Origin of the sequence: Planococcus sp. 11815 (genome assembly GCF_051096385.1) — a bacterium.
Classification (GTDB): Bacteria; Bacillota; Bacilli; order Bacillales_A; family Planococcaceae; genus Planococcus; species Planococcus citreus.
Window position 1 is genome coordinate 202844 of the sequence record NZ_CP096991.1, and the last position, 55715, is coordinate 258558.

The window sequence follows — 55715 nt, forward strand, 5'->3', positions numbered from 1 at the left end:
CTTCAAAGCCTGTTCCATCCAGTTTAGTGGGAATTAGCGGATATAATACATTTAATTTAGTAGAAGTTCTTCTGAATATCAGCTTTGCAACAAGGCATCCAACAAGAACTGGAATGTCTGTAAACGATTATTGGGCGTTTCTAAGATATATCAACTGTTTCGAGGATAGTAAAGATTTTAAATTAAACAAAGACTGGAAAGATGTGGATGCTCATCAAAAAACTATTCTAAGTGACGATTTTGGAATGGGATTTGCATTATATTATTTAACTAAGAAAATGAATTTATTAACTTTTGTCGATACAACATATTTTCTAAGACACTTGCCATCTCTTTCCACACGTCATAAGAGTAAAAATGGTCCAAGTAAATCACCAGATTTCATTTTAATGGACGAATTCTACAATATTCATTTATTAGAATGTAAAGGTACACAACATTCTTTGAATACATTAACTAAACAAATGAATAATGGTATTCCTCAAAAACGTAATATAAATGATCCTTTCGGTATAATTGATGAAAAATTAGTCACAGGATTATTTATTCCGAACTTTAACTCGTCGAATGCTGCTACTTTTAGAATAATCGATCCAGAATTTGCGTTAGATTTTTCAAAAGTAAGTAAGAAAGAAATTATAGCTTTGAGTCTGCAAGGGCAGATGGCGAAAGAACTGCACTTATTTGGATTAAATTACCTTGCGAATAAGGTTGCAAATTCAGTTGATTTGAATGAAATCAGAATAAATGAAGTTATTGAAGCTATATCCTCACAAGACAACGTTTCTTACCAACAAGAAGGTGCAAGTAAAATGTCAATATTTTGGGAAGTACAGTATAACTTAAGTTTTTTGAGAAAATATGATAACAAGAATATAAAAACTTTGTATGACTTAATAGAGTGGATGAGAGAATCTTCAAATATAAAACCTTCGATGTTAAGTCAAGAAACTGATAAAGGAGCAATTTTTGAGAGTCCTTTTGGATTAACTATATCTGCAGAAAGACAAATGTAATAGGTTGCTGAGAGTCTATTGAACATTTATAGGCTTTTTATTTTGTAAAATAAAAAGAGACATTTTTTTCAAAAAAGCTAAACATTTTAAAATGCATACCGATAAATAGAATGTAAGGCAGTCCAAACGGATTTGGGCGCTTGCAAAAAAAAAACAAAAAACATTACACGGAGGTAATACACAATGATTATCAATCACAACATCGCAGCACTTAACACGCACCGCCAAATGGGCTCAGCTCAAAGCGCACAAATGGACAGCATGGAGAAATTGTCATCAGGACTTCGCATCAACAGCGCGAAAGACGATGCAGCTGGACTTACAATTTCTGAGAAAATGCGTGGACAGATTCGCGGACTAGAACAGGCTTCAACAAACGCACAAGACGGCATCTCGTTGATCCAAACTGCGGAAGGTACATTAAGCGTGACTCAGGATATCCTTCAAAGAATGCGTGAATTGTCAGTACAAGCTGCCAACGATACAAACACTAGTAATGACCGAGAAGAGATTCAAAAAGAGGTTACTCAATTAGTAGAAGAAATAGACAGAATCTCAAGTTCAACAGAATTCAATACTAAAAAGCTACTTAATGGTTCTTCAGGATTAAAAGTGGCAGATGGCACCCAAGTTACAAATGCTAGTGCTGGGCCGAATACCAAACAGGGAACGTACCAAATTGATGCGAATGGGGCCGCGTTAGCTACTTCTGCAACTACAGGAGTTGCGACAGCAGCTACCGCTGATGCAGATGTTGTAGGAGCAGGAACTTTAAATGTTAACGGTGTAGATATTACTGTAGCAGCAACCGATACGTATAAAGATTTAGCTAACAAAATTAACTCGAGTGTATCCGGAGTAGTAGTGGATTTCCAAGGAACTGGTGATACATTCCAAATTCGTAGCGCTGACACCGGGGGTTCTTCATCTTTGAAGGTGACAGAAGGTGCTGATATTATCGCCGGGGTGGATTACACTACTGGTAACGAATTAGATGCTAAGGGTACGAATGCTTCTGGTTTGACAGATGCGAACTTTGGTGCGGGAGCTTCCCTTACGTATAGCGGTAATAAAGTTACTGTAAATGGCGGAGATGCGGACGGCCTTTCATTTACTTTGAAAGATAACGCATCAGATACAAGTGTCACTGTAAATGGTTCTTTGTCATTCCATATTGGAGCGAATGAAAACCAAACAATAAACGTTTCAATTAATGCAATGGACTCAGGTAGCCTAGGCGTTAAAGGTGTCGACGTTACGACGACAACAGGTGCGGAATCGGCTATTACAACAATTAATGATGCTATTGAATTAGTGTCAGGTGAGCGTTCAAAACTTGGTGCTACACAAAACCGCCTCGAACACACAATCAACAACTTGAACACATCTTCTGAAAATATTACAGCTGCGGAATCACGTATCCGCGACGTTGATTATGCCGAAGCCGCGTAAGCGAGCAGAGGTACAGTCGTCCTGATTGGTAACGATCAGAGATTACGACCGGGTGAATTGCTGGAAAGTCCTGATAGCTTTTATTGCCACAACGCAGCTGGAAACGGCAAACGTGATGGCTTGAGAAAATAAAAGATTGGGCAATCAGCAGCCAAGCTCCTGTCTCGAAAGAGTGGAGAAGGTTCAACGACTAGGATAGACCATCTAAGGCGAGAGCTATGATGATGAAATCCGTAGGTGACACAGTGTCCATCAGCACTGGCAGATCCGAAGTGCCCGGCCCCTACTAACACTAGAGGGTGAAGATATAGTCTAGTCATTTATGAAAGTAAATGTTCGCACGATGGCGAAAGAAATGATGGAACAAACAAAGAACTCAATTCTTGCACAAGCATCACAAGCAATGTTGGCTCAATCCAATCAAATGACTCAATCAGTTTTACAACTGTTGAGATAATTGATTTTAGGGCGTCTAACCGGGTAACGGGTTAGAGTATAACTGGGTGAATTGCTGGAACTTCCTAAAGCCCCCTCAACCACAACGTAACTGGAAACGGTCGGCGTGACGGTTTGAAAATGACGGGGATGCACCAATGGATAATCAGCAGCCAAGCTCCTGTGAGGAAACTCTGGAGAAGGTTCAACGACTAGGATAGACCGTCTAAGGCGAAGGCTATGACGATGAAATCCGTAGGGCGGCAAGCGCCGTTCGAAGTGCCCAGCCCCTCGAACATGAGGGTGAAGATATAGTCTATTCTATGATCGAAAGACATAGTGGCAAAGCAAGCCAACCAAGCACCACAGCAAGTTCTTCAATTGCTGCGTTAATTTTAAACACCGAAAGGAGCCTGATTCTAGGCTCCTTTTTTTATAAGCAAGTTCACAAGGAGGAGTTCCTATGGATATCGCCGCTTTATCGATGTCACTCAGCCAGATGAATGTCCGGCAAGAAGCAAGTGTGTTAGTGACCAAGAAAGTGATGGATCAAGCCGAAACGAATAGCGCTAGTGTCGTGAAAATGCTTGAACAATCCGTGCAGCCGCATATTGGCGGATCGGTTGATTTGAAGGGCTAAGCTAGCAAAAGAAATATTTAAAACGGGAGCTTCTATCTTGAAGCTTCTTTTCTACATAGAAGACAGTAAAAAGTCACAGCTTTCATTCTAAATAAAACTAACTTATTTGAAGCCTACCCCCAATCCGCCTATTCTTTTTTCCTGCATCTTCTTGTAAACTAAACGAATAAATGGAAATGGAAGGTGTGGAAGAGTATGATGGGGCCGATCAATTCAAATTGGCTGTTTCAGTCGGCGATGAGTTCGCTTCAGCAGTCGTCAGCAACAAACGGAAGCGGAGCGACGAACAGCCAAATGCCCGGCATGGCGGGAGCGGGGTCGTTTATGATGCTGTTGATGGCAGCGATGATGGAGAATGTCCAGCAAATGCAAACGCCGATGCAACAAGCGCCAGCCGCAAACAACTTGTCGTTTATGTCACCGGCAAGTTCATCGTATAATCCGGCCGTCGCGAATCTGACGATGCAGCATAAAGACGTGGCGACGAGCGCTGCGGATCAAAGCGATCTGAAATTCCGGCCGGTCCAGTTTTTGAAACTCGATGGGCAGCTCGATGGGAAATTGAGCGGCACCGCGGTGCATTTCATTGAAGCCGGCAAGAAATACGATATCGACCCGAACCTTTTGTCTGCGATTGCGGTGCATGAAACCGGAAACGGCTCGTCACGGGCGGCGAATGAGAAAAACAATATCGCCGGCATGATGGGCAAGAACGGGCTGCGCAGCTATGAATCGGTGGCCGACAGCATTTACGACATGGCGCGCAATTTACGCCAGAATTATTTAAACCAAGGCAAGGAAAGCATCGCGCAAATCGGCGCGAAATATGCCCCTGTTGGAGCGGCGAACGATCCGACCGGCCTCAACAACCACTGGACGCAAGGCGTCAGCAAATTTTATACGCAACTCACGTAAGATAAGGCAGGTTCTTTATGGGCTTGTCTTATTTTTTTGATTCTGTACTAAAAAAATCCAGGATTGTGCCGATAATAAGGATAGAGAGCTTTTTAGATCGATTTGAGAAGACGGGGAGTGTTGTCATGGAAGTCACTAATCAATCAATGCCACATCTTCAAGAGGCCAGCAAAATAGATCCAATTGTTGCAAAAGAAACGGGAATCCCTGAAAAACATCAATTCCAAGAACCCGCTCAAGCTATCACGAAAGAAATGGTAACGGATAAAGTCGCCGTCATGAACGAATTTTTAGTGCCAACTGAAACCAATATTAAATTCCAGTTGCACGAACAATTGGAAGTGTATTACGTGCAAGTGATCGATACGAAAACCGATGAAGTGCTGCGGGAGATCCCGAACCGCAAGTTTCTAGACATGTACGCCTCGATGGCCGAAATTACGGGCATGATGATCGATGAAAAACGATAAGACAGGAGTGAACAAGCTATGAGCGCAATGCGAATCGGCGGATTAGCTTCCGGGATGGACACCGACTCCATCGTGAAACAAATGATGCAAATACAGAAAATGCCGTTGGATAAACTGATGCAGCAAAAAGTCTGGACCGAGTGGCAGCAAGAAGCGACACGCGAACAGAACCTTGCGTTCTCGAGTTTGCGCACGAGCGCCAGCAATTTGCGCTTGCAGTCGAGCTTTAATGCCTATAGCGCCGAAGCGACAGGCTCCGGCAGCGCGAAAGTGGCAGCGACCGCCACAGCTATGAATGGAGACTACGAGGTGAAAGTCAATTCGCTTGCGACACCAGCGAAAATGACTTCCGAAGCGCCGATCCAGAAAACAGGCGGTGGCGCAGCAAAATCTACCGACACAATTGGTGTTGCAGGAAGAATTGCTATTCAAGTCGCAGGCGAGGCCGATATCAATATAGATATCGAAGCAACTACGACCTACGCGGATGTGGCGAAAAAGCTTCAAGAAGCAACCGCTGGAAAGCAGCCCGCACTGCGCGTCAATTTCGATGACACGACTTCGCGCTTTTTCATTTCTTCTAAAGAACTCGGCTCAGCGCAGAACTTCACGCTCGCGTTCAAGAATGCGGACGGCACGGCGGACAATACAGACCTCGGCCGCCAGATTACCGGCACCGCCCAAGCGTCGATGGTATCTACAGCCGCAACGGACGGTTCTATCACAATTGACGGCATCACAGTCAATGGACTGACAAGCAATAAGGCGACTGTTAACGGATTGACGGTTCAATTGCTTTCGGTCGATGCAGTAGCAACAGATACAACTCCAGGTACTTCAACAAAAGTTCGTGTACAGTCCGATCCAGAAAAACCGGTACAGATGCTTAAAGATTTTGTAGAAGCGTATAACAAAACGATTGAAGATTTACAAAAACAGATTGTGGAAAAACGCTACCCGGATTTCCAGCCGCTTTCGGATGAACAGAAAAAAGACATGAGCGACAATGAAATTGAATTATGGGAAGAAAAAGCGCGCAGTGGCTTGTTGCGCAATGACCCGATCATGAAATCGGCGCTGCAGGATCTGCGTCGCGAATTCATGGATAAAGTCGGTGGCATTGGAGATGGCAGCATCAATTTATTGTCCCAAATCGGGATCAACACAGGCGATTACCGCGAAGGCGGAAAATTGTTCATCGACGAGGATAAATTGAGGACCGCTCTTTCAGAAAAACCAGATGAAGTAATGAACTTGTTCACGGTCCGCAGTGAAGCGGGCGACGGCATCGGTGCGCGCGTCTATGACAAACTCAACGACATCGTTAAAAACCTGAGCACCCAGGCCGGTAGCCCGGCAAGTGCTGTCGACAATAGCACGATGTCCAAGAAACTGCGCCGCATGGAAACGGAAATCACGCGATGGCAAGACCGTTTGACGAGCATCGAAGACCGTTACTGGAGCCAGTTCACGGCGATGGAAAAAGCGCTCAGCAAAATGAATTCACAAAGCGCTTGGATGCAGCAGAATATGTTCGGAGGCATGTAATGGAAAAAAGAATCGATGGGCTCACCGAATTTTTGGCGCAGACGCAAGCGATTTACGAACAAGCACAATTGATTGATTCAGATATGGATAAAAATGAACTGGCACCGCTCGAACGGCTTCAAGAGTTGTTCGACAGCCGGCAAGAAACAATCGAAGCGCTCGCTGCACAAGGAACGAGCGAATGGTCGGCGGATGAACAAGCAATCATCGCCAAGATCCAGCAGACGGAAATCCAGCTGCAGCCACTCATGCAGACGGTGCACGAACAGTTTGCCGCACAGATGGCCCGGCTCGGACAAGCGCGGAAAGTCTCGGTGCAATATGCCGGCGCTTACCGCCAACCGACGAGCGGCGGCTCATTTATCGACCAACGCAAGTAAGAGAGGGGAACTATAATGGCAACTATCAATCCTTACCAGACCTACCAGCAAAATTCCGTCATGACCGCATCTTCTGAAGAGCTAACCTTGATGCTCTACAACGGCTGCTTGAAATTCATCAAACTCGCAAAAAAAGCGATGCTGGATAAACAGTTTGAAGAAAAGAACAAAAACTTGTTGAAAGCACAGGCCATCATCCAGGAACTGCGCAGCACCTTAAACCCGGACATCGCGCTGTCGAAAGAACTCGAACAGCTTTATGAATATCAAAACAACTCGCTCATGGAAGCGAATATGAAAAACGACGCAGCAGCACTCGACGCTGTACTCGCAGATGTAACAGAACTGCGCAACACCTGGAAGCAAGCCATGGCATTAGCAAAACAATAAGGGATATGTTGGGTTGAATAACTGAGGGAGAAACTTAAAGGAACCGCTTCAGGCGGACGCTTTCCGCGGGCATGGCTTGAGCCTCCTCGGTCGTTTCGCTTCCTGCGGGGTCTCAAGACTCATGCTATTCCCGCAGGAGTCGCCGCCTTCCGCTTTTTATAATTAGCAAAAAAGGATATGGAGCAAAACAGCGCAGACTCCTGGGGGAGCAGAAACGGAGGGGGCTTTCCAACTCAGTTTCGATGAAGTGCCGAAATCCATTCGGGCGCTTAGTCCGAATTAGTTCGGCGCGAGCCCCCCGGAAAGCCAGCTGTTTTGCGGAATATCGCAAACAATGAAATCTCACAGGCTCATTATTCAACTCAACAAATATCCAAAGTGAAATGAGGTATGGACGTGGATAAGACATCTTGGTTAGGCATCATCTTGGGCGTACTTGTGCTCGTCGGCGGCATGGCCTTGAAAGGGTCCAGCCCGGCCGCACTATATAACCCAGCCGCATTGGTCATCATTTTCATGGGCACCGCTGCCTGTATCTTGATCGCCTTTCCGATGGACGAAGTAAAGCGCATCCCGGGGCTGTTCAAAGTGTTGTTCGGTGAACAGAAAACATTGTCGATCAAAGAACTGATCCCGATGTTCACCGGCTGGGCGATGGTCGCAAGAAAAGAAGGCTTGCTCGCCTTGGAAGAGCGTGCAGAAGAAGTGGAGGACCCGTTTTTGCAGCGCGGCTTGAAAATGGTCGTCGATGGCCAATCGCTCGAGCACATCCGTGACTTGATGGAAGAAGACATCGCGGCAATGGAAGACCGCCACGAACTCGGAGCGAAAATATTCACCCAAGCCGGTACATACGCGCCGACGCTCGGCGTGCTTGGAGCGGTTATCGGGCTCGTCGCAGCACTCGGTCATTTGGATGATGTGGCATTGCTCGGAAAATCGATTTCAGCGGCATTTATTGCAACGCTGTTCGGGATTTTCACAGGATACGTCCTGTGGCACCCATTCGCCAATAAATTAAAGCGTAAATCCGAAAAGGAAGCGCGCGTGAAACAAATCATGCTTGAAGGCTTGCTTGCCGTACAAGAAGGCTTGCCTGCACGAACTGTAGAAGAAAAACTTTTGACGTATCTGCCGGCCAAAGACCGTGTGTTAGAAGACGAACAACAGAGTGGTGTTGAAGTTGAAGCGTAAAAAAAAGCACGAGGAACATGTCGACGAATCCTGGCTCATTCCGTATGCCGATATCTTGACGCTGCTCTTGGCACTATTTATCGTGCTGTTTGCGGCAAGCGAAGTCGATGCGAAGAAATTCAAGGCCATTTCCGAATCGTTCAATGTGGAATTGCAAGGAGGCACCGGCCTGCTTGACCAGTCAGCGCCTGTAGAATTGGATACCGACACTTCGCCGTTTGCGATCATTCCAGAAGAAGGCATGACCGAAGAAATGATGGAAGAAGTGGAAGCCGTGCGCGACCGACAGGAACTGAGGGAATTCCAGGAGAAGATCGAATCATATATTGATGAAAAGGGCTTATCGCCGAAACTTCAAACGGAATTGACCGATAAAGGGCTCATGCTGACGATTAATGAAGGGGTCTTGTATCAATCTGGAAGCGCGAATATTGATGAGCAAGCGCGCACCATCGCGAGTGAATTATCGGAGCTGCTCGTCAGCGACCCGCCGCGGATGATCTATATTGAAGGCCATACAGATAACGTGCCGGCAGTTGGCGGCGAGTTTGATTCGAACTGGGAACTCAGTTCAGCGCGTGCCATCAATTTCATGAAGATTTTGCTTGAAAACGGCGACTTGGACCCAAGAAAATTCAGCGCGACCGGCTATAGCGAATATCAGCCGATTGCCGAGAACGATACAAAAGAGGGGCGTGCGCAAAATCGCCGTGTCGAAGTGCTGATTTCTCCTTATAAGGATGAGCCGGAAACCGAAGAGTAAGAGGTGGATGATGAAAAAAGTATTGTTAGTTTTATTGATTGCGGCGCTTTTGGGCGCTGGAGGAGCGGTCTATTTTCTCCTAACGCAAAAAGATGTGGACGCAGATGCACCGCTGACAGCCGATGAAATGGTCGAGCTGAGCATCGACACGGAAGAAATCACAACAAATCTCGCCACGCCGGCATCTTATGCGGTGGTTCAATTCAATATCCTATCAGCAGATAAAAAAATAAAAGAAGAAATGGAAACACGCCACGCGGAAGTCCGTGCAGCGGCAATTGCGACTGTGGCCGGCATGGAAAAAGAACAGCTGGTCGGCACAGAAGGCATCACCTTGCTACAGGATGAAATGACGGCGCAGCTCGAAAACCTGGTCGGCAAAGGAAAAGTCGAACGGGTACTGGTCACGCAGTTCAAAGTGCAATAATGTTTTTTTAAAAAAGCTAAACATTTTTCAAGAATGGCCGATATTAGTAGTATAGATAGTAAATCGAATAGTCCCGGACAACATAGAACTGATTGCGATAAGAAACTAGGTGATCCATTTGACAACCCCGAAACTGGACAATTGCCCCAGCTGCGGAGCGCTCTTTCTGCGTGATCAAATCGCTTGCTGCTTGAAATGCCATCAGGAGAATGAAACGGCATTCAAAAAAGTCTATATGTTTTTGCAAGAACACGAACACCGGAACGCGTCTCTCGAAGATGTCCACTTATTCACGGGCGTCTCTGTCCATAAGATTTCCGAGTTTCTGCGGGAAGGACGGATTTTGACAGGCGATTATCCGAATCTTGGGTATCCGTGCGCCCATTGCAAAGAAATCATCCATCGGCACATGCTCTGTGAAGATTGCCGATTGGATTTCTTGAGAAGCGCCAATGAGATCCTGGCTGAAGATGGCGATTGGACGAACAGCAACCAAGCGCACTGGAGACTGAAGAACTAAAACTAAGAGGTGGTGAAGGAATGAATATTGATAAAACGAATAGTTCTTCCTTTATACAGTCTTATCAAAAGCAAATGCAGGTGACGCCGGCTCAAAAGGCGCGCCCGCTTCAACAGGAAGACCATCTGCAAATTTCAAGTGAGGCGAAGGCGATGTTCGAGAAGAATACGGAAGCGGATATCGCCCGTCAGGAAAAAATACAGCTGCTAAAAGCACAGGTGGCCTCTGGTGAATATCAGGTGGACCAAGACAAGGTAGCTGAGAAAATCCATCAGTACTGGTTTGACAAATGACAGTTGAGCGATGGAAAGAGAGGGAACTCCGGTGTTGAAAATGATGACCGCAACACTTGATGAGCTGATTACCATACAGCATCAGTTGATCCGCTACGCCGAGCGCAAGCAAACGGTTTTGATCGAGCATAAAGTCGATGAGCTGACAGAACTCGTCAAAGAAGAGACACGGCTCATTCGCAGGCTCGGACAACTCGAAGATGAGCGAGAACGCCTGGTGATTGAAGTGCTCGAAGAACATCCAGGGCTCAGCTTCAGCCAGTTCACGGACCAATTGCCCGACGAAACGGCAAAACTTGCGCTGCAGGAACAATTAACGACCTTAAAGCAATTGCTCGTGGAACTGCAAGCGAAAAATCGCCAGAACGAAAAGCTGGTACAGGACTCCGTAGATTTCATTTCAGGCATGATCGGGCATATCACAACACCTGCGAAGCAGCCGTATAATTACCAGCCTCAATCCAGCACCAAGCATACACAGTCAACCAATCGGGGCTTTTTCGATACAAAAGCGTAAAGTCCCGCGAAGAAAGCAGGGGATCACGTGTCAACTTTTCACACTTTGGAAACCGGCAACCGCGGCTTGTCTGCAAGCCAGGCAAGCCTCTCCACGACCGGCCAGAATATCGCGAATGCCAATACGAAAGGCTATTCGCGCCAACAAGTGAATACGAGTTCTTCTGCTTCTCTTGAAGTTTGGACCAATCAAGGATCGGGACAGCTTGGAACCGGGGTTTCCATCGACTCGGTGATGCGCGTGCGTGACCGCTTTCTTGACCAGCAATACCGGGGGCATACAGCAGAATTTGCGGAGTGGCAAACGAAAAGCGATGCACTTGGCAACGTCGAAACGATTCTCGGCGAGCCGGGAGACAATGGCCTCAACGCTTCAATGGGTCGCTTGTGGAGCGCTTGGCAAGACTTGGCAAGCGACCCGTCGAACTCAGCCGTTCAAGCAGTCGTGAAAGAGCGGGCGCAAGCATTTGCGGACGTAGCGAAAACAATTGACCGGTCGATGGGGGATTTGACCGCGGAGTTGAAAGAGCGTACAACGGCTGCAGAGAAAGAAGCCCAGACCTTAATCTCGCGCATTGAAGAATTGAACAAAAATATTATGCGTACAGGCCCGCAGGCAAACAATTTACGTGACGAGCGGGACGCGGCTGTCGATGAACTGTCGCAGTTGATGGACATCAAAGTCACAGAAAAAACAGATGGCGGCTATGCGATTGCATTGGCGTCAAACAATCAGCCAGTGAAAGCCGGTGAACCACTCGACCCTGAGACAGCCGGCGGCAAGCTGGGCGGACTCGCGGAAGCCGCAGCTACAGTCACGAGCTACCGAGAAAATATTAACGTCGCGGTGACAGAATTCGCGGAAGCGAACGGCAATGTTTTTGAAAATACGGCACCAGGTGAATTGAGCGTGGCAAAAGATACCAAGCTCGAACTGCCAAAAGGCCTTGATGAAGACGTGAAAAAAGTACAAGCCGATTTTCGTTCACTAGTGAGCGGCTTAGGTGCAGAAGCACAGAGTGCAGGCTATGCGGTTTCGACGCAGCAGCAATTGATGGTGTCGACCGAAAATCGCCGCCAGTCAGTTGCGGGTGTTTCACTGGATGAGGAAATGTCGAATTTGGTGAAATTCCAGCATGCCTACAATGCTGCAGCCCGATTGGTGTCAACTACCGATGAAATGCTTGATACAATCATAAACCGAATGGCTGCACGTTAAAGCTGATAAACGGAGGACAATCCCATGAGAGTAACCCAACAAATGATGCATCAAAATTCCGTCAACCATATGCAGCAAAATCTCGGGCGCTTTGAGAAAACCAATTTGCAGGCAGCCAGCGGCAAATTGCTTCACAAACCGTCTGACGATCCGCAAGCGGTGGCGAAATCGATGAGCTTAAAAAGCGTCATGTCGGCGAACGATCAATTCGAACGAAATATCGGAGATGCCAATCTGTGGCTGGATGAAAACGATCGTTCCATCCAAGCGATGGTCGATGTCACCCAACGCATCCGCGAGCTCGGTGTTCAAGGCGGGAGCGGGACATTGTCTCCGGAAGATCGCGAATTGATTTTCAAGGAAGTCGGCGTGCTAAATGAGCAATTACGCCAATTTGCCAATTCGGAAGTTGATGGAAGGTATTTGTTCGGAGGCGGCGACGGCACGGTAAAGCCATTTGCGGATGCTGTTTCTTTTGAAGCAGCACCAGCGAACGGGCCACTGAAAACGGTGAAAATCGGCCCGGGGATGCAAATTGAAATCGGCATTTTGCCTCAAACGCTCGTCGGCAATGCAGAAGATCCAAGCAATTTGTTCCGGGTGGTCGGCCAACTTGCTGACAGCATACAAGCTGGCGGGGAAGTCGGACTCGATGGCATTGACGAAGCGATGGAGCGTCTCCTCACAGCAGCTGCTGAAAACGGCGCACGCCAAAATCGCATTGAATCGACCGAAAGCCGTCTGTTGGACGCCAAACTTTCTCTTGGAACTGCGTTATCTTCTATAGAAGATGTAGATTATGCTGAAATACTAATAAAATTAAAAAGTGAAGAAAGCATTTACCAAGCGAGCCTGTCATCATCTGCCAAGATTATGCAGACAAACTTAATGGATTTTCTTCGATAAACGGCGGATGCATGCAGGCATCGGCTGTTTTTTATTTTATAGGAAGAGCTATATAAACTTAGAATTCGATGAAGATCAGGTAGAGAATATGTTTATCCATTAAGTGGCTAGTACTCAAACTTTTGCATAAAAAACCCGCAATTCCAGATAATTCCTGGAAATGCGGGTTTTTTTATTATTATAGTAATCAAACATAAAGTGGAGAATATTAGGATTTCATTGTATTGACCAAGCCCATCATATCATCTGCGAATGAAATGGCGCGCCCTTGTGATTGAAAGAGGCGCTGCGTGGCGATCAGTTCGGTCATTTCACTCGCCATGTCGACGTTTGAAGTTTCCAGCACCGCTTGGGAAATAGGGGAACCCCCCAGCTCCAAGGCGCCGGCGGCAATTTGTTCAGCTTCAGTGCCTGGCAAGCGGTAGCGATTATCGCCTGTTTTTTCCAGAAGGGCGGTCCGGTTAATTTGAGCAGTTCCGAATTGGAACGTTTCAGCTGCTTGGCCGGCATAAGTTGCGGTCACGGTGCCGTTTGATCCGATGCTCAATTCTTCGTATCCCGCTGCAAGCGTGATCGGTGTGCCGTCAGCGCCCAAGACCGAATCGCCGGAAGCGGTGACAAGCGCCAAACGGTCGCTGCCCGCAATTGGCTCGGTTTGGAATGATCCATTTCTAGTGTAAGAAATGCCATCTTCGTTCGAGACGCGGAAATAGCTGTTCGGCGAATCAATCGCAAAGTCCAGTTCGCGACCTGTTTCCTGCATCTGCCCAAGCGAATGGCGGGTGATGCCATCAGACAATAACATCCCACCGCCGATGCGCAGCCCGTCCGGTGTGCTTCTTCCAATTTCGTTGGCAGGACCGGCTTGCTTATTCACGCTGTGAAGCAAGGCGTCCGCAAAATTGGCTTCTTGTTTTTTATAGCCCGTCGTATTGACGTTGGCGACATTATTGGCGATCATATCAATTTTTTTCTGAAGTTCGCGCATCGAGCTGCTTGCCGCATTCATTTGGATGTTCATATGATTGGCTCCTTATCAGACCCGGCCGATTTCATTAACCGCTTTTTCCATGCTGCGGTCATAGGCCTGGATCACTTTTTGGTTGGATTCGAATCCGCGGTAAGCGGTCATCATGTCGGTCATCGTGCGGGTCAAATCGACATTCGATTGTTCGACAAAACCTTGCTTGACGAATCGTTCGGCATCTTCAGCAAGTGCCGGTGCATCCGCATCGTCTCCTGCCCAGGCAAGCAAATTGTGCCCTTGCTTGATCAATTGTTCCGGCTCGTCCGCAGCGCCAATCCAGATGCTTCCGGCACCTACGCCATCCGAACGCGTGAGTTCGCCGTTCGTTTGGACAGAAAATCCGCCATCGCCGACTTGAATCGGCTGGAGGTTGTCGCCGAGCACCCGCTGGCCGAAGCTGGTCGCAAGGAATCCTTGCGCATCGACCGTGAATTGCCCGTTACGCGTATAGCGGATGTCGCCTTGTTCTGTTTCAACCGCAAACAATAACGTGCCGCGTTCCCCGGTTTCGGCATCTAGCGGCAAATTATCGTTGACTAAGGCGAAATCGGTCGCATTCCCCGTTTCGCGTATCGGCCCTTGCAGGAATGAAGGAATCGCTTCTTGAACGTAAACGCCAGTGGAAAGTCGGCCAATCGGCGCAGGCTGATTGGCATTTTGCGCTTTGATCAATTGCTGTGGAAACGAGCGAATAGCCGCTTCATCTGTCTTGAATCCCGGGGTATTGGAATTTGATAGATTATTTGTCAATATTTGTTGATTTCTATTTTGAGACATCATTCCTGAGGTAGCTGTGTATAATCCTCGAAACATATTACCTAGTCACCTTCCTTTTCACAGTCTTTTGGACTATGTATTCTTTGTGGTGTCTTCATTTTAACAGAAAACCGTAGATTAAATGGAAAAAATAGTAGAATTTTTTTATAAAATAAAATAGCCAAAATAAAAAAAGCATGATACTATACCGAGGTAGTAACGACTCAAAATGATTCTAAAAGACGAGTTTAAAGAAAAATATACCCATATCATGACGAAAATAGCAAACTTATACGAAAGTTAAGGACGCAAAGCCACGGGTCTAACTGTCTAAGACACAGGATCGCCGGGTTACCGAAAGATGGTAGATTTGACTCAAATCCGCCTTTTTCAAAGTGGGTTTTTTATTTGGGCAAATTTGGGGACGAGGGGAGAAAAAAGATGAACATCTTTCCATCAAGCATTCAAAAAATGGAGCAGGCATTGTCGACTTCGACATTGAAACAGCGTGTCCATGCCGGAAATATCGCCAATGTCGATACAGCAAATTACAAAAGTAAGCAAGTGAATTTTCAACAGGCGATGGAACAGGCAAGCGCCTCGCAGATGAAGAGCTACCGCACAGATGCACGCCACCTGGAATTCCAAAGTGGGGCGGGGGCAACGCCAGTAACGGTCAACCACAACACGAAAATGACACCGAACGGCAATAATGTCGATATGGATGTTGAAATGGCAGAACTGGCAAAAAACCAATTATGGTATAACGCCGTGACAGAGCGCGTCAACGGCAAGTTTTCCAGCTTGAGTTCAGTCATCAATGGAGGGAGATAACGCTTATGTCTTTATTTAATGGTCTGAATATTAGCGCATCTGGTCTAACCGCCAACCGTTTGCGAATGGATGTTGTGTCTTCGAATATCGCCAACGCCAATACGAACCGTGCAGAGTTGGTCAACGGGGAATGGGTACCTTACCGCCGCAAGACTGTGGAATTATCGACCGCCGGCGCTTCGCCATTCGCTAAGCAATTAACGGCCGCCATGGAAAATAAAGGAGCCGGGGCAGGCGTAAAAGCAAGCGCCATCCGTGAAGACGCTACACCGTTTCCGGTCACTTACGATCCGGAACATCCGGACGCAGATGTTGAAGGATATGTGCGCACGTCGAATGTGGACCCGATCAAGGAAATGGTCGATTTGATGTCGGCGACGCGTTCCTATGAAGCGAATGTCACCGCGATGAATGCCTCGAAAAGCATGTTTATGAAAGCATTGGAAATCGGAAAATAACGAAGTTTAGTTTAGGAGGGGCAGCATGGAGAAAATTGCACAGTTGCAAACACCGTTTCTGCAAAATCAATTCCTGGAAAAAATGCAGCCGGAGCCGCAAGCGACAGGGTTCGGCGATGTCTTCAAGAATGCATTGAAAGAAGTCAGCGCGGCGCAAAATGTATCCGATAAAAAGACGGATCAATTGTTGACGGGCGAAGTGAAAGACGTCCATGAAGTGATGATCGCTTCGCAAAAAGCGAGCCTATCGCTTCAAATGACAATGCAAGTGCGCAATAAAGTGGTGGAAGCGTACCAAGAAGTGATGAGAATGCAAGTATGAAAGAAATTAAGGTGTGCGTTCAATGAAAGAGAAGTTCGAAACCTATAAAACCAAAACAAAAGACTCCTGGGGCAGTTTATCGAAAGCGACCAAATGGCTGATGGCCGCGTCCTTTTTCATCACATTACTTGCCCTAGGGCTTTTTGTTTTCTTCAATAGCCAAACGAATATGTCGCCTTTGTACTCCAATTTGGATCCTGCGGAAGCAGGCGAAATCAAGGCAGCGATCGAAACCCAAGGAATTCCAGTCGAAGTGTCGACGGACGGCTCGACTATCTCCGTCCCGGACGAGCAAGTCGCCAGCTTGAAAGTGAGCCTAGCGGCAGAGGGCTTGCCGAAAAACGGCAATGTCACGTACGGCATATTCAGTGAAAACATGGGGCTTGGGATGACCGACCGCCATTTTGATGTCGTGGAACGTGACGCGATGCAAAACGAACTTGCGTATTTGGTGAAACAAATCGCTGGCGTGACTGATGCCAACGTCATGATTACCTTGCCGAAAGAAAATGTCTGGCTGACCGATGAAGAACAAGTGTCGACCGCATCGATCGTCATCCAAGGCGACGGCACTTTGAATTTGGACCAAAAACAAATCAACGGTTTATACCATTTGGTCAGCAAGTCGGTGCCGAATTTGCCGATGGAACAAATCGTCATTATGGATCAGAACGGACAAGTATTTGAATTGCAAGATACAGGCGCTCCGGACACTAATTTGACGGTCTATCAGCAAAACCGAGAAATCCAGCAAGGCATCGAACAAGATATTCAACGTGAATTGCAGCAGATGCTCGGGCTATTGCTCGGGCAGGACAAAGTCGTTGTTTCCGTTATGGCAAACATCGATTTCACGAAAGAAAAACGCGAAGAGCAATTGGTGGAGCCGGTTGATCTCGAAACGGGCGAAGGCATCGACATCAGCGTCGAGCGGATCGTCGAAACTTATGCAAGTGAAGGGGCGGCGCTGGCAGATGATGCCGGAACCGGGGAAACGGATATTGCCAATTACCCCGCAGCAGACGGCACCGGAACGAGTGAATCCGAACGGACCGAAGAACGCATCAACCGCGAAGTCAACCGCATTAGCCGGCAGATCGAGATGAGCCCTTATGTCATCGACGATATTACGATCAATGTCGGCGTCGAGCCGCCGGTGCCGGACAATCCGGCAAGTTTGACCGAGCAGAACATGACCGATATCCGCAATTTACTCGGGAATACGGTCAGCGCATCGCTCAGCATGAACGAGTTCCAGCCGACGCCGGCAGAACTCGATGACCGCATTTCAATTTTTGCGACAGAATTCCAAGGTCGTCCGAAACTGGCCGAAGAAGAGCCGGTCACGACATTCTGGACAGGCGTTCCGCTTCTTTGGTACGTACTTGCCGGAGTGGCTGTGATCTTGTTGACGGGGATCATTCTCCTTGTAGCCAAGAGACGCAAAAAGCAGCAGGAAGAATTGGCAGCAGAACTTGAGATGGATTATTTCGAGCGGGCGGCTGCGAAAATGCAGCCAGCAGCAAACGCCACCGAACAAGATGGTGGAGTCGATTTGTCTGAATTTAATAATCGGACCAATCCAAAGCGCAAAACCATCGAGAAGCTTGCTAAAGGGCGTCCTGATGATTTCACAAATCTACTGCGCTCATGGATGGCGGATGAGTAGGGGAGAATTGAATGGTAGAACGCATTAAAGAATTGACGGGAATCCAAAAAGTCGCCGTATTGCTTGTAGGTATGGGTCCTGACGTTTCCGTCGAAGTATTCAAGCGCTTATCTGAAAGGGAAATCGACCAATTGACGATGGAAATTTCCAATGTGCGCCAATTGAAGAACAGCCAGACAGAAAAAGTGATCAACGAATTTTATGAAATGGTCCTGGCGCAGGATTATATGAACGAAGGCGGGCTCAGCTACGCGCGGGAAGTTCTCGAAAAAGCGCTCGGCAAAGAAAAGGCCATCGACACGATCGGCCGCCTGTCAAATCGGCTTCAAGTCAAGCCGTTCAATTTCGCGAGGCGCTTGGATCCGGCCCGGCTTGTGACCGTGTTGCAGAACGAACAGGCACAGACGATTGCATTGGTGTTGTCTTATCTTGATCCAAAGCAATCTTCGCAAATCCTCTCGCAGTTGCCGGTTGAGCAGCGGGCGGAAGTAGCAAAACGAATTGCGTTAATGGAAAGTACGTCACCCGATGTTATCCAGCAAGTGGAACAAATTTTGGAGCGGAAACTATCTTCTGTGAACGGTGTCCAGGATTACGCAGTGACCGGTGGGGTGGAAGCGATTGTCCGCGTCCTCAACCAAGTCGACCGGAGTACAGAAAAAGCCATTTTGTCTGAACTTGAAAGCGGCAGCCCAGAGCTTGTCGCGGAAATCAAAAAACTTATGTTTGTCTTCGAAGACCTGGTTAAATTGGACGTGCGTTCAATCCAGCGGGTTATTCGCGAAGTGAGCGATGTGGAATTAAGCCTGGCATTGAAGGCAGCAAGTGATGAAGTTAAGGAAAGCATATTTAGAAACATGTCTTCAAGACGCTCAGAACTGATTAGAGAAGAGATAGAAGTGATGGGGCCTGTGAAACTGAAGGATGTGGAAAATGCGCAGACTGAAATCGTAGCGCTGATCCGCAAGCTTGAAGAAGAAGGCGAAATCACCGTTTCCCGGGAAGAGGGAGATGAACTGATTGTCTAATATCATCCGCAGCACCGAACAAAGCGGCACAAAAATCATCGGATTACGCAAAGTGGAAACCCGCCGGCCGTTCGAAGCTCAAGCGGATTCAGACGTCGAACAGCACGGTGTACGTTTAAAAGAAGAAGTCAGCGGTTTGGAGCAGCAATTGGACACGCTGAGAAAACAATTGGCCGAAGAACAGCAACAAGCATACGCAGAAATGGCCGAATGGCGTGAAACTCAACAGCAGCAAGCGCTAGAACAAGCGGAGCAACAGGGGCAAGCTGCCGCGGAAGCTGGATTTCAAGAAGGCTTCACTCAAGGGCTCGCTCAAGCCGAAGCGGATTTTCTCCAAAAGCGCGAGCTGATGGAAAGCTTGATCGCTGCGGCTTACGAAGAACAGCGCCGCATCATCCGGGAATCGGAACCGTTCTTGCTATCGCTCAGCACCGAAATCGCGCGGAAAATCATCCGCAACGAATTGGTGCAAGACGATGTGCAGCTCTTGTCGATCATCCGCCACGCGCTTCGGCAAGCGGACGATACGGAAGAAGTCGCCATCCATGTGGCACTCGAAGACTATCCGGCAATGCTGCCGTTTGAAGACGAGCTGAAAAGCTATATCCGGGCAGGCGCAGAACTCAAACTGATGCCAGTCGCAGGGCAAACGCCTTCGGGGTGTACGATTCATACGAAAAACGGTTCGTTTGATGCGACACTCGATAGCCAACTGAACGAAATCAAAAAGCAATTGCTCGTTTATTGTGAGGAGAAATCCAATGATGAAGCTGATAGATAGCGAATATTTGACGCTGCTGGAAGAAATCGAGCCGGTGAGAAAACACGGAAAAGTCGTCCAAGTGATTGGCTTGACCATTGAAGCACAAGGCCCAAACGCCAAGCTCGGCGAGTTGTGCTTACTTTATCCAAGCCGTTTTGACCCGCCGATTGAAGCGGAAGTCGTCGGCTTCAAGGAAAACAAAATCATGCTCATGCCATTGCGCGATTTGGCGCAAGTCGGTCCAGGCTGCCTCGTCGTGGCAACAGGCGTACCATTGCAGATCCGTGTCGGCCCAGCCATTCTTGGAAAAATCCTCGATGGCACGGGTAAGCCATTGGATGACAATAAATTGCCGAAAGGCTTGAAGAAATATTCTACGACCAACACGCCGCCGAACCCGCTGAAAAGGCCGCGCATCGACAAACCCTTAGAAGTGGGCGTGCGTGCGATCGACGGTTTGCTGACGGTCGGGCAAGGCCAGCGCATCGGCGTGTTCGCGGGAAGCGGCGTCGGAAAAAGTACGCTCATGGGCATGATCGCCCGCAACACCGAAGCCGATGTCAACGTCATCGCGCTGATTGGCGAGCGTGGCCGGGAAGTGCGTGACTTTATCGAACGCGATCTCGGGCCGGAAGGATTGAAAAACTCGGTCGTCGTCGCTGCCACCTCTGATCAGACACCGATGCAACGCATCAAAGGCGCTTTGACGGCTACGGCGATAGCGGAGTATTTCCGCGACCAGGGGAAAAACGTCATGTTGATGATGGATTCCGTGACCCGTTTTGCCATGGCGCAGCGCGAAGTGGGGCTGGCGGTCGGTGAACCGCCGACCAGCAAAGGCTATACGCCGAGCGTCTTCGCGTTATTGCCGCGCTTACTCGAGCGCTCCGGCACCTCGTCGAAAGGATCGATTACGGCATTCTACACCGTCTTGGTCGATGGCGATGATATGAACGAACCGATCGCTGATGCGGTGCGCGGAATCTTGGACGGCCACATCGTTTTGGACCGCAAATTGGCGCAAAAAGGGCAATTCCCCGCGATCAATATCATGGCCAGCGTGAGCCGCATCATGAATGAAGTGACGACGCGCGACCATCAAAGAGCGGCGACTGAATTGAAGCGATTGCTCGCAGCTCACGATTCCGCAGAAGACTTGATCAATATCGGGGCCTATAAAAGCGGCGCCAATAAAGAAATCGATGAAGCGATCCGCGCATACCCGTTAATACGGAATTACCTACAGCAAGATATATACGAGAAGGCCGAATTGGCGGAAAGCGTCGACCGGCTCGCACAACAATTTGGAGGTGCTGAAACGTGACACGATTCAATTTCCGATTCCAGAAAATTCTCGACCTGAAAGAAAACGAAACGCAGCTGGCACAAGTGGAGATGGCCGAAGCACTAAAAAAAGAGCAGGCCGTCCGTGAACAAAGTGAAGCGCTGCACAGCAAGATCGCCCAGGCGGAAGAAATGAAAAAAGCCAAAGAGCAAAAAGGCATCCCGATCTCCGAGCTGCGCATGCTAGAAGAATATATCCACCAGCTTTATGAGCAATCGTCCATGGCGAACCGCGAAGTTGCGACGCACGAACGCATTGTCTCGAGAAGCCAAGATGCCTTAAAAGAAAAAGCGCGTGAAGAAAAAACCTGGGGCAATTTAAAAGAGCAAAACTATGCTGCCCACCAGAAAGAACACCAAGCGGTCGAGCAGAACTTTTTCGATGACCTGGCCGGCAGCCGCTATTACCGCCTCGGCAGAACCGGTGACGCACAGTGAACGCGCTGGTGTCTGCGTTAACCAGCCGGCCCGCTGTATCAGCAGGTGCAGTGAAAACGCCGGCAAGCAATGAGCCCGCAGGACAGTTTGGGCAATTGCTCGTGGCGCTATCGGGAGAACCGGCGCAGTCGATAGCGGAGCCTGAAATCGCATCAGAAGAATTGCCGATGAAAGAACTCACCGCGCTCCTCGAACAATTATCGGGCATGCCTAAAGAGCAATTGACCGAAGAGCAGCAAGCTTTGCAATATGCGGTGTTCCAATTGCTCGCAGATGCGAACGGGGAACAGTTGCAGCAAGCCATCGAAGCCTTTAGTTCCGACGTAGAGGTGCAGGGTGAATTGGCTGCACTGGTAAAACAAATAAAATCCTTATTGCTGACTGCTAAAGAATTCGCACAACCCGCGGGATTTTCGGGGGTCGCGGAAAAAGAAATTGCCTCAGCCGAAGCGGCGCCGGAAGAAGCGCTGCGTCCGCTCCTCGAGTTGGCTGCGCAGCTGAAAGAAGAAACGCTTCCTTCAGAAAAGCTGCTGTTATTGAAAGAACTCACGCCGATTAAAACGGAAGCGCGCTTGCCATTTGCACAGATGCCTGCCGCATGGCTGCACGCGCTGTCGAAGGACAGCACTCAAGCTAACAGTGCGGTTGAACAGCAAGCGCCTGACACGCAAGCTGCGAAAGCGGTGCCTGTAGAAGGTGAAGTGGTTCCAAAAGCGGAAGCGGTTCAGCCCGCAGCTCCTGTGAAGACAGAAGGACAGACGCAGGCCGCCATGATTCCGGCAGCAATTGCTGATCAAAAGCCAGTGGATGTCCCGGTTCGACAAGTGCCGGTGCAGAAGCTTTCAGAAACACTCGCAGAATGGATCAGTTCACCCGCTCGCTTGAGCGCCGGTGGAAATGAAACGCGCTTGCGCATCAATATTTTTCCTGAGCACCTCGGCCATCTGGAGATTTTGGTGAGTACGGCAGGCGGCAAAGTCAGCGCGCAAATCATCGCGAGCCACGGCGCAGCAAAAGAAGCAGTCGAGTTTCAATTAAATCAATTGCGCATGTCACTGTCTCAACAAGGTGTGGAGATCGATCGCTTGGAAGTGCGGGAAGAGCGCAGTTCATCCGAATTCCAACAGCACGAACGGCAGCGGGAATCGCCTTTCGCAGATGCGTCTGGAAATAGCGCTAGCCGGGGTAGCGGAAGCGGCGGAGAAGCCATTTCGGATGATGCCGAGATAGCGCCGAAGCGCCAGCGTGAAGCTGTTTCAATGAATGGCCAAGTGGATTACAGCGTTTAACAAAGGGGACTGATTGGATGAATATCACCACAGCAACGACGGCGGCGAATCAGCCGGCGTCAGCTGCAGAAAAAACAAAGCCGGATGCACTCGGGCAAGATGCTTTCCTGAAAATCCTGATTGCCCAGTTGAAATACCAGGATCCGATGGAACCGCAAAAAGATGCAGAATTCATTGGGCAGATGGCACAGTTCAGCAGCCTCGAGCAGTTGACGCAATTGAATAAGACGATGACAGGCTACGCTGGAGAAGGCGGAAGCGCATCTCTTGCGGGTTCTGCTCATTTGCTTGGGACCGAAATCAGCTGGTCGGCCAATGAACAAGCGGGAACCGGCATTGTCAAAGCAGTCACGATGAAGAACGGCGAGATCATGGTCGAGCTGGAAGGCGAAGAAACGAAGATTCCATTGTCTGCCATTGAACGGATCGAACAGCAAGGCGAAATCAAAAACGAACAGGCGGCCGAGCAAGCCTAAACTTGCAGCCAGCTGAAAGGGGAAATGAAAAATGTTGCGTTCTATGTACTCAGGTGTAGCAGGCATGAAAAACTTCCAGGTGAAATTGGATGTGATCGGTAATAATATCTCCAACGTCAACACAATCGGTTTCAAGAAAAGTTCGATCCAGTTCCAAGATTTGCTTAGCCAGACAGTATCAACGAGCGGTGCCAATCCAATGCAAGTCGGTCTAGGATCTAGCGCAGCTTCTCTCAATGTTAATCATAATCCGGGGTCTGCCATTTCAACTGGAGTATCGACGGATTTAACGATCATGGGCGATGGGTTTTTCATTGTTCAATCACCGGAAGATGAAAACGAACGTTATTTAACACGGGCTGGCAGCTTTACCTTGGATTCGGAAGGATATTTAATAACGGCTCAAGGCTATAATGTGCTAGATACAGATGGAGAGGCCGTGCAAATTACTCCTCAAGGTAGCAATTTCAGTATTGATAGACTGGGGAATATTATGCAAGAAGGCGCAGAAAATGCGATTCAAATTGGTATGTTTTCAGTGGACAACCCGACTAGTCTCGAAAAAGTCGGCGGCTCGATGTACAAACTCGGTAACCAAGAGGCTATTGAGAACGATGCTATTTCAGATGCAGGAGCTATCAATTCCCAAATCGGGTCCGGCCTTCTTGAAATGTCCAACGTTGACCTTACGGAAGAGTTCACGGAAATGATTATCGCGCAGCGCGGTTTCCAGGCGAATTCACGGACCATCACCACTTCCGATGAACTGCTTCAGGAAGTCGTGAACTTGAAACGATGATAAATCCAGCCGAACGGAGTGATGCGGAATGATTCGCTTAACAAGGCTGAACCGTTCTGAAATTGTCTTGAATGCGGTTTATATTGAACGCATTGAAGCCATGCCGGACACGGTTGTTACACTTACTACAGGAAGAAAAGTACATGTGTTGGAGCCGGTACAGACAGTGATTGACTTGGTCTCAGCTTATTACCGCGACATCAACATTCTGCCGAAATTGCACGATGCACCCATGGAAGAGTAAGGAGAGTCAGTATGGAAACAAATTTTTCAGGCCTCAACACAGAAGCCTCGAGCAGCAAAAAAATTCATACCTATGATTTCAAGAAGGCCTTGCGTTTTTCACAAGACCAGATTCGGACACTATCCCGCATCCATGAGAATTTTGCGCGTCTGTTGACTTCCTATTTTTCGACACAATTGCGCACCTATGTGCAAATTACCGCTGAAAAAGTCGAGCAAGTAGCCTACACAGATTTCCTCGAGAATATTGAGAAAAAATCGATTCTCGGCGTATTTGAAGCGCCTCCGCTCAACGGCAGCATGGTGATGAAGTTTTCGCCGGAAGTGGCATACGTCATGTTCGACCGCTTGCTCGGCGGTCAAGGAAATGTGGTGCAAAAGCCGAGTGATTTGACCGAAATCGAAATCAGTGTCATCAACCGGATCTTTGCCCAGTCTCTGGGTTGCTTTCAGGAAGCTTGGACATCGGTTATTGAGCTAACACCCGAATTAAAGGAAGTGGAAGTGAATCCGCAATTCTTGCCGATGGCTTCGCCGAATGAAACGGTCATTATCGTTAAATTACAGGCGAAGATTGGCGAAACGGAAGGCGAGATTCAGTTATGCCTGCCGCATTTGGTGCTAGAACAGGTCTTGCCGAAATTATCTGCACGCCATTGGCTGGCAAGCCAGAAAAAAGCGGTCGAGCATGAGGAAGTGGAAGTGCTCGAAAGGCGACTCCACGCAACGAAGATGGACGTAGCGGCAGTGCTGGGTGAAGTAGCAATCGATATCAAGGATTTCCTGGACCTGAAGAAAGGCGATATTCTTCGCTTAGATGAATCAATTGATGCGCCGGTAAAACTGTATATCGATCAGAAACAGAAATTCCTCGCACAGCCGGGAATTTCAAAAGGCCGCTTGGCGGTACAAATTACAGGCTTGTGTGTGGAAGGGGAAGTTTGCGATGAAGGATGAGCGCCTATCGCCTGAAGAGATGAAAGGGCTGCTGAATAAAACAGACAACACGGTCCCAGAGGAAACTTTGGGGAGCCACGAACTTAGCGTACTGAAAGAGTTGTTCTGTACAGCGTTCGGCGGCACTGCTGCACTTCGCGACCCACTGTTTCCGGAAACGGCAGCCATTCAAGGGCCGGTTTGGAGCGTAAAGAGCAAGGATGAGCTGTTTGCTGAAACCGAGACGCCGGTCTACGTCGCGCTCGGTGAATATAGCGGCTTGTTGAAAATGCCGCAGATCGTCACGCTCGACCAAGCAGAGGCGGATGCGGTGGCTTCGGAGCTGTCAGGTGAAACGGACAGCGACAAGCTGTTCGCGGCAGTCCAGGATATGCTCATGCGCCTGTTCGGGTCATCAGCGGCAGCTTTGTCGATGGTGAGCGGCCAAGAGATCGGCTATTCCTTATCGGGCATGGACATTCTGGAGGCAGGTCAGAAGTTTCCGTTCACTCATTTCACGAAAGAGCAATGGTTTGCTGAAGCGCTGTTTACGCTGACTGTCGGCGACCGCCAAAATGTAGCGTTCCGCATGTATTTGCCAGCCGGGCCGTGCCGAGAATTGGCCGAAGAGCTGGCAGGCTGCGAGCAAGCGGAAGAAACGAAGGAGACACAGGATATGTCATCAAATGAACAGCAACAACCAGAAAAAACTTCACAGCCGGCGGATGCTAACGGGCCGAACGTCCAGTCCGTCCAATTCTCGAGCTTTGATGAGATCGCCGCTGAACAATCGGCGCCGAACAACCTCGACATGCTCTTGGACATTCCGTTGCAAGTGACGGTGGAACTTGGCCGTACGAAGCGGATGGTCAAGGAAATCCTCGAGATGTCGCAAGGGTCGATTGTCGAACTCGACAAACTGGCAGGAGAGCCAGTGGACATCCTTATTAACAACAAACTGATAGCTGTCGGCGAAGTGGTCGTCATCGACGAAAACTTCGGCGTGCGGGTGACTGATATTTTAAGTACGGCAGAGCGCATTTCCAAATTGCGTTGATGCAAGGCGAAGGAGTACGGCAAGTGTGAATTACAGACAATGGATTTTACTACTCATAACGCTCGCTGCCCTTTGGCTTGCTGCACCGGCAATGGCGTCTGCGGATACGGGAAATGTAGCCGATTGGCTGAAAGAAGACCCGGCAAGCGAAACGGAACCGGCAGAAGCGGAAGCGGTGCCGGAGATTGAAGAGAAAAGTTTCGCTGCGATCATCGGGCAATTGATTTTCTATACCTTGCTAATCGCCGGATTGATTTACGGGCTCATCAAATTTTTGGCCATGCGCCAAAAAGGGGTGCAGTCGCAGCGTGCGGTCCAGTTGATGGACGGCTCGCCGCTCGGCCAGAACAAATCACTGCAGCTGGTCAAAGTCGGAGGCCAATTTTACTTGATTGGCGTGGGCAACGAAGTGACGCTCATCAAGGAATTTTCGGGAGAAGCCGAGATTGCCGCTTTAGAACAAGACTTGGATCAACAGCGTCCAGCTGCATCCGCGTTGTTCGGCAACGGCGGCAAAGCGAAAGCGCCGTTCACGAATTTCGAGCAATACTTCGCCCGCAGTTTGGACAAGCAAAAAGAACGGCGCTTGTCTTTCGGCGAAAAGCGCACGGATGACGGGGAGGACCAGCGATGATCCCAGAATTATTATTGGCCATTCCCGGCATCTCACTCGATAATACCGATCCCGGAGATGTTTCGACGACTTTGCAATTATTATTGATGCTAACTGTGTTGTCGCTCGCACCGGGCATCCTGATCATGATGACGAGTTTCACGCGCATCATCATCGTCTTGAGTTTCGTGAGGACAGGGCTCGGGACGCAATCGATGCCGCCGAACCAGGTGCTGGTCGGATTGGCTTTATTTTTAACCTTTTTCATCATGGCGCCGGTTGCGACGGAAATGAATGATACCGCGCTCCAGCCGTATTTGGACGAAGAACTGAACCAGGAAGAAGCGCTCGATGCCGCCATCTTGCCGATCAAGGAATTCATGGCGCAGCATACACGTGAAAAAGATTTGGCGTTGTTCTTCAAATACGCCGAACTGGAAAAGCCGGACGGCATCGAAGGCATTCCATTGACTTCGCTGATCCCGGCATTCGCGCTCAGTGAATTGAAGACCGCCTTCCAGATCGGCTTCGTCATTTTCATCCCATTTTTGATTATTGATATGGTCGTCGCATCGACTTTGATGGCGATGGGGATGATGATGCTGCCGCCGGTCATGATTTCACTGCCTTTTAAAATCTTATTGTTCGTCCTGGTGGATGGATGGTACTTAATCATCGAATCGCTGCTTGTCAGCTTTTAGCGAGAGGAAGAATTTATTTGACGCCGGATATGGTCATCAAACTAGCAGAACAATCCATTTACCTCATCATTCTCATATCAGCACCGCTATTGCTCATCGCACTGGGAGTGGGGCTATTGGTCAGCGTATTCCAGGCCATGACCCAAATCCAGGAGCAAACTCTGGCATTCATCCCGAAAATACTGGCGGTTTTCCTGTCGCTGGTCATTTTCGGCCCCTGGATGCTGACGATGCTCCTGGATTATACGCGCGATTTGTTCGAGCAGCTTCCACGGTTTATCGGATAAGCGCCGATGAATGATGTTCTTAATCTGCTGCCGTTCTTCCTGCTCGTGCTCATCCGCCTTACCGCTTTTTTTTTGATTGCGCCGCTGTTTGCGATGAGGGGCGTGCCCAATCAATTCAAAATCGGCATCGCCGCTTTTCTCGCGCTGACGGCGACCACCGCTTGGGCTCCGGAAACGGCATTGGTGCTCGATGGCAGCTACACTTTGCTGATTTTCAAGGAATTGGCGGTCGGTTTGGCGCTTGGCTTTACGGCCGCGTTGCTGCTTTATGCGGTACAGATCGCCGGAGCGTTCATCGATTTCCAGATGGGCTTTGCAATCGCCAATGTCTTGGATCCGCAGACGGGTGCTCAAGTGCCGATCATCGGGCAATTCAAATACACGCTCGCGCTGTTGTTCCTCTTGACCGTCAACGGCCATCATATGATGCTCGACGGCGTGATGCAGAGCTTGCGCGCGCTGCCGGCAGAAGAGTTTTTATCGGTCGGTGCGGAATCCATCGCGCGTTTTATGACCGATTTGTTTATCGAAATGTTCATCATCGCCTTCCAAATTTCCTTGCCGATCGTTGCGTCATTGTTTTTGATCGACGTGGCACTTGGAATTCTGACGAAAGCCGTACCGCAATTGAACATCTTTGCGGTCGGCTTGCCGCTAAAGATTTTCGTCGGCTTTGTGCTGCTACTTTTGACGATGACCGTATTCTTTTATTTGCTGCAGGTCCTCTTTGAAAAAATGATGGTCAGCATGGGTGAATTAATCAGCTTATTGGGAGGCGTATAGGATGAAACGCTATCCATTGAACCTGGACCTGCAGTTTTTTGCCGGCGAAAAGACCGAAAAGGCAACGCCCCAAAAGCGCCAGGAATCACGAAAAAAAGGCCAAGTCGCCAAAAGCCAGGAAGTAGCGGCCGCACTTATCATGCTCGGCGGCATCCTCGTCCTGAGTTTTCTCGGAGAGTGGATGCTCGACCAATTGCTTGCCATTTACCGCATCAATTATATCCAATACATCAGTTGGGATATCACGCCAGACACGATCCGGCTCATGTTCGAACAACTGGCCATGGATGCGTTCTTGGTCATTGTGCCGATTATGCTGGTCGGGGTGGTCTTCGGATTTCTCGGAAATTACATGCAGGTCGGACCGTTGTTTACGGCAGAACCGTTGAAAGCGAAGCTCGAGCGGCTCGATCCGATCAAAGGCGCCAAACGGATTTTCTCGGTTCGTGCGCTTGTGGAACTGGCCAAATCATTGATGAAGATTGCGATTGTCGGTGGCGCGGCGTTTGGCGTCTTGTGGTTCGGGCAGGAAGAGATTTTCTCGCTGTCGCGGCAAAGCCTGCGCGACTCCCTAAGCCTTGTTGGCGGCCTCGTCTTCCAGATGGGCATGGTTGCGGCACTGATTTTACTGTCTTTATCAACGCTCGACTATATGTACCAGAAATACGAGTTCGAAAAAGGCATCCGGATGTCCAAGCAAGACATTAAAGACGAATACAAAAAAGCGGAAGGCGACCCGTTGATCAAGCAAAAGATCAAGGAAAAGCAACGCCAAATGAGCATGAACCGCATGATCCAGGATTTGCCGAATGCTGACGTCGTCATCACCAACCCGACCCATTACGCGATCGCCATCCAATACGACGCCGAAACGATGGAAGCGCCGAAAGTCATTGCGATGGGGAAAGATTTTACGGCGCTCAAAATCAAAGAAAAAGCGAAAGAGCTCGGCATCGTGACAATGGAAAACAAGCCACTCGCCCGCTCGCTCTACGCACAAGTATCGATCGGCGATTCCGTGCCCGAAGAATTATTCCTAGCCGTCGCCGAAGTTCTCGCCTATATCTACGCTTTGAAGGGCAAGCTTTCATAACGTATATATAAACTGAACTGAATGAAGTAAGAACAGTTCAAAAGCGCTGAATGAGTTCATAGCCTTCTATAGTATTAAGAACTGGATTTCTTCATGAAGTGTCCAATATAAGTAAGAGCTCAAAGTGTTTGGAGAAGCGTCCGCTCGTAAAACCTTCTGCTCAATAATGCTGCGCATTACTTCGCAAAGATAAGGTCTCACGTAGTTCGACTTTATCTTTCCTGTGGATTAGCGGGTTTGAGAGACCCCGCAGGAACGCAGTGACGAGGAGGCTCGATTCCCGCCCCACGGAAAGCGAGCGGTAAGCTTCGGAAAACACGCTTTCCCAGGAATATCCGGAATTAACTTCAACATACATAGCAAACCGCAACACGAAAGAGGAGGAAGCAGTTTGAAATTCAGAGATTATGCGATATTGGTATCGGTGATCATGATAGTCATCATGATGGTTATCCCGCTGCCGCCGCTGTTATTGGATATTTTAATCATGATCAATATCAGCTTGGCGCTGACCATCATCCTGGTGGCGATGAACACGCAAGAACCGTTGCAGTTCTCGATCTTTCCGACGCTCCTCCTGCTGACGACCCTATTCCGTCTCGGCTTGAACGTCTCGACAACACGCTCGATTCTGACCAATCAAACCGGCGGGCAAGTGATCGAAACATTCGGCTCGTTCGTGGTCGGCGGCAGTGCCATCATCGGGATCTTGGTGTTCTTGATTTTGGTCATCATCCAATTTCTTGTCATCACCAAAGGTTCTGAGCGGGTGGCAGAAGTCGCAGCCCGGTTCACGCTCGATTCAATGCCAGGCAAACAAATGAGCATCGATGCGGATCTAGGCGCCGGCATGATTTCTGACCGCGAAGCGAAAACGCGCCGCGAAAAAGTCGGCCAGGAAGCCGATTTCTATGGCGCGATGGACGGTGCCAGTAAATTCGTTAAAGGCGATGCCATCGCCGGCATCATCATCACCATCATCAATATCATCGGCGGTTTGATGATCGGCGTCGTCGTCCATGGCTTGCCGATCGGCGAAGCGGCGCAATTGTTTACCTTGCTATCGATCGGCGATGGGCTCGTCAGCCAAATTCCTGCGCTGTTGATTTCGACGGCGATGGGGATTGTTGTCACCCGTGCCGTATCGGACGGCAACCTCGGATCCGATATTACCCGTCAATTGTTCGCTTTCCCAAAAATGCTGTACGTCGTCGCTGGAACGCTGATGATGCTTGCAGTTTTTACACCCATCAGTCCGCTGCTAATTATGCCAGTCGCTGGCGTCATTGCCTTTAGCGCCTTTAGGATGCAAAAAACGCTCAACGACGAGGAAGCAGTCGAAAAAGACAGCGACCCGGGCGAAAAAGAAGCGGCCGATCTGAAGAGTCCGGAAAGCGTCACCGACCTGCTTCATGTTGACGCAATCGAATTCGAATTCGGCTATGGTCTTATTCCGATCGCTGATAAGAATCAGGGTGGGGATCTATTGGACCGGGTCATCATGATCCGCCGTCAATGTGCAATGGAACTTGGCATCGTGGTTCCGGTCATCCGCATCCGTGACAATATCCAATTGCAGCCGAATGAGTACGTCATTAAGATCAAAGGCAACCGGGTGGCACGCGGTGAGATCATGCTCGACCATTATCTTGCGATGAGCCCAGGTGTCGATGATGAGAATGTCTTTGGCATCGAAACAGTCGAGCCTGCGTTTGGCATGCCGGCATTATGGGTGGACGAAGACATGAAAGAAGAAGCGGAGATGGCGGGCTACGCCATCGTTGATCCGCCGTCTGTCGTCTCGACCCATTTGACGGAAGTCATCAAACGCCATGCGCATGAACTCGTCGGCCGTCAGGAAGTGAAATCGTTGATTGAAAACATCCGTGATTCCTCTCCTGCCGTCGTCGAAGAATTAATCCCGAATTTGATGAGCATCGGCGAAGTCCAGAAAGTGCTCATGAAATTATTGAAGGAAAAAGTATCGATCCGCAATTTGCTGCTGGTGCTGGAGACTTTGGCAGACTATGCCCCGCAGACAAAAGACGCCGATCTATTGACGGAATATGTGCGCCAGGCACTCGCAAGACAGATTACCCGCCAGTACGCGCCGGATAATGAATCACTCAAAGTGATTACCGCCGGGGCGAGCTTGGAGAAGAAATTCGCCGATTCGGTCCACCGCACCGAGCAAGGCAATTATCTATCGATCGACCCGGAATCGTCCCAGACGATTTTCCAGAAAATCACCGAACAGGCAGGGCAGCTGCAACAAAACGGCGTCCAGCCGATCCTGCTCACTTCGCCTGCCATCCGCATCTATATGCGCCAGTTCGTGGAACGCTTCGCGCCGGATCTGCCGGTGTTGTCCTATAACGAGTTGGAGCCTGAAATTGAAATCCAAAGTGTTGGAGTCGTGAATATACCATGAGATTAAAAACTTACCGAGTCGCTACGATGCCTGAAGCCATGGTGCTCATCAAAAGGGATTTGGGCAATGATGCCCTGATCCTCAATACGAAAAAAGTGAAGACCGGCGGCTTGTTCGGCTTGTTCCGAAAAGACTGCCTGGAAGTGACCGCGGCAGCCGAAACAGCGGAACAACCGGCACCAAAAGCTGTGGCACCAGTCAAAGGGCCAGCGGTGGCGGCTGAAGCGCCGGCGGCAAAGAACCAGGAAAACGATGCGCTGATGGAAGAGCTGCAAAGTTTGAAGCGGCTCATGATGCACGAAGGGCCGGAAGATCGGCTGCCTGAATCATTGCGTCCCTTGCGAAGCTTGCTGGAAAAGCAAGGTGTGGAACAAGCAGTCCAGACAGAGCTGCTCGCCAAATTGCTGCACGCATCAGAAAATGAAGCGCCGGTGCAGGAGGCGTTCCATGCGGAGCTCATCCGCTTTATTGAACAGCATCAACAGGCCATCAAAAATGAATCGCCTTCGATTGCCTGCTTTATCGGGCCAACAGGTGTCGGCAAAACGACAACGATCGCGAAAGTGGCAGCTGAGCAATTGCTGGAACATAAACGCACCGTCGGTTTGATCACCGCCGATACGTATCGTATTGCAGCCGTGGCGCAATTGAAAACTTACGGCGAAATCCTGGATGTGCCGGTCGAAGTGGTCGAATCGCGTGAACAACTGGCCGGAGCACTTGATGCCTTAAAAGACTGCGACGTCATTTTGATCGATACCGCAGGGCGCAACTACCAGCAGGCCGAATACATTGAAGATTTACAGAAGCTGCTGCCGGAAACGCAGCATATCCATACGACCTTGGTGCTGAGCTTGACGGCGAAATACGAAGACATGGTCCAGATCATTGGCAATTTCGAATCGTTGTCGATCGATGAACTGTTATTGACGAAAAAAGATGAAACGGCTTCTGCCGGAGTTATCCTCAATTTATTGCACCGCTACCGGATCCCGCTTCGCCGTATCGCGACCGGCCAAAACGTACCGGATGATTTGGTTGCGGCAACGCCTGGGCGCATCGCTGATTACATCGCAGGGGAGCTGCGCCATGCGTGACCAGGCCGTTCAATTAAGGGAGAAGATGTCCCGCAAGAACACGAAGCCCAGCATCCGCAATACGCGTGTACTGGCCGTGACAAGCGGCAAAGGCGGCGTCGGCAAATCGAATTTTACGTTGAATTTTGCGCTTGCGTTGATTGAACAAGGGAAATCGGTGCTGATCATCGACGTCGACTTGGGATTCGCCAATATCGATATCTTGTTCGGCCATGCGCCGCGCGAAACGATCGCCGGCATGCTCGACAAGCAATTGGCGATCGAAGACGTGATTGAGCACGGCCCGCTCGGTTTGCAATTGATTGCCGGCGGGCAAGGGTTTTCGGGATTGTTTGAACTCGATAGTGAAAAAATGAAGCGATTTATGGAACAGCTCGGAAGCCTGCAAGGAAAAGTGGATTTTGTGCTGCTTGATACGGGAGCGGGATTGTCGGAGAACAATATGCGTTTTCTGCTCGCGGCCGATGAAGTGCTTTTGGTCACGACGCCTGAACCGACCTCGGTCACCGATGCCTATTCGGTCGTCAAGATGATGCACGCCAAAGACTCGGACCTGGCCATCCGGCTCGTTGTCAATCAATGCACCGACGGCAAAGAAGGGCGGCAGACAGCCGAAAACTTCGCGGAAGTTGCACAGCGCTTCCTGGATAAAGACATCCGGACGCTCGGTATCTTGCCATCAGATCTCCATGTGCCACAAGCGGTGAAAAAGCAGGAGCCGTTTCTGTTGGCGCATCCGAGCAGTTCGGCGAGCAAAGCGATGCGCACGCTCGCAGCGGCGTATCTGGAGTTGCCGTCGCCGTTCAAGATCGGGCTTCGTGGATTCGTCATGAAATTATTCTTCAAATAAAGGCATAGCGGAAGTGGGGTGGACAGCTTGGTAAATCAGAAATTGTCGAATACAGAACTAGCGCAATGGGGCAACTGGCAGCAGAACAGGGACCAGGATGCCGGCGATTATTTAGTCGCGAAGTATTTGCCCTTGGTGGATTATGTGATTCAACGCTTTCTTATCAGCCTGCCGAAAACCGTCGACAAAGACGAAGTCCGAAGCTACGCCTATGAAGGCTTGCTGGACGCACTCGATAAATTCAAGCCGGAGAAAGACTGGAAGTTCGAAACCTATGCCGCTTGGCGGATCAAAGGCGCAATCATCGATGGCCTCCGGAAAAGCGACTGGCTGCCGCGTTCCTTGCGGGACAAAGTGAAAAAAATCGAAAAAGCATACGCCGAACTGGAACAACAGAAAGGCGAAAGTGCCAGTGACCAAGAAGTGAGCGAGTACTTGGGGATGACCCCGGCAGAATTGAACCGCGCCGTCTCAGAAGCTGCCTTATCGGCAATGCTGTCGATGGATGATGACCAGTCGAATTTGGAAGAGCGCATGCCGCGCGCCACTATCGGTTCGCCGGAACGCGAGCTGGCTGGACAGATGACCAAAGAGGCGTTGGCCAAAGCCATTGCCACATTGCCGGAAAAAGAGAAATTGACGGTTTCTTTATGTTATTTTGAAGAAATGAAGCTGACTGAAATCGCAGAGATTCTCGGGCTCAGCGTTTCCAGAGTGTCGCAATTGCATTCAAAAGCGATGCTCCGGTTGCACGCAGCGATGCTATCGGTCCATGAACATTATTAATTGAAGGAAAGCAGGGAGCAGATGATAGCACTGTTGATAGTGGTCAGCACTTTATTGTTATTGCTGAACGTCAAACTGATAATGTCGAGAAAGCTGATGATCGAGCAGGAGTCCGATCGGCTGGAAGCGGCTATGGCGGAATTTATCACAGCCGTCGAACAGGAAAACGATGCCTTATACGACAAATTGATGGATCGGCTGGAGCAAACGGAAGCGAAAATGGCGCAGTTAGAAAAAATGGAAGACCCAGCGCAAGAGCCGAAAAGCGCAGTTCGTTCTGCCGATAAGCCTCCAGTTGAAACAAGCCGGCGCGAGAAAGTCCGTCAGCTGACGAAACAAGGCTTCTCGGCTGCCCATATCGCGAAGCTTCTGGAATTGCCGATCGGCGAAGCGGAAGTCGCCGTCCAATTAGAAAAGAAAAGACAGATTCGATAGGTGGGACATGGAGATGCGCATTGATGCAGCAAGGCCTAGGCCTTCAGAACAACCCAATACGGCAATTGCTAAACCGCCAGGCGGTGCATTTGCAGAGGCCATGAAGCAGTCCCGGACCGAACTCCGGCGAGATGCGCTCACGCCCTTATTCGCGAATGTCGAACAGCGCGGAAAACGCCTGGCTGAACACAGGACTTTGGAAAACTTGGTTGCGTATAAACAATCCATCAAGCAATTCCTTAATGAATCGCTCCGCCATGGGCTCCAGCTAAGCGACCAGACTGCGTCTGGTTTCGGTGACGGGGCGCCGCCTCATCAAATTGTGAAAATCATTGATGAAAAAGTGATTGCGCTTCAGGATCAATTATTAGATAATGAAGTGGAATATATTGGCATACTGGAAACGGTAGGGGAAATAAAAGGCTTGCTGCTCAATTTGTATATGTAACAAGCTTGGGGGAAAGGGAGAAACGATGTGAGCGACAACCGTAGGGAATTTTTTCGCGTGTCTTTTGTCCGCGCGATCAGCGGCAAGGTAGGGGTATCTGAGAAAGAAGAGGTTCTTGTAGATATTTCCAGCCTGAGTGCCGGAGGGCTTGTGTTCGAAGCCTATCTTGATTTCGCGTTGTATGAACAGGTAATCTGTAGCTTTGAATTGTTGGGTGAACCTTTTCAACTGGAAGGAAAAATCATCCGAAAAATAGCTAAAGAGCATAATTTCGAATACGCTGTGCAATTCAATGCCGGACAGCATTCTGTATCGAAACTATTTCAGCAATTGAATACATACCAGATCCGCAAACGAAAAAGCGTATTGAACGATTGAAAATCTCCGTTTTCACTGAATTTTAATCTCCGCAATACCAACAAAATGTTAAGAAAAAGCATAAAAGGCATGCCCCCGTTAACAGGAGGCATGTCTTTTTCGGTTGTTTCTTTAGTTTTTGACGGTTTCGTCCTCGTAGACCGGAACCCATCCTTCCGTGGTGACAAAGATGCGCACGGCGACGACTTTGCGGTCTTCGGCGAGCGTGAAATAATGTGTGATGTTTTCCGGTACGGAAATCAAGTCGCCCGGAGTCAGGTGGACTTCGAAAAAGCGCTCGTCTTTGCCTTGGATGATGAAGACGCCGTGGCCGCTGACGATATAGCGAACTTCATCGTCTGTGTGGATATGCTTGCGTTGGAAGTTTTTCAAAAGCTCGTCCAATTTCGGGTTCGAGTCGGACAAAGATATGACGTCTGCCGCTTTGTAGCCGCGGCGCGCCGAGATGTCATCAATTTCTGAACGGAATGCTTCAAGGATCTGTTCTTTTTCCTCGTCGCTCAAGTCGAATTTCTCGCGCAATGGCTCCGGCAATTTATGGATATCCCAATGCTCGTAGACGACTTCCTGGCTTTCGAGAAATTCGGCAACCTCTTGCTGGGCTTCGATTGTTTCTTCTGTTCCTTGAATTTTAATGATGGCCATGATGAATCTTCCTCTCTTGTTTTAGGATTTGAATTGGCGGAGCGCCAGTTGATATTGAAATAAAAATTCGCTCGCTTCAAGCAGTTTTTTCGCTTCAAAAGCATCTTTCCCCCACACGGTGATGCCGTGGTTACGGATCAGGACGGCGCCTTTATCGGCGTTGACGAAGTTTTGGAATTCATTTGCGAGCCTTGGAATGTCGGCGTAGTTCGGAATGATCGGGATCGTTAGCTTGGCGTCTTGTTCCCATAAGCCGAAAGCTTTGATCAGTTCCTGTCCTTGAAATTGGATGAACCCGCCATCCCCATAGAGCTCGGAGATGACGTTGTTTGCAATGGTATGGACATGCAAACTGCAGCCGGCTGACGTTTCTGAATAAATGGCTTGGTGCAGCAATGTTTCGGCTGAAGGCTTAAGATTGCTATCTTGTGTCGGCTGCCCGTTTTTGTCGACGAGCAGGAAATCTTCGGCTGTTTCTTTGTATTTGTCTTTGCCGCTGGCAGTGACAAGAAATTCGAGCGGCTCATCTGATACTTTGATCGCCAAATTGCCGCTCGTACCCATAAACCAGTCGCGCGCAGCGAGCGATCGCTTCACTTCGGCAAGTTCTTGCCAGCGGGTTTCGTAAGCACTCATGAAATCACCCCTAGCTTGGCGTCGAGAATATCCGTCACGTCGTGGAAGCTTTTGAAGGCTTCATATGCAATGCCGAGCTCCTCGCATTTGTCGATCAGAAAATCCCTGGCGATGACGAGGTCTGCTTGCTTGGCGGCTTGCAGGTCGGTAATCGAATCACCGATGACGATGCTCGTCGATTGCTCCGACATGATGCGACGCATGACGGATGGTTTGCAGCAGCCACAGCCTTGACTGTCACACTGTTCGTCGCAGCCGTGTGGGAAACGGATATGGATCTTGTCATTCGAGAAATCCGCTTCGTTACAATAAATTCCAGCGAATGGACCGTATGGCTCGAGCAATGGATAGACGAAAAAGTCGATGCCTCCGCTGACGATATAGAGCGGGATGTCGTGGCGTTTCGTGTAGGCGACAAAATCGGCGAAGCCTTCACGGATTTCCGCTTGGTCGAGCGTGTAGGCGATGATTTGTTGTTTGGCGGAAGAAGGCAGCAAGGAAAACATTTGCTGGACGCCTTCACGTATGGAAATGCGCTGATCAAGAATTTGATCTTTTATCGGCGACCAACCCGGCGGATCAAACTGTTTCATAATGGCGATCAAATTATCGCGGGAAGTCACCGTTCCGTCGAAGTCGCAAAATATTACCGGTTTGTTCATACGGTCTCACCCCATAATGCTAAAGCTTTTTGTAATTCTTCTTGGTGTTTGGCGGCTTCTGTTAAAGGCTGTCCTTGAAGGGCGGCGTCGATCGCTTGGCGGAATGCTTTTCCGCCGGCAGCAGCGCCGTCCGGATGGCCATGGACGCCGCCTCCGGCATTGATGATGCTGTCGATGCCGTAGTCTTCCAAAAGCAAGGGCACGAGTGCCGGGTGGATGCCGGCAGATGGCACCGGGAAGCTGCGATTTAATGGACTGTTGCTGACTAGTTCGCGCCCGAGCTGCAATGCCGTTTGTTTCTCGAGTGCCACACTGCCGTAAGGGGATGGGAATAAGCTAAAGTCGGCTCCGGCTAGTCGTGTCAGTTTGCCAAGTGCCAGCGCCGTGGAAACGCCGTAAAAATCAGATGACGTGTAGGCGCCGCTGAATGCGGGATGTGCCATCAGCGGGAGTGCCACTTCTTCGTCTTCAGCTAGTTCCTGCAAGACGTCGAATCCGTAGGCATGGACATTGAACAATAAAGCATCCGCCCCGAGTTCACTTGCCCGCCGCGCCTTGTCGCGCAAGCTCGACGTCCGTCCGGATAAATTGACGGCATAGAGCGTGCGATGGCCGGTTTCTGCGTACACTTCGTCCAACACACGACGTGCTGCTAGGATGCGCTTGTCAAACGGCGTCAGCGGGTTGTCGAATAAAATCTCATCGTCTTTCACCAAATCGACGCCGCCGAGTGCCTGTTGACGGAGTTGATCTGATAAATAATCGAGGTCACGTCCGATGACGCCTTTAAAAATGCTCATGGCGAGCGGGCGCCCCGTGACGCCAAGCGTGTCGCGAATGCCGTCAATGCCAAAACGCGGGCCTGGGAACTGGCGGAGCAAGGATTCCTCAAAATCCAAATCAAGTAATTTGATCTCGCCATCGAGCGACAGCTTGCCAAAAACGGTCGTCAGGATGGCTGGCAGATCCGCTGAGAAATTGGCCGCCGGGTAATGGATTTTCAAATGGGCTTGGATGACTCCGTGCTTAGTGGGATGGGTGACGTGCGAGAATTCTTCGACCGACACGACGCGCCCTTTATGCTGTTGCAATTGCTGCTGCTCGAGCAATGGCAAATCGGTCCACGATCCAACCGTCAAACCGAGTGCAATGGCTTCTGCTTTTTTTTCGAATGAACCGGCTTTGCCGAATAATTGATATGTTGCGATAACACCGCTCATGAATAACCCTCCTGCTTAGTGGACATAAAAAAACCTCTTCACAAATAAGAAGAGGTTAAGAATTAACGCCTTCTTATTTCTCAGCCGCTCAATAAGTTGGCTGCAAGAATTAGCACCGTGTCCATGATTGGACCGGTTGCCGGGCTTCGTAGGGCTTGTCCCTCCACCTGCTCTGAATAAGAATAGATTATGAAATTGTTAGTGTTGCAAAGTAATTCTGATTATTTCATGGCAAACGGTATCTGTCAACGGAGAAAATCAAAAATATCTGAAAAATATCCACTTGCCAATTCACGGCGACCAGTCACTAGAGAATGGCATGCCCAAAATATTTGAGAAAAACGCCGAGGTCGCTTGGCGAAATTGACAACCCGAGTAAAGAACTAGTCTTTAGCTGGAAGAATTTCATTTTTTCGAAATATTTTATTGACAATGAATTCCGAATCATGCTAGGATTCGTTTCAGAACTTCATAATGTTGCATAGTAGCACTCTTATCAAGAGCAGGCAGAGGGGAATGGCCCGATGACGCCCAGCAACCGACCGTAATGCCGTTGTGAGACGGGGCGCTTTGGCGCCGGGATTTCGATCCCTTAAGGCACGGTGCTAATTCCATCAGAAATGTACATTTCTGAAAGATAAGAGGCATGGGATCTCTTATTCTGCGCCTCTTTCTTTCGGGAAAGAGGCTTTTTATTATTCTACAGAAAAGAGGCAAATAAATATGACACTTACAGCATCATCTACATACAAAGCATTGACTGAACAAGAAGCGATTCGCTTGGCACAAGAGTTGGACGTATTTGCACCTGAAGCTGCATTGCAAAGTGAAGAAATTGGAGACGGCAACTTGAATTACGTATTCCGCATCAGTGATTCTGCTACAGGGCAAGGGCTCATCATCAAACAAGCCTTGCCTTATGCGAAAGTCGTCGGCGAAAGCTGGCCGCTGACACTTCACCGGGCGACCATTGAAGCGAATGCCTTGAAGCTGCACGGCAAGCTCGCGAAGGAACGTGTGCCGGAAGTTTATGCGACAGATGCTGCGCTTGCTGTCACTGTTATGGAAGACTTATCGCATTTGGCGATTTTACGCAACGGCCTGATCGACGGCAAGCATTACCCGAAGCTCGCGGAACATATCGGCGGCTATTTGGCGCACACTTTGTTCTACACGTCGGATTTCGGCTTGCATCCGTTCGAGAAAAAGCGGCTTGCGGCTGAGTTTTCTAATCCGGAGCTGTGCAAAATCACCGAAGATCTCATTTTCACCGATCCGTTTTTCGATCACGAAACGAATGATTTTGAAGAGCCGTTGCGTGAAGCGGCGCAAGCGATTTGGGGCAACGAGCCACTGAAATTCGAAGTAGCCAAACTGAAGCGCAGCTTTTTGACGGAAGCGGAAGCACTTTTACATGGAGATCTGCACACCGGCAGCATTTTCGTCGACCAGCATGATACGAAGGTCATCGATCCGGAATTCGCCTTCTATGGACCGATCGGTTTTGATATCGGTTTGTTTCTCGCCAATTTGATTGTCCAGGCGATTACGCGAAGCGGCGAAGAGCGCGAACTGATTTTGCATGACATCACTCGCACATGGCAAGAGTTCGAGCAGCAATTTTCAGGTTTATGGGAAAGCGATGGAATCGAAACGTATAAGACGACGGCCGGTTACCGTGAATACGCCATCGGAAAAATCTTTCACGATGCGATCGGCTTTGCTGGGTGTGAATTGATCCGCCGGACGATCGGCTTGGCGCATGTCCGCGACTTGGACGATATCGCAGACGAGGCAACACGAATCGACCGCAAGCGGCAAACCTTGAAAGCCGGGGAAACATTGATTCAAACACGCCTGAGTTATCAGTCCATCGCTGAATTGGAATCGGCAATTAAGGAGTTGAGCAAATGACCATTCCGTTATCGGTCATCTGGAAAGATGAACAACTGACCATTTTGGATCAGCGTCTGCTTCCGCAGGCCGTCCAATATGAAACTCTTGAAACGTTGGAGCAAGTGCACGAAGCGATTTTCCAGCTGAAAGTACGCGGAGCTCCGGCGATCGGCATTGCAGCAGCTTATGGCTTGGCACTCGCGGCAAGACGGCACGAGACGGCAGACATCGAATTGTTTCGTGATCACGTAAAAGAAGATGCCGCCTATCTTATTTCTTCCCGGCCGACAGCAGTCAATCTGGCATGGGCCATCGATCGATTAGTAAAACGGATCGAACAGGCGGGGACGGTGGCACAAGCAAAAGCGCAACTGATTGAAGAAGCGCAGTTGATCCGCGATGAAGACGAAGCGGCATGCCGCAATATCGGCGAACATGCACTCGAGTTACTCGTAGATAAAGAAAAAATCCTGACGATTTGTAATGCCGGATCGATTGCGACAGCCAAATATGGAACCGCACTCGCACCGTTTCATCTCGGCATAGAGCGCGGGCGTGAGTTTGAAGTATACGCATGTGAAACCCGCCCGCTGTTCCAAGGGGCGCGCTTGACCGTTTGGGAATTGCAGCAGGCAGGAGTCGACGTCACGCTCATCACCGACAGTATGGCGGCGCACACGATTGCTGCAAAAGGAATCGAAGCGATTATCGTGGGAGCAGACCGCATTACAGCCAACGGCGACACGGCTAATAAAATCGGTACGCTCAACTTGGCGATTTTAGCACATGTATATGGCATTCCTTTTTATGTAGCGGCACCGGTGTCCACATTCGACCTATCCCTTGATACAGGCAACGCCATCCCAATCGAAGAACGGGCGGCAGAAGAAGTTATTGCTACTGGCACGCAACAAAACGCACCGGACGGAACGAAAGTGTTCAATCCAGCTTTTGATGTCACACCGGCAACATATATTACAGCGATCATCACTGAACGAGGCGTCATCCGTCCAAACGATAAACAAACAATCGAGACACAGCTTTATGCGGTGCCATCAAAAGGAGAAATGATATGAAAAACAAATCAGCATGGTTCATTTTATTTGGTTTAGTGTTCGCTATCTTACTTTCAGGATGTCAGCCAAAAGGTGAGGCGACCGCAGAGGAAACGGCTCCAGACGACCAGCAAGCGGCAGCGGACCATCCACTCACAGGCAAGAAAATCGCACTCATCATGCAGCAGAATCTCGGAACTTTTTCTGCACAGTATATTGCCGGTGTAGAAGAGCAAGTGGAAAAATTCGGCGGCAGCGTGACGGTCTTTACTTCAGACGGTGACCTCGCGAAAATGGCCTCCAATCTGGATGCATCGATCAACCAAGAATTCGATGCCATTTTGATTGACCACGGAACGAAAGAAGCGTTGAATCAAGGCGTTGGACGGGCGGTGGAACAAGACATCCCAGTCGTCGCTTTTGATGCAGGTGTGGATGTCGGTGGCGTAGTGTCGCTCGAACAGGGCGATCAGTTGATGGCAGAGTTGACGCTTGAAAAATTAGCTGCAGACCACGGTGGGGAAGCGAATATCGTCAAAATCTGGACAGCCGGTTTTGCGCCGATGGAACGTCGCCAACTAGCATACGAACAGTTTCTCACTAACAATCCAGGCATTCAGGAAGTGACGGCGTTTGGTGCCGCTACACAAAACACGGCGCTCGATACACAAGCGCAGATGGAAGCGGTGTTGAAACAATACCCTGAAGAAGGCGAAATTACAGCAGTTTGGGCGGCATGGGATGAATTTGCCAAAGGGGCGGTGCGCGCTATAGAACAAGCAGGGCGCGACGATATCAAAGTATACAGCATCGATATGAGCGATGAAGATTTGCAGATGATTCAAAAAGATGGCAGCCCATGGGTCGCATCGGCTGCGGTCGATCCACAGGATATCGGTCGTATCCAAGTGCGCTATGCGTATCAATTAATCGGCGGCGAGACGCCTGAAGAAAAGGTAACACTTGAACCGATCTTTATCGATGCAGACAAACTGCCGGAGACAGCAGTGACGACAGAAGAATTAGGCGAATACATCGAAGGCTGGGGTGTGAGTGAGCAAGGATACACCGCAACGCTTGAAGAACTAGAAGGGCGCTAAAGAAAAGCGCTGCTGATTTTTGAGAAGGGAGGTAAAACGATGGGCAGCCAATTACTAGAGATGGAAACGATCACGAAAGATTTCGGGCCTGTCAAAGCGTTGAATGGAGCGGCGTTTTCACTGAAACGCGGTGAAATTCACGCTTTGCTCGGCGTTAACGGTGCCGGCAAAAGTACATTGATTAAAGTTTTATCAGGCGTTTATCCGCAAGATGCCGGAACGATCCGTCTTGACGGTACAGAACTCACATTGAGTTCACCGAAAGCAGCGAAAAAGAACGGTATTTATTGTGTCTATCAAGAAGTCGATACAGCACTCATTGCGGATTTGAGCGTCGCTGAAAACATCTTGCTTGATAGCTTTGCGGCAGCTGGTCCTTTATTCGTCTCCAAACGGAAAATACAAAGCCGAGCAAGGGAAGTGCTATCACGACTCCAATTCGAATACATCGATGTAGAGCAGAAGGTGTCGCAATTGAGCTTGGCGGATAAACAGTTGGTGTTGATTGCCCGTGCACTTGTTCATTCAGCAAAAGTCATTATTTTTGATGAACCGACGGCCCCGCTCTCGGTTTATGAAGCGAATAAACTATTCTCGGTGATTCGTTCGCTTAGCGCGCAAGGTGTTGGCTGCATCTTTATCTCCCATCGTTTGCCGGAAGTATTCGAGCTATGTAGCCGAATTACCGTCATGCGCGATGGGCGCCATGTGTCTGAATTCGATACAGCACAAGCCGGGCAACAGGAAGTTGTCGAAGCGATGCTTGGACGCGTGTTGAGTCGTGAATTGGAACACGTGGAACATCGGTCACATGAGACTTTGCTGAAAGTGGAAAGCTTGTCTGACAGAAAGAAATTGAAAGAAATTTCATTCACGGCAGCATCAGGCGAAGTCGTCGGCATTGTCGGGCTAGTGGGAGCGGGAAAAACTGAACTCGCAAAAGCATTGTTCGGTGCTTCAGAGAATATCAGCGGCAGTATTGTATTAGATGGCAAATCGGTTCGTTTGAAGCATCCCGCTGATGCGATCAAATCGAGAATCGCGCTTATCCCTGAAGAGCGGCGCAAAGAAGGGCTCTTCGTCCATGAATCAATTGAGACGAATGCCAGTTTTCCAAATTTGCGTAAGTTTTCAGGATCCCTCTTCATGAAAAAGGCGGAGGAGCAGAAATTTGCCCACTCGATTATTGACAAGTTGAAAGTCAAAACGTCTGATACAAAGACGCCACTCACACAGTTGAGCGGAGGCAACCAACAAAAAGTGGCGATCGGCAAATGGATGTCTTTGGATTCGCGACTGTATTTATTTGATGAACCGACAAAAGGAGTCGACATCGGAGCGAAGGTGGATATTTTCCATTTGATACGCGAATTGGCGGAAAGCGGAAAGTCCTGCTTATACTTTACCAGTGAAATACAAGAAGCACTCGGCATCTCCGACCGCATTCTCGTCATGTGCGATGGCCGCATCGTTAAGGAATTAACAAGGGAGCAAGCGACCCAGGAAAGGATTTTGTTATATGCAAGCGGTGGAGAAGAAGCTGTCTAAACAGCATACGACTCAAGAAAAAGTCATCGGGTTTCTTTATAGATACGGAGCGCTCGGCTTGCTGGCAATCATCATTTTATATTTCAGCTCCATCAGCAGTGCCTTTTTCAGTTATGGTAATTTTACAGACATCTTGCGTTCGATTTCCATCGTCACCTTGTTGGCGCTTGGGGTTACGTTCACTTTAGTAGTGGATGGCTTCGATCTCTCTGTTGGTTCAACGATGTCATTGTCGACAGTCTTCACGGCTTCATTGATGGTGTGGTACGATTTGCCGTTGTGGCTCGTTCTTCTGTTGCCGTTGGTAATCGGAGTACTTATCGGTTTGTTCAATAGTTTCCTGATTGTCATCATCGGCATTCCGGATTTATTGGCGACGCTCAGCATGATGTATATTGTCGCGGGGCTTCACAGAACCTATACGGAAGGCTATTCGATTTACAATTACATGCCTTTGACGTCTGGAGGTACGGCGCCGGGCGAAATGTCTTCTGCATTTTTATGGATTGGGCAAGGGCATTTATTGGGATTGCCGGTGCCGGTGTGGATCATGCTTGCTGTCGTCTCGGTCGCTTACGTCATACTTCAGCATACTAGATGGGGACGAGTCCTTTATATGACCGGCGGCAACCCGGAAGCGGCGACCTTATCGGGCGTCAATGTCAAAAAGGTGAAAACGATTGCTTATGTCGTTTCCGGTGCGTTGGCATCTGTAGCTGGAATCTTGTTTACAGCGCGCGTCGGCTCAGGCCAGATTGACGCGGGGGCGCCGCTGCTGATGGAAGCAGTGGCGGCAGTTTTCGTCGGATATGCAGTGTTGGGCGCCGGAAAGCCGAATGTCCTCGGTACGTTTTTCGGTGCAGCGGTCATCGGGATTCTGCTCAACGGGCTAACGATTCAGAACTTGCCTTATTATGCATTCGACATCATTAAAGGCGGTGTGCTCGTCGCAGCGTTGGCGGTAACTTACGTATATGCGAAGAGGCGGTTCGCTAAGACTTGAAAAGGAAGGCTCCGGCCTTCTTTTTTTCATGCAGGAATATAGATGTCTCGAATCGAAAGTAATGGAAGATGGATGAGGAGAGGGGATCGGAAAATGCGGGCAGGTGAACATCTTCTGAATGTATGGCGGCGCTTTGACGGGTTGCCGATGGATAATTTGGTGAAGGCTTGGAATTACGAACGGGCTGGGTTGAAAAAGCAGCGCAGCGTCGAGCAAATGCGGGAGCATCGCGAAGCGCATGGGCTTGGCGGAAATTGCTTCGACTTGGCGCTTTGGCTGATGGCGGAATTCCGCGAGGCGGGAATCGAGGCCTATGCGGTCGGTTCGGAACTCAGCACAGAAGGAGCGCATGCAGCGGTATTGGCACTTGATGACACGGGCAGGCGTTTTCTGTGTGATTTAGGGGACCAGTGGATACAGCCGATTTTAGTAGACTCACAAGATCCAGCTTTCTCGGATGCCCCGCAATCAGGGTTTTTTCCAGGAGCGGACGTGCAGTTGTCGGCTGAGCCGGATGGCCTGACGATCATCTATCAACGTCCCGGCGGCAAATTGTCGGTGCAGAAGTATTCACTCGACCCAATCGGCGAAGAAGCCTTTTGGCAGGCAGCGGAATATTCGCAGCATCAGCTCGGCAAAACACCGCTCATCGAAGTCCGTGTCCCTTTCGAAGGTGAAATCGCCCATTGGGAATTCGACGATTGGCACAGCGAACTCAGCACGAGCAAGGGCTTGTTCAAAGAAGAGCCAGCCGCGTCCTTTGACTCATGGGTGGAGCGCATTCATGAGCGGTCAGGGTATGACCGCGATATAATAGAAGAAGCACTCGCATTTTACAAAAGCATGGACTGAGCAAAGCAAGGCAAGGAGGCAAAACGCATGAACACCAATTCATTAACGAAAGAAATCCAGACGGAGCGGCTGAAACTGGTGCCGATCACAGAAGAACTGTACCGCAATTTATACGGCAGCTACGAAATGGGCGCGCATATCAGCCTGCATTTGGATGATTTGAAACAAGATCAGCGGCTTTATGGCTGGGGTGCATGGATCGCTTTCGATAAATCAGGCGCGCCGGTTGGCGATATGGGGTTTAAAGGGCGCCCGGATAAAGCCGGAAAAGTGGAGATCGGCTATGGTGTAAAAGAGTCGTATCAAGGAAACGGTTATGCCACAGAAGGCGTGCAAGGCTTGATCGATTGGGCTTTTTCATTTCCGGAAGTGCGTGAAGTGACGGCGGAATGCTACGAAGACAATTTGCCGTCGATCCGCGTGCTCGAAAAACTGGGGTTTGAACGTACTGCGCAGTCGAAAGAATTGGTGTTTTGGAGATTGCGCGATGGCTATTGAAAAAATCGCCTGCGTGACAGAAGAGGGCGCGCTGACAGGCGTCGCGACGCGTGATGAAGTCCATCGGCAAGGTTTGTGGCACGAGACTTTTCATTGCTGGGTGGTCTCAAGAGAATTGGGCCGCATCCGAATTCACCTCCAGTTGAGGAGCCGGGACAAAGCGGATTTCCCCGGGCTTTTTGACATTACGGCAGCGGGCCATATTGCAGCGCATGAAACGATGAAAGACGGCGTACGGGAAATCGAGGAAGAGCTCGGCCTCGCGCCGGCGTTTGAGCAATTGACGCCGCTTGGTGTAGTGAACGATGAGATTTCACTGCCTGGATTCACCGATCGTGAGCGGGCTTACATTCATTTATACGAAGGCACGCAAATGGATTTGGCGGATTATCGCCTGCAGCCGGAGGAAGTAGCGGGCATGGCGGCTGTCGATTTTCAGGCATTCTTTGAATTGTGCATGAAGCAAACGGAGACCATCGATGCCTTTGGGTTTACTGAAACACAAGAAGGCAGGCAACCGTTCCAGCAAAAGCTCAGCTTGTCCGATTTTGTGCCGCATCAACCGGATTATTGGAAGCAAGTGGCGATTCGCATCCGCCGGCAATTGATGGATAGTTAAACAGAAAAACAAAAAGCGCTTGTATGGAAATTTTCCATACAAGCGCTTTTTTAGGTTGTCAAAACACGCTGAAGTCTTCTGATTTCAAGTCAGTGATGAACATATGCCCTGGTGCATGGGTGATCATCAAGGAAGGTCTGCTTTCCATGGCGACAGCTTGAGGCGTGACGCCGCAAGCCCAGAAGACCGGCACTTCTCCTGGCTTGATTTCCACCGCGTCGCCGAAATCGGGCTTTGTGATGTCTTGGATGCCGATCGATTCGGGATTGCCGATATGGACGGGCGCACCGTGGACGTTCGGGAAGCGGCTCGTCACTTGGACCGCGCGGACGATATCTTGTTCTTTGATCGGGCGCATACTGACGACGGTCGGGCCTTGGAAGCGGCCAGCTGGAACGGCAGGAATCGATGTCTTATACATCGGCACGTTGCAGCCTTGTTGCTGATGGCGCATCGGGATGCCGTTTTGTGTCAGCGCTTCTTCGAATGTAAAGCTGCAGCCAAGCAGGAACGCGACCATGTCGTCAGTCCATAATGAGCGGATATCCGATGTTTCTTCCGTCAATACGCCGTCTCGGTAGACACGGTATTTGGGGATGTCGGTGCGCAAATCGGCGGTCGGCGCAGAAAGGGCCGGAACGAACGAACCGGGTTCTGTGACATCGATGACCGGACAGGATTTCGGATTGCGCTGGCAGAACAGCAGGAACTCAAACGCCATGTCTTTCGGCAAAATGGCCAGATTCGTTTGGATGAATCCCGGGGCGAAGCCGGAAGTCGGTGCTTGGAATTCGCCTTTTCGGATGGCGCTGCGCAGCTCTTCTGGAGATGTGAATTGCATGATTCAATCACTCCTTATTTAAATAATTGCGGGATGCCGTTCAATAGCGTATAGCCGCCCATCCATGACATCGCGATGACGATGACGACACCGAAGATTGTCATCCACAGCGGGTGTTTGTAGTCGCCGACGATTTTCTTTTTGTGTGCGGCGATGAGCATGACGCCGAGTGCGATCGGCAAGATCAAGCCGTTGAGCGAGCCGACAAGCACGAGGATCAGGACCGGGCGCCCGATGGAAATGAAGACGATGGTCGAGATGACGATAAAGCCGATGGTCAAGTAGCGGTGATATTTCTCGAGTACCGGGCTGAATGAACGGATGAACGAAACAGATGTGTAAGCAGCGCCGACAACCGAAGTGACAGCAGCTGCCCACATGACGACGCCGAAGATTTTATAGCCGATATTGCCGGCGGCGAGCTGGAACACTGACGCTGGCGGATTGGACGGATCGAGCGCAAGCCCTTGCGAGACGACACCGAGTACGGCGAGGAACAAGATGACGCGCATGATCGAAGCGACACCGATTGCGTAGATGGAGCTGCGTGTCACTTGCGGCAAATGCCTTTTGCCGGTCATGCCGGCATCGATCAAGCGGTGGCCGCCGGCGAAAGTGATATAGCCGCCGACCGTTCCGCCGACAAGCGTGACGATGGCGAAAATATCGATCGTGTCAGGTACGAAAGTTTTCGCAACGGCTTCGCCGACAGGCGGCTGTGCCGTAATCATCACGTAAACAGTTAAGGCGATCATGACAAATCCGAGAATCTGGGCGAAGCGGTCCATGGCGCGGCCGGCTTCTTTGACCATGAAGATTCCTACCGCAAGCAAGCCGCTGAGACCGGCGCCGAGTTCCGGAGAAATGCCGAACAGCACATTCGTACCGAGCCCGGCACCGGCGATGTTTCCGATATTGAAGGCGAGGCCGCCGATGACGACGAGAAACGCCAGCACATAGCCAAGGCCTGGCAGCACATCATTGGCAATGTCTTGTGCACGTTTGCCGGAAATGGCGATGATGCGCCAGATATTTGTTTGCGCACCGATATCGATGATGATGGAAATGAGGATGACAAAACCGAATGAAGCCAATAAGGTTTCAGTGAAAACGGTCGTTTGGGTCAAGAACCCTGGCCCGATAGCGGAAGTTGCCATCAGGAAGGCAGCGCCGAGAAGTACGCTGCGGTTGGTGTTTTTCATCTTTTTGACATTGTTCATGGAAGTTCCTCCTTAGGCGGTGTTAGACGATTTTCTGGATATGTTGGATATCGATTCCCGCCTCTTTCAAGGAACTGGAAATATGCAGCGCGAACTCTTTCGCGGTCTTGCCATCGCCGTGTATGCAGATCGTTTCTGCCTTCAGGGCGGTTTCGGTGCCTTCTGTGTTGATGACTTTGTTTTCTTTGACCATGCGGATGACTTGCTGGATCGCAGCGTCCGGATCGGTGATGAGCGCATTGTCTTGGCTGCGCGGGGTGAGCGTCCCGTCCGGTTGATACGTGCGGTCGGAAAATACTTCATTGGCAGTGCGCAGGCCGATCTTGTTGCCCGCTTTGACGATTTCGCTGCCCGATAAGCCGAACAGCACCAGTTCTGGGTCGATTTTATAGACCGCTTCCGCAATCGCTTCGGACAGTTTTGCATCGCCCGCTGCCATATTGTACATGGCGCCGTGCGCTTTGACGTGCTGCAATTTGCCGCCCTCAGCTTTCACAAATCCATAAAGCGCGCCGATTTGGTAGATGACAAGGTCGTATACTTCCCGTGGCGTGACAGCCATATGGCGACGCCCGAATCCGGCGAGGTCCTGGAGTCCAGGATGTGCGCCGATGCCGACGTTTTTCTCGAGTGCGAGCTTGACGGTTTCGCGCATCGTCGCTGGGTCGCCTGCGTGGAAGCCGCAAGCGATATTGGCGGAAGTGACGTAGTCGAGGATCACCCGGTCGTTGCCGAGCGTGTATGTGCCAAAGCTTTCGCCCATGTCACAGTTCAAATCTACTTTGTGGTTCATGTCCATTCCTCCCGTTTCATTTGGATAGCAATTTTCAATTGGCGAATTTGTTGTTCCTGCTCGATATAAAGCTGTTGTGCATCATCTGTGGATATGTGGCGGAACTTGAGCGATTCGCCGGGTTTCAATTGGCTGATCAGCGGCAAGTCGACCGATGCGACTTGGCCGATTTTCGGGTAGCCGCCGGTCGTCTGGCGGTCGGCGAGCAAGACAATTGGATTGCCGTCTGCGGGTACTTGCACAGAACCGAACGCGACCGCTTCCGAAATCAATTCTTCCTGCTTTTCGAGCGCTAGTTCAGGCCCTTCCAGGCGATAACCCATGCGGTCCGAATTGGCAGACACGGTGAAGGTTTCCTCGAATATGCGCAAGCGGCTCGCTTCATTAAAGAGCGCGTACTGCCGGCCTGGCATCATCCGGACAATCGGCTGCTCATGGTAGCGGGCAGGCGGGATAAGCCAATCAGGCGTTTGGGCGTTTTGGTTTTTCAAGGCATTCAAGCGTGCAGGCGAAATGGGGAACGTCTTTAAACTATCGCCATTTTTTAGCGCGCGCCCTTGGAAGCCGCCTATGCCTGCCCGTAAATATGTCGAGTGGCTATTCATGACGGGCGGAACGTCAAAACTGCCGGCTACCGCCAAATAACTGCGTGCGCCGCGCTTCGGTTCGCCGAACGACAAGATGCTGCCTTTTCGGACGAAATGGCCGCGCCACATGGCCAGCGGTTCCCCGTCGAGTGAAGGGGAAAGATCGCCTCCGCAAATGGCGATGAAATGGTTGGCTTCGAACTCGATGACCGGCCCGGATAAGGCAATCTCCAAGGTTGGGGAGGTTTCCGCATTGCCCGCGAGCAAATTGGCGATGCGGTGGGCAAACGGGTCCATGACGCCGCTTGCGATGACGCCGTAGCGCTGGAAACCCGTGCGGCCGAGGTCCTGGACCGCTGTCTGCAGTCCACTTTTACGAATGTTCAGCATCTCGCTTCGCCTCCTGTTCACAGTATTCGGCTTCATCGATTTGCGTGAAGCGGATTTCATCGCCTGCACGCAGCAAGCTCGGAATGTCTTGTTCCGGAACGAACAGTCGCAGCGGCGTCCGGCCGATCAATTGCCAGCCGCCCGGTGTTTCGATCGGGTAGACGCCGGTTTGCATGCCGGCAATCCCGACGGTACGTTCTGGGATGCGCAAACGCGGTGATTTTCTGCGCGGGGCGGCAATTTTTTCGGACATGCCGCCGATGAACGGAAACCCTGGGGCGAAGCCGATCATGTGAACGCTGTAGATGCCGGACGTGTGGATTTCGATGACTTCTTCTTCGGTGAGGCCGTTATGCTCCGCGACAAAGCTGAGATCAGGGCCGAAATCACCACCATAGCAAACTGGGATTTCGATTTGACGTGGTGTGGGTGCTTCGACATCATCTAAATGGGCCGCTAGGAGCCGCAATTCCTGTTCAACTTCTGCTTGCCTGATCTGGCACGGGTCGTAAAAAACGGTCACTGTCGTGAATGCCGGGATGAATTCAACTAGCCAATCCGGTTTTTGCTTTTCCAGAAGAGAAGACAGTTTGCGCACAGCTTGTTCCGACTCTTTATTGATAATGGTGCCGGTTTCGATGACCAGCGCCTGTTCACTGAGTGGGGAAAATGTGAATTCCAAAAGTTCACCTCATCTGCAGATTATTCTAAATACTTTAACAGTATAATGCTTTTCGCTAGTGAATGAAAGTGGAGTATAGTCGGAGTTTATCAAATGGATTTAACATTAATTGGCGGAAATCGGTGAATGGAATCAATAATTTGGCCCAGTGAACAGGAGGGATGTGGAAATAGAAAAAGGAAGCGCTTTCGAAATGGAGGTAGAGAATGCTATTCAAATAATAGCATTTTATAAAAACCCGATGCCTCAGAAGCGGGCATCGGGTCAGTAAAGCTTATTCTTCAATGTCGATCGGCTGCGTCACATCGGCTCCGTCAAAGAACTCAGCGGAAATTTCAGCGATGGTGCCGTCTTCAAGCATTTCATCAATCGTGTTGTTGACGTTTTCGACCAGTTCATCGTTGCCTTTGTTCATGACCATGCCGCCTTCAGAAGGACGGTATTTGATCGTCGGATGGATGACGATGTCGAGTTCCGGGAATGCTTCGATGGCAAGCGTCTGCAAATAATAATCGTTGAGGATGACATCGGTGCGGCCAATTGCCACATCGCGCAAATAGGTTTCGTTCGTTGCATTGTCATACGTCACTTCTTCAGCGCCATAAGAACGGGCTGTTTCCATATAGACGGATGTCGAAGCGCCAGCTGCTTTTTTGCCTTCGAGATCTTCGAGCGTCTCGATGCCAGAAAGGTCGCCTTCGCGGACAATGGCGGTACCGTATGAATATTTGAACGGCGTGGAGAACACGAATTTCTCCTTGCGGTCTTCGTTGATTTCGATATCGTTCGCTGCGATATCAACTTGGCCGGTCTGGACGGATGTCATCATCTCGTCAAAGCCCATTTCAGAGAATTCCACGTCAAGTTCGAGGCGTTCAGCCATTTCGCGGACCACTTCGACTTCAAAGCCGGTCAATTCATCGGTGCCTTCCTCGCGGTACGAAGTCGGATAAAGCGTGCCGGATGTCGCAACGGTCAATGTGCCTTGTTCTTGAATCTCGTCCCAAGCACTTGCAGTGTCAGCGGTTTCTTCGCTGTCGCTGCCGCACGCGGACAAGGTAAGTGCTGCGGCTGCAGTGAGTGCGGCGACAGAAAACTTAGGTGTCATGATTTTATTCAAAAGAAGCTCCTCCTGTCTTGTCATACTTATGTAAAACATAGCACGACAAGCGCTTTCAGGGAAGCTGAAATACTCCTGCAAAGAAACACGGAATTATCTGATTTTTTAATTTGACCAGGGTGGTCGAATGTTGTATATTTAAGTCGACCAGGGTGGTCTAGTTGCGTGAAGGAAGAGGAGGTGGACATCATCATTGCACGATTTGAAAGTTTAGAAGAAAGCAAGCAACACACCATCCGCCAAGCGGCGCTCGAGGAATTTGCGGTGCATGGCTACAAAAAGGCCTCGACCAACCGCATCGTCAAAGCTGCAAGAATCGGCAAAGGAATGTTGTTTTATTATTTCACCAGCAAGCAGGAGCTGTATGAGTATTTGGTGAAGTATAGCCTTGAATTCATCGAGAGCCGGTATTTGGATAAAGTAGATGCAGGAGAACCGGATTTAATCGAACGGCTCACGCAGCTGGCCCGTCTGAAAATGGAAGCCCAAGCGGAAAATGAAGAAGTGTTCAAGTTCTCGGCTGTTTTTTTGCAAGAAGGCGAAGCGCATTTGCCGGAAGAGCTGGCAACGAGAATAGAGGAATTGAAACAAGCCGGTTACAGGCTCATGTATGAAGGCATCGACAAAAGCCGTTTTCGCAAAGACGCGGATCCGGATAAAGTGTTCCATTTAATTCGTTGGTCGATCGACGGCTACCAACAGGAGCTGCTCGCCAGATTGAGAGGGCAAAAACTTGCCGAGATTGATTTCGCACCGTATTGGGAAGAATTCTATGCGTATTTGGCTATTTTGAAGAAGAGCTTTTACGAAACGGAGGAGGAATCGCGATGACGGTCGTCAAAACACAAGGGCTCAGTAAAACCTTCGGAGATTTCAAAGCGCTGGATGGTGTCGACATCGAAGTGAAAGAGGGGGAAGTGTTCGGTTTTATCGGGCCGAACGGGGCAGGAAAGTCAACGACCTTGCGCGTCCTGCTTGGAATTTTGAAAGCATCCGAAGGCAGTGCCGAGATTTTCGGCAAAGATGTCTGGAAAGATGCGGTCGATATCCATAAACGGGTGGCGTATGTGCCGGGTGACGTCAATTTATGGCCAAACCTGACCGGCGGCGAAGTGATCGATTTGTTCGGAAGATTACGCGGCGGCTATGATAAGGACCGGCGCGATGAGTTGATCAGCCGTTTTGGGCTCGACCCGGGCAAGAAATGCCGGACCTATTCAAAAGGGAACCGCCAGAAAGTGGCGCTCATCGCCGCCTTTTCCGCAGATGCGGATCTCTATATCTTCGATGAGCCGACTTCTGGCCTCGACCCGCTCATGGAGCGCGTGTTTTCAGAATATGTCCAGGAAGCGAAAGCGCAAGGCAAGAGCATCCTATTGTCGAGCCATATCCTGTCGGAAGTGGAAAAGCTGTGTGACCGGGTAGCGATCATCCGTAAAGGGCGCATCATTGAAACCGGGACACTGAAGGAAATGCGCCATTTGACCGGATCGCTAATGTTCATCGAAACCGACAAGCCGATACCGGATTTGGCGGAGCTTCGGGGCGTACACCGTGTGCAGGCATTTGACGGGGGCTGGTCGTTCCAAGTGGACGCCGATGAACTCGACGCGGTCGTCCGTCATTTAAGTGCGTTTGGCATCAAGCGGATGGAAAGCCGGCCGCCGACGCTGGAAGATTTGTTCATCCGCCATTACGAGGAAACGGAGACAGGAGCAGGAGGTGGCGTGTGATGAGCCAGCTTTTTGACCATACATGGAGTCTGATGCGTTTTATCCTGCGGCGCGACCGCGTCCGTCTGCCGATTTGGATCTTGTCGTTCGTCTTTGTATCGGCAGGGATCGTCCTCGTCTTCGACAATTTATACGGAGATGATATCGAGCGGCAGGCCATTGCGGAAACGATGGAAAATCCAGCCATGGT

Annotated in this window: 66 protein-coding genes and 3 riboswitches (2 of these 69 running past the window's edge); of the genes, 54 read left to right on the forward strand and 12 right to left on the reverse strand. The window is 49.9% G+C overall.

What is annotated here, in order from left to right; genetic code table 11:
- The 17 genes from M1Q06_RS01095 to flgL form a co-directional block, all read left to right on the forward strand.
- On the forward strand, nucleotides 1-1016 hold the 3' portion of the coding sequence (locus M1Q06_RS01095; protein WP_434401031.1) for a hypothetical protein. Its footprint begins 52 nt before the window's first position; only the last 1016 of its 1068 coding nucleotides appear in the window; its start codon lies beyond the left edge, outside the window; the stop codon is at nucleotides 1014-1016.
- Nucleotides 1017-1199: 183 nt separating this feature from the next.
- On the forward strand, nucleotides 1200-2468 hold the full coding sequence (locus M1Q06_RS01100; RefSeq protein ID WP_434401033.1) for a flagellin: 1269 nt from the start codon (nucleotides 1200-1202) through the stop codon (nucleotides 2466-2468).
- A 355-nt stretch (nucleotides 2469-2823) separates the two neighbouring features.
- The gene (locus tag M1Q06_RS01105) at nucleotides 2824-2925 is read left to right on the forward strand and encodes a flagellin (RefSeq protein ID WP_274624516.1); all 102 of its coding nucleotides are present in this window, start codon (nucleotides 2824-2826) and stop codon (nucleotides 2923-2925) included.
- A gap of 441 nt (nucleotides 2926-3366) precedes the next feature.
- The gene (locus M1Q06_RS01110; RefSeq protein ID WP_434401035.1) at nucleotides 3367-3543 is read left to right on the forward strand and encodes a YjfB family protein; all 177 of its coding nucleotides are present in this window, start codon (nucleotides 3367-3369) and stop codon (nucleotides 3541-3543) included.
- A gap of 195 nt (nucleotides 3544-3738) precedes the next feature.
- Nucleotides 3739-4458 (forward strand): glucosaminidase domain-containing protein, encoded by a 720-nt coding sequence (locus tag M1Q06_RS01115; RefSeq protein ID WP_434401037.1) that lies wholly within the window; start codon nucleotides 3739-3741, stop codon nucleotides 4456-4458.
- A gap of 125 nt (nucleotides 4459-4583) precedes the next feature.
- Complete coding sequence (flaG, locus tag M1Q06_RS01120) at nucleotides 4584-4928, forward strand: flagellar protein FlaG (RefSeq protein WP_434401039.1); 345 nt, start codon at nucleotides 4584-4586, stop codon at nucleotides 4926-4928.
- A gap of 18 nt (nucleotides 4929-4946) precedes the next feature.
- Nucleotides 4947-6476 (forward strand): flagellar filament capping protein FliD, encoded by a 1530-nt coding sequence (fliD, locus tag M1Q06_RS01125; RefSeq protein ID WP_434401041.1) that lies wholly within the window; start codon nucleotides 4947-4949, stop codon nucleotides 6474-6476.
- Nucleotides 6476-6856 (forward strand): flagellar protein FliT, encoded by a 381-nt coding sequence (locus M1Q06_RS01130; RefSeq protein ID WP_434401043.1) that lies wholly within the window; start codon nucleotides 6476-6478, stop codon nucleotides 6854-6856. Before fliD ends, M1Q06_RS01130 begins: the two co-directional genes overlap by 1 nt.
- 15 nt (nucleotides 6857-6871) lie before the next feature.
- Nucleotides 6872-7246 (forward strand): flagellar export chaperone FliS, encoded by a 375-nt coding sequence (gene fliS, locus M1Q06_RS01135; RefSeq protein ID WP_211652908.1) that lies wholly within the window; start codon nucleotides 6872-6874, stop codon nucleotides 7244-7246.
- A gap of 396 nt (nucleotides 7247-7642) precedes the next feature.
- Nucleotides 7643-8440 (forward strand): flagellar motor stator protein MotA, encoded by a 798-nt coding sequence (gene motA / locus M1Q06_RS01140; RefSeq protein ID WP_058382093.1) that lies wholly within the window; start codon nucleotides 7643-7645, stop codon nucleotides 8438-8440.
- On the forward strand, nucleotides 8430-9203 hold the full coding sequence (gene motB / locus M1Q06_RS01145) for a flagellar motor protein MotB (RefSeq protein ID WP_434401046.1): 774 nt from the start codon (nucleotides 8430-8432) through the stop codon (nucleotides 9201-9203). The genes motA and motB overlap by 11 nt, the downstream gene beginning before the upstream one ends.
- 10 nt (nucleotides 9204-9213) lie before the next feature.
- Nucleotides 9214-9630: a flagellar basal body-associated FliL family protein gene (locus M1Q06_RS01150; RefSeq protein ID WP_237150658.1), complete on the forward strand. Its 417-nt coding sequence runs from the start codon at nucleotides 9214-9216 to the stop codon at nucleotides 9628-9630.
- 118 nt (nucleotides 9631-9748) lie between these two features.
- Entirely contained in the window at nucleotides 9749-10150 is a 402-nt protein-coding gene (locus tag M1Q06_RS01155) for a hypothetical protein (RefSeq protein ID WP_434401048.1), read from the forward strand.
- A 20-nt stretch (nucleotides 10151-10170) separates the two neighbouring features.
- The gene (gene flgM, locus M1Q06_RS01160; RefSeq protein ID WP_274842657.1) at nucleotides 10171-10443 is read left to right on the forward strand and encodes a flagellar biosynthesis anti-sigma factor FlgM; all 273 of its coding nucleotides are present in this window, start codon (nucleotides 10171-10173) and stop codon (nucleotides 10441-10443) included.
- A gap of 40 nt (nucleotides 10444-10483) precedes the next feature.
- A complete protein-coding gene (locus tag M1Q06_RS01165; RefSeq protein ID WP_237150776.1) occupies nucleotides 10484-10960 on the forward strand; it encodes a flagellar protein FlgN in 477 nt (158 codons plus the stop codon).
- 27 nt (nucleotides 10961-10987) lie between these two features.
- Nucleotides 10988-12178: a flagellar hook-associated protein FlgK gene (gene flgK / locus M1Q06_RS01170; protein WP_434401050.1), complete on the forward strand. Its 1191-nt coding sequence runs from the start codon at nucleotides 10988-10990 to the stop codon at nucleotides 12176-12178.
- A 24-nt stretch (nucleotides 12179-12202) separates the two neighbouring features.
- Nucleotides 12203-13084 (forward strand): flagellar hook-associated protein FlgL, encoded by an 882-nt coding sequence (gene flgL / locus M1Q06_RS01175; RefSeq protein WP_434401051.1) that lies wholly within the window; start codon nucleotides 12203-12205, stop codon nucleotides 13082-13084.
- 208 nt (nucleotides 13085-13292) lie between these two features.
- On the opposite strand, the gene M1Q06_RS01180 is transcribed toward flgL, so the two are convergent.
- Nucleotides 13293-14105 carry a flagellar hook-basal body protein gene (locus M1Q06_RS01180; protein WP_058382086.1) on the reverse strand — a complete coding sequence of 271 codons (813 nt, stop codon included), beginning with the start codon at nucleotides 14103-14105 and terminating at the stop codon, nucleotides 13293-13295.
- Nucleotides 14106-14120: 15 nt separating this feature from the next.
- Nucleotides 14121-14924: a flagellar hook-basal body protein gene (locus M1Q06_RS01185; RefSeq protein WP_434401052.1), complete on the reverse strand. Its 804-nt coding sequence runs from the start codon at nucleotides 14922-14924 to the stop codon at nucleotides 14121-14123.
- A 215-nt stretch (nucleotides 14925-15139) separates the two neighbouring features.
- Nucleotides 15140-15226: riboswitch (cyclic di-GMP riboswitch) on the forward strand.
- Between the two features lie 82 nt (nucleotides 15227-15308).
- On the opposite strand from M1Q06_RS01185, the gene flgB reads away from it, so the two are divergent.
- The 26 genes from flgB to M1Q06_RS01315 all read left to right on the forward strand — a co-directional run bounded on the left by flgB (nucleotide 15309) and on the right by M1Q06_RS01315 (nucleotide 36425).
- Nucleotides 15309-15701, forward strand: a complete 393-nt coding sequence (flgB, locus tag M1Q06_RS01190) for a flagellar basal body rod protein FlgB (RefSeq protein ID WP_058382084.1) — start codon at nucleotides 15309-15311, stop codon at nucleotides 15699-15701.
- Nucleotides 15702-15706: 5 nt separating this feature from the next.
- Nucleotides 15707-16159: a flagellar basal body rod protein FlgC gene (gene flgC / locus M1Q06_RS01195; RefSeq protein WP_434401054.1), complete on the forward strand. Its 453-nt coding sequence runs from the start codon at nucleotides 15707-15709 to the stop codon at nucleotides 16157-16159.
- A 25-nt stretch (nucleotides 16160-16184) separates the two neighbouring features.
- On the forward strand, nucleotides 16185-16481 hold the full coding sequence (gene fliE / locus M1Q06_RS01200; RefSeq protein WP_058382082.1) for a flagellar hook-basal body complex protein FliE: 297 nt from the start codon (nucleotides 16185-16187) through the stop codon (nucleotides 16479-16481).
- A gap of 22 nt (nucleotides 16482-16503) precedes the next feature.
- Nucleotides 16504-18150 carry a flagellar basal-body MS-ring/collar protein FliF gene (fliF, locus tag M1Q06_RS01205; RefSeq protein ID WP_434401057.1) on the forward strand — a complete coding sequence of 549 codons (1647 nt, stop codon included), beginning with the start codon at nucleotides 16504-16506 and terminating at the stop codon, nucleotides 18148-18150.
- Nucleotides 18151-18161: 11 nt separating this feature from the next.
- Complete coding sequence (gene fliG, locus M1Q06_RS01210; RefSeq protein WP_121300692.1) at nucleotides 18162-19178, forward strand: flagellar motor switch protein FliG; 1017 nt, start codon at nucleotides 18162-18164, stop codon at nucleotides 19176-19178.
- Nucleotides 19171-19959 (forward strand): FliH/SctL family protein, encoded by a 789-nt coding sequence (locus tag M1Q06_RS01215; RefSeq protein WP_434401059.1) that lies wholly within the window; start codon nucleotides 19171-19173, stop codon nucleotides 19957-19959. The genes fliG and M1Q06_RS01215 overlap by 8 nt, the downstream gene beginning before the upstream one ends.
- Nucleotides 19943-21265 carry a flagellar protein export ATPase FliI gene (gene fliI, locus M1Q06_RS01220; RefSeq protein ID WP_121300982.1) on the forward strand — a complete coding sequence of 441 codons (1323 nt, stop codon included), beginning with the start codon at nucleotides 19943-19945 and terminating at the stop codon, nucleotides 21263-21265. Before M1Q06_RS01215 ends, fliI begins: the two co-directional genes overlap by 17 nt.
- Nucleotides 21262-21723 (forward strand): flagellar export protein FliJ, encoded by a 462-nt coding sequence (fliJ, locus tag M1Q06_RS01225; protein ID WP_434401061.1) that lies wholly within the window; start codon nucleotides 21262-21264, stop codon nucleotides 21721-21723. The genes fliI and fliJ overlap by 4 nt, the downstream gene beginning before the upstream one ends.
- Nucleotides 21720-23012, forward strand: a complete 1293-nt coding sequence (locus M1Q06_RS01230; RefSeq protein WP_434401062.1) for a flagellar hook-length control protein FliK — start codon at nucleotides 21720-21722, stop codon at nucleotides 23010-23012. The genes fliJ and M1Q06_RS01230 overlap by 4 nt, the downstream gene beginning before the upstream one ends.
- 17 nt (nucleotides 23013-23029) lie before the next feature.
- Complete coding sequence (locus M1Q06_RS01235) at nucleotides 23030-23488, forward strand: flagellar hook capping FlgD N-terminal domain-containing protein (RefSeq protein ID WP_434401063.1); 459 nt, start codon at nucleotides 23030-23032, stop codon at nucleotides 23486-23488.
- 31 nt (nucleotides 23489-23519) lie between these two features.
- The gene (gene flgF, locus M1Q06_RS01240) at nucleotides 23520-24287 is read left to right on the forward strand and encodes a flagellar basal-body rod protein FlgF (protein WP_434401065.1); all 768 of its coding nucleotides are present in this window, start codon (nucleotides 23520-23522) and stop codon (nucleotides 24285-24287) included.
- A 28-nt stretch (nucleotides 24288-24315) separates the two neighbouring features.
- Nucleotides 24316-24531, forward strand: a complete 216-nt coding sequence (locus M1Q06_RS01245; RefSeq protein WP_434401066.1) for a flagellar FlbD family protein — start codon at nucleotides 24316-24318, stop codon at nucleotides 24529-24531.
- Between the two features lie 11 nt (nucleotides 24532-24542).
- Nucleotides 24543-25487, forward strand: a complete 945-nt coding sequence (fliM, locus tag M1Q06_RS01250) for a flagellar motor switch protein FliM (RefSeq protein WP_434401067.1) — start codon at nucleotides 24543-24545, stop codon at nucleotides 25485-25487.
- Nucleotides 25477-26523, forward strand: a complete 1047-nt coding sequence (gene fliN, locus M1Q06_RS01255) for a flagellar motor switch protein FliN (RefSeq protein ID WP_434401068.1) — start codon at nucleotides 25477-25479, stop codon at nucleotides 26521-26523. Before fliM ends, fliN begins: the two co-directional genes overlap by 11 nt.
- Before the next feature lie 25 nt (nucleotides 26524-26548).
- Nucleotides 26549-27157, forward strand: coding sequence for a flagellar biosynthetic protein FliO (locus M1Q06_RS01260; protein ID WP_434401070.1), 609 nt, complete (start codon nucleotides 26549-26551; stop codon nucleotides 27155-27157).
- Nucleotides 27154-27837 (forward strand): flagellar type III secretion system pore protein FliP, encoded by a 684-nt coding sequence (gene fliP, locus M1Q06_RS01265; RefSeq protein ID WP_058382070.1) that lies wholly within the window; start codon nucleotides 27154-27156, stop codon nucleotides 27835-27837. Before M1Q06_RS01260 ends, fliP begins: the two co-directional genes overlap by 4 nt.
- Nucleotides 27838-27854: 17 nt before the next feature.
- Nucleotides 27855-28124: a flagellar biosynthesis protein FliQ gene (gene fliQ / locus M1Q06_RS01270; protein ID WP_058382069.1), complete on the forward strand. Its 270-nt coding sequence runs from the start codon at nucleotides 27855-27857 to the stop codon at nucleotides 28122-28124.
- A gap of 6 nt (nucleotides 28125-28130) precedes the next feature.
- Nucleotides 28131-28907, forward strand: coding sequence for a flagellar biosynthetic protein FliR (fliR, locus tag M1Q06_RS01275; protein WP_434401073.1), 777 nt, complete (start codon nucleotides 28131-28133; stop codon nucleotides 28905-28907).
- Between the two features lies 1 nt (nucleotide 28908).
- Nucleotides 28909-30000: a flagellar biosynthesis protein FlhB gene (gene flhB / locus M1Q06_RS01280; protein WP_434401075.1), complete on the forward strand. Its 1092-nt coding sequence runs from the start codon at nucleotides 28909-28911 to the stop codon at nucleotides 29998-30000.
- A 391-nt stretch (nucleotides 30001-30391) separates the two neighbouring features.
- Nucleotides 30392-32431: a flagellar biosynthesis protein FlhA gene (gene flhA, locus M1Q06_RS01285; protein WP_404335995.1), complete on the forward strand. Its 2040-nt coding sequence runs from the start codon at nucleotides 30392-30394 to the stop codon at nucleotides 32429-32431.
- Nucleotides 32428-33528: a flagellar biosynthesis protein FlhF gene (flhF, locus tag M1Q06_RS01290; protein ID WP_404335997.1), complete on the forward strand. Its 1101-nt coding sequence runs from the start codon at nucleotides 32428-32430 to the stop codon at nucleotides 33526-33528. Before flhA ends, flhF begins: the two co-directional genes overlap by 4 nt.
- Nucleotides 33521-34378, forward strand: coding sequence for a MinD/ParA family protein (locus tag M1Q06_RS01295; protein ID WP_404335999.1), 858 nt, complete (start codon nucleotides 33521-33523; stop codon nucleotides 34376-34378). Before flhF ends, M1Q06_RS01295 begins: the two co-directional genes overlap by 8 nt.
- 27 nt (nucleotides 34379-34405) lie before the next feature.
- Nucleotides 34406-35164, forward strand: a complete 759-nt coding sequence (locus tag M1Q06_RS01300; RefSeq protein WP_404336001.1) for a FliA/WhiG family RNA polymerase sigma factor — start codon at nucleotides 34406-34408, stop codon at nucleotides 35162-35164.
- A 21-nt stretch (nucleotides 35165-35185) separates the two neighbouring features.
- A complete protein-coding gene (locus tag M1Q06_RS01305) occupies nucleotides 35186-35599 on the forward strand; it encodes a DUF6115 domain-containing protein (protein WP_101189247.1) in 414 nt (137 codons plus the stop codon).
- 13 nt (nucleotides 35600-35612) lie between these two features.
- Entirely contained in the window at nucleotides 35613-36047 is a 435-nt protein-coding gene (locus M1Q06_RS01310; protein ID WP_434401078.1) for a YaaR family protein, read from the forward strand.
- A 27-nt stretch (nucleotides 36048-36074) separates the two neighbouring features.
- Nucleotides 36075-36425: a PilZ domain-containing protein gene (locus M1Q06_RS01315; protein ID WP_101189249.1), complete on the forward strand. Its 351-nt coding sequence runs from the start codon at nucleotides 36075-36077 to the stop codon at nucleotides 36423-36425.
- A gap of 111 nt (nucleotides 36426-36536) precedes the next feature.
- Here the strand turns inward: M1Q06_RS01315 and M1Q06_RS01320 are convergent, their stop codons facing one another.
- The 4 genes from M1Q06_RS01320 to mtnW are packed head-to-tail and all read right to left on the reverse strand — an operon-like array spanning nucleotide 36537 to nucleotide 39588.
- Complete coding sequence (locus M1Q06_RS01320) at nucleotides 36537-37070, reverse strand: 1,2-dihydroxy-3-keto-5-methylthiopentene dioxygenase (RefSeq protein ID WP_434401081.1); 534 nt, start codon at nucleotides 37068-37070, stop codon at nucleotides 36537-36539.
- Between the two features lie 21 nt (nucleotides 37071-37091).
- Nucleotides 37092-37706 (reverse strand): methylthioribulose 1-phosphate dehydratase, encoded by a 615-nt coding sequence (locus M1Q06_RS01325; protein WP_101189251.1) that lies wholly within the window; start codon nucleotides 37704-37706, stop codon nucleotides 37092-37094.
- Nucleotides 37703-38368: a 2-hydroxy-3-keto-5-methylthiopentenyl-1-phosphate phosphatase gene (locus M1Q06_RS01330; protein WP_101189252.1), complete on the reverse strand. Its 666-nt coding sequence runs from the start codon at nucleotides 38366-38368 to the stop codon at nucleotides 37703-37705. The genes M1Q06_RS01325 and M1Q06_RS01330 overlap by 4 nt, the downstream gene beginning before the upstream one ends.
- Nucleotides 38365-39588 (reverse strand): 2,3-diketo-5-methylthiopentyl-1-phosphate enolase, encoded by a 1224-nt coding sequence (gene mtnW, locus M1Q06_RS01335; protein ID WP_434401084.1) that lies wholly within the window; start codon nucleotides 39586-39588, stop codon nucleotides 38365-38367. Before mtnW ends, M1Q06_RS01330 begins: the two co-directional genes overlap by 4 nt.
- A 70-nt stretch (nucleotides 39589-39658) precedes the next feature.
- Nucleotides 39659-39771, reverse strand: a riboswitch (SAM riboswitch).
- Nucleotides 39772-40078: 307 nt separating this feature from the next.
- Nucleotides 40079-40232, forward strand: a riboswitch (SAM riboswitch).
- 79 nt (nucleotides 40233-40311) lie between these two features.
- Here mtnW and mtnK point away from each other — a divergent pair.
- From mtnK to M1Q06_RS01375, 8 genes are all read left to right on the forward strand, one after another.
- Complete coding sequence (mtnK, locus tag M1Q06_RS01340; protein WP_434401086.1) at nucleotides 40312-41502, forward strand: S-methyl-5-thioribose kinase; 1191 nt, start codon at nucleotides 40312-40314, stop codon at nucleotides 41500-41502.
- Nucleotides 41499-42560, forward strand: coding sequence for an S-methyl-5-thioribose-1-phosphate isomerase (gene mtnA / locus M1Q06_RS01345; protein ID WP_434401088.1), 1062 nt, complete (start codon nucleotides 41499-41501; stop codon nucleotides 42558-42560). The genes mtnK and mtnA overlap by 4 nt, the downstream gene beginning before the upstream one ends.
- Nucleotides 42557-43639: a sugar ABC transporter substrate-binding protein gene (locus tag M1Q06_RS01350; RefSeq protein WP_434401089.1), complete on the forward strand. Its 1083-nt coding sequence runs from the start codon at nucleotides 42557-42559 to the stop codon at nucleotides 43637-43639. The genes mtnA and M1Q06_RS01350 overlap by 4 nt, the downstream gene beginning before the upstream one ends.
- Nucleotides 43640-43678: 39 nt before the next feature.
- Nucleotides 43679-45187: a sugar ABC transporter ATP-binding protein gene (locus M1Q06_RS01355; RefSeq protein ID WP_434401091.1), complete on the forward strand. Its 1509-nt coding sequence runs from the start codon at nucleotides 43679-43681 to the stop codon at nucleotides 45185-45187.
- The gene (locus M1Q06_RS01360; RefSeq protein ID WP_434401094.1) at nucleotides 45159-46190 is read left to right on the forward strand and encodes an ABC transporter permease; all 1032 of its coding nucleotides are present in this window, start codon (nucleotides 45159-45161) and stop codon (nucleotides 46188-46190) included. Before M1Q06_RS01355 ends, M1Q06_RS01360 begins: the two co-directional genes overlap by 29 nt.
- Nucleotides 46191-46283: 93 nt before the next feature.
- Nucleotides 46284-47042 (forward strand): hypothetical protein, encoded by a 759-nt coding sequence (locus M1Q06_RS01365; protein ID WP_434401096.1) that lies wholly within the window; start codon nucleotides 46284-46286, stop codon nucleotides 47040-47042.
- A gap of 27 nt (nucleotides 47043-47069) precedes the next feature.
- A complete protein-coding gene (locus M1Q06_RS01370) occupies nucleotides 47070-47540 on the forward strand; it encodes a GNAT family N-acetyltransferase (protein WP_434401098.1) in 471 nt (156 codons plus the stop codon).
- Complete coding sequence (locus M1Q06_RS01375; RefSeq protein WP_434401100.1) at nucleotides 47530-48159, forward strand: NUDIX hydrolase; 630 nt, start codon at nucleotides 47530-47532, stop codon at nucleotides 48157-48159. The genes M1Q06_RS01370 and M1Q06_RS01375 overlap by 11 nt, the downstream gene beginning before the upstream one ends.
- A gap of 58 nt (nucleotides 48160-48217) precedes the next feature.
- Here the strand turns inward: M1Q06_RS01375 and M1Q06_RS01380 are convergent, their stop codons facing one another.
- The 6 genes from M1Q06_RS01380 to M1Q06_RS01405 form a co-directional block, all read right to left on the reverse strand.
- A complete protein-coding gene (locus M1Q06_RS01380; protein WP_121300712.1) occupies nucleotides 48218-49000 on the reverse strand; it encodes a putative hydro-lyase in 783 nt (260 codons plus the stop codon).
- A 14-nt stretch (nucleotides 49001-49014) separates the two neighbouring features.
- Nucleotides 49015-50220 carry an NRAMP family divalent metal transporter gene (locus M1Q06_RS01385; protein ID WP_121300713.1) on the reverse strand — a complete coding sequence of 402 codons (1206 nt, stop codon included), beginning with the start codon at nucleotides 50218-50220 and terminating at the stop codon, nucleotides 49015-49017.
- Nucleotides 50221-50242: 22 nt separating this feature from the next.
- Nucleotides 50243-51013 (reverse strand): LamB/YcsF family protein, encoded by a 771-nt coding sequence (locus tag M1Q06_RS01390; protein ID WP_121300714.1) that lies wholly within the window; start codon nucleotides 51011-51013, stop codon nucleotides 50243-50245.
- Complete coding sequence (locus M1Q06_RS01395; RefSeq protein WP_434401103.1) at nucleotides 51010-51990, reverse strand: biotin-dependent carboxyltransferase family protein; 981 nt, start codon at nucleotides 51988-51990, stop codon at nucleotides 51010-51012. Before M1Q06_RS01395 ends, M1Q06_RS01390 begins: the two co-directional genes overlap by 4 nt.
- Entirely contained in the window at nucleotides 51974-52672 is a 699-nt protein-coding gene (gene pxpB, locus M1Q06_RS01400) for a 5-oxoprolinase subunit PxpB (protein ID WP_434401105.1), read from the reverse strand. Before pxpB ends, M1Q06_RS01395 begins: the two co-directional genes overlap by 17 nt.
- Before the next feature lie 274 nt (nucleotides 52673-52946).
- Nucleotides 52947-53792, reverse strand: a complete 846-nt coding sequence (locus M1Q06_RS01405) for a transporter substrate-binding domain-containing protein (RefSeq protein ID WP_434401107.1) — start codon at nucleotides 53790-53792, stop codon at nucleotides 52947-52949.
- Nucleotides 53793-53957: 165 nt separating this feature from the next.
- Here M1Q06_RS01405 and M1Q06_RS01410 point away from each other — a divergent pair, with 165 nt between their 5' ends.
- The 3 genes in view from M1Q06_RS01410 to M1Q06_RS01420 are tightly spaced (each overlapping or abutting the next) and all read left to right on the forward strand, a layout consistent with a single transcriptional unit that may run on beyond the window.
- The gene (locus M1Q06_RS01410; protein WP_434401109.1) at nucleotides 53958-54623 is read left to right on the forward strand and encodes a TetR/AcrR family transcriptional regulator; all 666 of its coding nucleotides are present in this window, start codon (nucleotides 53958-53960) and stop codon (nucleotides 54621-54623) included.
- A complete protein-coding gene (locus M1Q06_RS01415; protein ID WP_101189267.1) occupies nucleotides 54620-55525 on the forward strand; it encodes an ABC transporter ATP-binding protein in 906 nt (301 codons plus the stop codon). Before M1Q06_RS01410 ends, M1Q06_RS01415 begins: the two co-directional genes overlap by 4 nt.
- On the forward strand, nucleotides 55525-55715 hold the beginning of the coding sequence (locus M1Q06_RS01420) for an ABC transporter permease (RefSeq protein ID WP_434401111.1). It continues 1411 nt past the right edge of the window; the window shows 191 of its 1602 coding nt (coding positions 1-191); it begins with the start codon at nucleotides 55525-55527; its stop codon lies beyond the right edge, outside the window. Before M1Q06_RS01415 ends, M1Q06_RS01420 begins: the two co-directional genes overlap by 1 nt.

Coding starts and splice junctions, on each gene's coding strand:
- M1Q06_RS01310 (WP_434401078.1), top strand. CDS start 35,613: ATGCGCATTGATGCAGCAAGGCCTAGGCCTTCAGAACAACCCAATACG.
- M1Q06_RS01385 (WP_121300713.1), bottom strand. CDS start 50,220: ATGAACAATGTCAAAAAGATGAAAAACACCAACCGCAGCGTACTTCTC.
- flhF (WP_404335997.1), top strand. CDS start 32,428: ATGAGATTAAAAACTTACCGAGTCGCTACGATGCCTGAAGCCATGGTG.
- M1Q06_RS01380 (WP_121300712.1), bottom strand. CDS start 49,000: ATGCAATTCACATCTCCAGAAGAGCTGCGCAGCGCCATCCGAAAAGGC.
- fliD (WP_434401041.1), top strand. CDS start 4,947: ATGAGCGCAATGCGAATCGGCGGATTAGCTTCCGGGATGGACACCGAC.
- mtnW (WP_434401084.1), bottom strand. CDS start 39,588: ATGAGCGGTGTTATCGCAACATATCAATTATTCGGCAAAGCCGGTTCA.
- M1Q06_RS01100 (WP_434401033.1), top strand. CDS start 1,200: ATGATTATCAATCACAACATCGCAGCACTTAACACGCACCGCCAAATG.
- M1Q06_RS01110 (WP_434401035.1), top strand. CDS start 3,367: ATGGATATCGCCGCTTTATCGATGTCACTCAGCCAGATGAATGTCCGG.
- flhB (WP_434401075.1), top strand. CDS start 28,909: ATGAAACGCTATCCATTGAACCTGGACCTGCAGTTTTTTGCCGGCGAA.
- fliS (WP_211652908.1), top strand. CDS start 6,872: ATGGCAACTATCAATCCTTACCAGACCTACCAGCAAAATTCCGTCATG.
- M1Q06_RS01105 (WP_274624516.1), top strand. CDS start 2,824: ATGATGGAACAAACAAAGAACTCAATTCTTGCACAAGCATCACAAGCA.
- M1Q06_RS01320 (WP_434401081.1), bottom strand. CDS start 37,070: ATGGCCATCATTAAAATTCAAGGAACAGAAGAAACAATCGAAGCCCAG.
- M1Q06_RS01375 (WP_434401100.1), top strand. CDS start 47,530: ATGGCTATTGAAAAAATCGCCTGCGTGACAGAAGAGGGCGCGCTGACA.
- M1Q06_RS01150 (WP_237150658.1), top strand. CDS start 9,214: ATGAAAAAAGTATTGTTAGTTTTATTGATTGCGGCGCTTTTGGGCGCT.
- M1Q06_RS01395 (WP_434401103.1), bottom strand. CDS start 51,990: ATGCTGAACATTCGTAAAAGTGGACTGCAGACAGCGGTCCAGGACCTC.
- M1Q06_RS01370 (WP_434401098.1), top strand. CDS start 47,070: ATGAACACCAATTCATTAACGAAAGAAATCCAGACGGAGCGGCTGAAA.
- fliG (WP_121300692.1), top strand. CDS start 18,162: ATGGTAGAACGCATTAAAGAATTGACGGGAATCCAAAAAGTCGCCGTA.
- fliI (WP_121300982.1), top strand. CDS start 19,943: ATGAAGCTGATAGATAGCGAATATTTGACGCTGCTGGAAGAAATCGAG.
- M1Q06_RS01305 (WP_101189247.1), top strand. CDS start 35,186: ATGATAGCACTGTTGATAGTGGTCAGCACTTTATTGTTATTGCTGAAC.
- M1Q06_RS01360 (WP_434401094.1), top strand. CDS start 45,159: ATGCAAGCGGTGGAGAAGAAGCTGTCTAAACAGCATACGACTCAAGAA.
- M1Q06_RS01130 (WP_434401043.1), top strand. CDS start 6,476: ATGGAAAAAAGAATCGATGGGCTCACCGAATTTTTGGCGCAGACGCAA.
- M1Q06_RS01245 (WP_434401066.1), top strand. CDS start 24,316: ATGATTCGCTTAACAAGGCTGAACCGTTCTGAAATTGTCTTGAATGCG.
- flaG (WP_434401039.1), top strand. CDS start 4,584: ATGGAAGTCACTAATCAATCAATGCCACATCTTCAAGAGGCCAGCAAA.
- M1Q06_RS01355 (WP_434401091.1), top strand. CDS start 43,679: ATGGGCAGCCAATTACTAGAGATGGAAACGATCACGAAAGATTTCGGG.
- flgB (WP_058382084.1), top strand. CDS start 15,309: ATGAACATCTTTCCATCAAGCATTCAAAAAATGGAGCAGGCATTGTCG.
- M1Q06_RS01390 (WP_121300714.1), bottom strand. CDS start 51,013: ATGAACCACAAAGTAGATTTGAACTGTGACATGGGCGAAAGCTTTGGC.
- M1Q06_RS01185 (WP_434401052.1), bottom strand. CDS start 14,924: ATGTTTCGAGGATTATACACAGCTACCTCAGGAATGATGTCTCAAAAT.
- fliP (WP_058382070.1), top strand. CDS start 27,154: ATGATCCCAGAATTATTATTGGCCATTCCCGGCATCTCACTCGATAAT.
- M1Q06_RS01295 (WP_404335999.1), top strand. CDS start 33,521: ATGCGTGACCAGGCCGTTCAATTAAGGGAGAAGATGTCCCGCAAGAAC.
- fliM (WP_434401067.1), top strand. CDS start 24,543: ATGGAAACAAATTTTTCAGGCCTCAACACAGAAGCCTCGAGCAGCAAA.
- M1Q06_RS01235 (WP_434401063.1), top strand. CDS start 23,030: ATGAATATCACCACAGCAACGACGGCGGCGAATCAGCCGGCGTCAGCT.
- flgM (WP_274842657.1), top strand. CDS start 10,171: ATGAATATTGATAAAACGAATAGTTCTTCCTTTATACAGTCTTATCAA.
- mtnA (WP_434401088.1), top strand. CDS start 41,499: ATGACCATTCCGTTATCGGTCATCTGGAAAGATGAACAACTGACCATT.
- flgC (WP_434401054.1), top strand. CDS start 15,707: ATGTCTTTATTTAATGGTCTGAATATTAGCGCATCTGGTCTAACCGCC.
- fliF (WP_434401057.1), top strand. CDS start 16,504: ATGAAAGAGAAGTTCGAAACCTATAAAACCAAAACAAAAGACTCCTGG.
- M1Q06_RS01325 (WP_101189251.1), bottom strand. CDS start 37,706: ATGAGTGCTTACGAAACCCGCTGGCAAGAACTTGCCGAAGTGAAGCGA.
- M1Q06_RS01365 (WP_434401096.1), top strand. CDS start 46,284: ATGCGGGCAGGTGAACATCTTCTGAATGTATGGCGGCGCTTTGACGGG.
- M1Q06_RS01415 (WP_101189267.1), top strand. CDS start 54,620: ATGACGGTCGTCAAAACACAAGGGCTCAGTAAAACCTTCGGAGATTTC.
- flgL (WP_434401051.1), top strand. CDS start 12,203: ATGAGAGTAACCCAACAAATGATGCATCAAAATTCCGTCAACCATATG.
- M1Q06_RS01165 (WP_237150776.1), top strand. CDS start 10,484: ATGATGACCGCAACACTTGATGAGCTGATTACCATACAGCATCAGTTG.
- M1Q06_RS01350 (WP_434401089.1), top strand. CDS start 42,557: ATGAAAAACAAATCAGCATGGTTCATTTTATTTGGTTTAGTGTTCGCT.
- M1Q06_RS01180 (WP_058382086.1), bottom strand. CDS start 14,105: ATGAACATCCAAATGAATGCGGCAAGCAGCTCGATGCGCGAACTTCAG.
- fliE (WP_058382082.1), top strand. CDS start 16,185: ATGGAGAAAATTGCACAGTTGCAAACACCGTTTCTGCAAAATCAATTC.
- M1Q06_RS01330 (WP_101189252.1), bottom strand. CDS start 38,368: ATGAACAAACCGGTAATATTTTGCGACTTCGACGGAACGGTGACTTCC.
- M1Q06_RS01115 (WP_434401037.1), top strand. CDS start 3,739: ATGATGGGGCCGATCAATTCAAATTGGCTGTTTCAGTCGGCGATGAGT.
- mtnK (WP_434401086.1), top strand. CDS start 40,312: ATGACACTTACAGCATCATCTACATACAAAGCATTGACTGAACAAGAA.
- flgF (WP_434401065.1), top strand. CDS start 23,520: ATGTTGCGTTCTATGTACTCAGGTGTAGCAGGCATGAAAAACTTCCAG.
- fliN (WP_434401068.1), top strand. CDS start 25,477: ATGAAGGATGAGCGCCTATCGCCTGAAGAGATGAAAGGGCTGCTGAAT.
- fliR (WP_434401073.1), top strand. CDS start 28,131: ATGAATGATGTTCTTAATCTGCTGCCGTTCTTCCTGCTCGTGCTCATC.